Consider the following 56,737-nt stretch of genomic DNA (forward strand, 5'->3'; position numbering starts at 1 on the left):
TGGTGGTGCACCGGGTAGGGACGGGGCGCAATGTCCACCACAATCAGTTTACTTACCTGGGCCGGGTAACTTAAGGCAAAATTCATGGCTACTTTACCGCCCATGGAGTGGCCCATAATTACCGGATTCTGGAGTTGGTGTTCAATTATAAATTCTGCTAAATCCTCCACCATCAGGTCGTAACTAAATTCGTTACTGTGCGGGGAGCGACCGTGGTTGCGTAAATCTACCAGGTACACGTGGTATTTCTGGCTCCAGAATTTAGCTAAGGTTTGCCAGTTATCCGAAAGCCCGAATAAGCCGTGCAGAATTACAAAAGGAGTGCCTTGGCCTAAGTCGCGGTAGTGTAGTTGCATGATAATTTTAAATTTTTAAAAATTCATCCGGATTCAAGGGTAAAGGTAAGTAAAGCGACAAGATATGCTATTTGTTGGCATCGCAACAGCTATAGTTTATTTTATTGCTCGGGTGTTTTTACCCTTCCGCCCGAAAGGGCACCTTCCCTAAAAACAGGGAAGGAGAGGCGGTTGTTCCAATTATCATTTACCAGGCTAGCTTAAAACGTGCGGAACAACGGAGCCGTTTACCGCTATTCCGGGCACCTCAATCGGTTTATTGTGGTATCGGTAACTGGGTATAGTTATAACCTTAAACTTTGAACCTTCTAACCTTCCAACTTTACAACCCACAACCTCTTACAGCCAACAAATGGTTTTGGTTTGCGTCTGGATGGTTGTGGTGGGTAAAAACTTGGTGAGTTGGTTTAAAGGCAGCAGGAGCGAAGTAACGATTACTTTATCGCCGTTCGTCATTTCGAAGGTAAGATACTCGTACTGGCTCCAGAAATACTGGCGCGAACGGCAGCGGGTATAGGTGGTGCGCATGATTTTTTCTTTCGCGTAAAAGTGCTTGTGCTGCAAGTTGTAAATCTTAAACGACTCGTTGCGTTTATCTATTTCCACTAAAAATGGCCGGCTAAACCGCCAGTATTGGCTGTGCAGAAAAAAAGTAGGCAGCGAAAAAGATAACAGTAGGGTAGAAGCTACAATTAAAAATATTGTTTCGATGGGCAGCAGTGCCGCGGCGGAGTTTATGAGTGCGCCTATTAAGGGAATTAAAACTAAAAAACACAAAATAGACCAGAAAAGCAAAGAAAACTGCCGGTGAAAATCCAGGGTAAAGGTGCTTTGCCGCCGCGAAAACAGCCCGATTAAAAACCGCAACGCGTACAAACCACCTACTAACAGGCCCAGCGTTTTAATCAGATTTAAGTATAACGACATGTAACGTTTTGTTTGAACCGGCTGGTAACAGGTACGATTTTTTTAAATTTTTACGCAACAGTAATTAACGCGCGCTTATTTTCTGGTTCTTGTAAATAACCAAAAGGCTCTAAAGTTAAATTAAACTCCTGAAAAACCGGCATTACTTCTTCCCGGTCCGTGGGGTCAACAGCGACGAGTAAGCCGCCGCTGGTTTGCGGATCGCAGAGAATGGCGCGTTGGTAATCGGTGATTTCGCTTATTTTATGACCATAGCTATCCCAGTTGCGGGTAGTGCCGCCGGGTACCGATTTTTGCGCCAGGTATTCGTCTATTTCGGGCAAGCGAGGCACTTTTGCAAAATTAACGATGGCTTGTAAGTTGCTGGCTTCGCATACTTCGGACAGGTGGCCCAGCAAACCAAAACCCGTTACATCGGTTAGGGCCTTAACCGCCGGTATTTTGCCTAATTCAGCACCAATTTTATTTAGCTGCATCATTTGCTGCGGGGCCAGAGTCGCGTGTTCGGGTTTTAAAATGTTTTTCTTCTGCGCCGTGGTCAGGATGCCCACGCCTAAAGGTTTGGTGAGGTACAATTCGCAGCCAGCGGTGGCCGTATTGTTTTGTTTTAAATGCGCGATGTTTACCAAGCCCGTTACCGCCAGACCAAAAATGGGCTCCGGACTATCGATGCTATGGCCACCGGCCAGCGGAATGCCCGCTTCGTGGCAAATAGCGCGGCTACCTTCAATTACGCGTTGGGCCACCTCGGCGGGCAAAGTATTTACGGGCCAGCCCAGCACGGCAATCGCCATCAAAGGGTTGCCACCCATCGCATACACATCGCTAATGGCATTGGCCGAAGCAATTTTGCCAAAATCAAACGCATCGTCCACAATCGGCATAAAAAAATCGGTAGTGCTGATAATGGCCGTACCATCACCTAAGGCATACACGGCCGCATCGTCGCGGGAACTGTTCCCTACCAGTAGGTTTTTATCTTCGGGCGCTTTAAAAGTAGTATGCAGAATGGTGTCGAGTACTTTCGGCGCAATTTTGCAACCGCAACCAGCACCGTGGCTGTACTGGGTTAGTTTAATATTATTATTAAGGTCTTGCATGTTTTAGGCGGGTTAAGCTTTAGGGTAGCTTTTAAAATTTTGTTCTTCGATAGAATGTATATAACCACGAAGCTAACCAGTATTCTACAGAAAGTAGAAAATTTAAAAATTTGATTTATTTATCTGGATAAAGAGATGCAACAGGAGATTTTAAAAAAGTTATGGAATTTTTAAATTTTGGTTGTTCCTGGAAACAGCAACTCTTTTAAATCTGCCATTTCTAAAATCTTGCGGGCATTCTCCGGGGCATTCGTACTTTCTAATGGTACGGTTATAATCTGGTGCGCAGATTTATGCGCTAACTGGTAAGTGTACGCTTTATCGTAGTAACCCAGGGCCAGTTCCACCATTTTCTCGATGTCGCCGGTTTCAATGGCCTGTAGGGCTTCTTTGTAGGCCAGGCCGCCTAGGCGTTTTTTTATGCGTTCTATTGCGTTTTCTAATAATGCTTTATCGGCTGACCGGTAGTTCTCGGCTAGTTTTTGAATGCGCATGGCTTGGGGTACTTCTAACTTTAAAAGCGGGGCCTGTTGCATTTGGTCGTAGAGCGGTTTGGGCAAGTTCACGCGGCCAATGGTAATGTTTTCGTCTTCGAGCCAAATAGGCCGCTGGTGGTTGGCTTGCAATAAAGCTAATCCTAAGTGGTTTTCAAATTGCTCCATGGTAGGCTGTGGTTCTTTGCCAATGCCGCCGAAAGCCGAACCGCAGTGGTGGGCCAGTTGCTCCAGGTCAATAACCTGCTCCCCTAATTTATGCAGTTCCTGCAGTACCTCGGTTTTGCCGCTGCCCGACATGCCGCCGATTAATAGTAAGGGGAGGGGTTGCTCAAAAGTTTGGTGTATTAATCGCCGGTAAGCTTTATAGCCGTCCTGGAGTAAGTTTACTTTAAATCCGGCTAAATCCAGAAGCCAGGCCACGCCGGAACTACGCATGCCGCCGCGCCAACAATGCAGCATTACTTCTTTGCCCGGCGCCAGTTTTTCGGCTTCCCGCACCATCCTGGACATTTTTGGGCCGAATAAATCCAGGCCAAGTAATACCGCTTTGTCTTTACTGATTTGTTTATAAGCCGTTCCTATCTGGGCCCGTTCGTCGTCGGTAAATAAGGGTAAACTTTCAGCACCTGGTATATGTCCTTCGGTAAATTCTTTGGGTGCCCGCACATCTAGCACCGGAATATGGCGCTGGGCCGAATATTTTAAAAAATCATTAATTTCGAAGGGCTGAATCAAATTGCTAATTTTAAGAAAGCTGACGTAAATAAAGCTGAATCGTATTCTCCAGGCCTAAATACAACGCGTCGCAAATAAGCGCGTGACCAATGGAAACCTCCAGTAAACCCGGAATATTTTGCTTCAGGTATTTTAAATTATCTAAATCCAGATCGTGGCCCGCGTTAATGCCTAAACCTAAGGCTACGGCTCGCTCGGCAGCTTGGGCGTACGGCGCAATGGCTTGATCGCGGTTTTGGTGGTAATGGCTGGCGTAGGCTTCGGTGTATAATTCAATACGATCGGTACCGGTTTCAGCGGCTCCTTCTACCATTTCTACCACCGGGTCTACGAATATCGACACTCGGGTGCCGATGCTTTTTAAGTCTGCGATAATTTTTTTTAAAAAATCCTGATGGCGCAAGGTATCCCAACCCGCATTAGAGGTGATGGCATCGGGCGCATCGGGCACTAATGTTACTTGTTCCGGTACTACTTTTTTTACCAGCTCTAAAAATTCCGGCGTAGGGTTGCCTTCTATGTTAAACTCAGTGGTTACTACTTTTTTTAAATCCAGCACGTCTTGGTAGCGAATGTGGCGCTCGTCGGGCCGGGGGTGTACCGTAATCCCCTGAGATCCGAATCGTTCGCAGTCTAAAGCGCTTTGTACCAGGTTGGGCCGGTTGCCACCCCGGGCATTCCGGAGCGTAGCAATTTTATTTATGTTTACGCTGAGTTTGGTCATTTTTTAGATGTTAGATATTGGACGTTAGACCTTAGACTAGATAACAGAACCATTTACGAAGACAAAAATTTAAAAATAGGTATTTTGCCAAAATTAGCTTTGAGTATTATTTTTAATAAAGCACCAATTAATAATACTTTACTTATCAAACAACGAACAACTAATAACGAACAACTCCATATCGCCTTTTTGCGGCTCACTGGCCGTTGGTGTTTGTTCGGCTTCGGCTAAATACAAATTTATTTAGTAATTTCAACCCTGCGGACGATCACGAGTTCGATAACAATCATTGGCAGGTCGAAATTGTTCGCCAGAAAGTTAAATATCTGTATTCATCCGAAAAACAAAAAATCAAAAACTATGAGTTTAAAAGAAAAAATAGAAGGCGACATTAAAAAAGCCATGCTGGCCAAAGATAAAGTTCGTTTAGAAGCTTTGCGCAGCATAAAATCCCAAATATTATTGGCCGAAACGGAAAAAGGCGCTTCTGAAAATTTAACTACCGATGCCGAGTTAAAATTATTAACCAAAGCAGCTAAACAACGCCGTGAATCGGCCGAAATTTTTGCGAAGCAAAGCCGCACAGATTTAGAAGAAGTAGAATTAGCGCAGTTAGCCGTAATAGAACAATATTTACCGGCTCAGTTAGACGAAGGCGATTTGCGGGCTCGGTTAGTAGAAATTATTCAGCGCGTGGGTGCTACCGGTCCATCGGATTTAGGCAAAGTTATGGGCGTAGCGGCGCGCGAACTCAGCGGCCAGGCCGATGGTAGAGCTATTTCGGCAGCGGTGAATCAATTATTAAATAACACTAACGCTTAATTATACCTTGACTACCTTTGACTTTTTTCTGCTGGCGCCTATTGCCTACGGTGCCTTTAGAGGTTTCCAAAAAGGGCTATTGCTCGAAGTGGTATCGTTGGTAGCTTGGTTTATCGCGGTTATTCTGGGCTTGCAGTTTTTAAACCTGGCTATTCCAACTATGCGCGGGTTTATTGGCGAAGCTTATGGTTTTTTGCCTTTTGTTACCTTTATCGTGGTTTTTATTTTAATTATTATGGCGGTGCGGGTAGTAGGTATTCTGGCTAAAAAAGTAATTCACCTAACCCCGCTGGGTATGTTCGACAGCTTAGGTGGCGGCGTGTTGGGTGGCTTAATTTGGTGCTTAGGCGTTAGTCTGTTTTTGTACGGTTTAAATTTAACCGGCATTACTATTACCGACACCGCCCTTAAAAAATCGGAATTTTACCCGGTAATTGTAAAAGCTACGCCTTATGCCTTAGAAGTGCTGGGCTTTTTTCTGCCATTTGTTACCTCTTTATTAACCACTTTAAAAGGTTTATTTTAAATTTATAGCGTGCCGGTAAGCAGGCGCACCCCACAATTTTACGCGGCGCTTTGATTTTACTCTTAGATTCGTTCGATTCTTTTACGTATAATCTGCTGGATTATTTCGGGCAGTTGGGTGTAACCGCCCAAGTGGTGCGTAATAGTGTCCCTTTGGCGCAGATCCAGCTCTTAGATTTTCAGGCCATTGTGCTGTCGCCGGGACCCGGCAAGCCGCGAGAAGCCGGGGTTTTAATGGAATTAATAGATTTCTATCACGATAAATTACCTATGCTGGGAATTTGCCTGGGGCACCAGGCCATGGGAGAGTTTTTTGGGGCTACCTTGGTGAAAGGCATCAAACCCATGCACGGCAAAGTTTCGGAAATTACCTGCGCACCCGATCCGATTTTTGCCGGCCTGCCCCGCACCATGCCGGTAGTGCGGTATCATTCGCTGGTATTGCAGCAGCCCAGCGTGCACATGGTACCTTTGGCCTATACGGCGGCCGGCGAACTGATGGCGTTCCGGCATGTATCGTTGCCCTTGTATGCTTTGCAGTTTCATCCGGAGGCTGCTTTAACTACTTACGGCTTGCATATTCTGCGTAATTGGGTTACTATTGCTGGTATCAAAAAGTAAAAAATTTAAAAAATAAGGTTTATCCTGAGGAATGGAGTTTACAATTAAAGAAGAAGGTGATTTTAAATACATCGACGAGGGCGAAGGCGAAGTACTATTGCTGCTCCACGGATTATTTGGGGCACTCAGTAACTGGGCGGGCGTTATAAATAATTTTTCCGACCGCTACCGGGTAGTTATTCCGTTAATGCCCATCTACGAAATGCCCTTGCGCGAAGCAGGCGTACCCGGCTTAACCACGTTTATAGAAAAATTTGTCTCTTTAAAACACCTGAATAACTTTACCTTATTAGGTAATTCTTTAGGCGGCCATATTGCTTTGGTGTATACCCTTAACAATATTTCGCGGGTAAAAAGGTTAGTACTAACGGGCAGCTCGGGTTTGTTCGAAGATTCGATGGGCAGCACCTTTCCGAAACGCGGGAACTACGGTTACATAAAAGAGCGGGTAGAATTTACTTTTTACCAACCCGAAACCGCTACCAAAGAACTGGTAGACGAGGTTTTTTCGATTACAAACAGTAATTCTAAAGTGCTCCGGATTATTGCCATAGCTAAATCGGCACAACGCCATAACATGACAAAAGATATTACCCGCATTACCGTGCCTACGTGTTTGATTTGGGGCTTAAACGATACCATTACCCCGCCGCACGTAGCGCATGAGTTTAACCGGTTAATTAAAGGATCAATCTTACATTTTGTAGATAAATGTTCGCACGCGCCCATGATGGAACAACCCGAAGTTTTTAATAAATATTTAGAGAAATTTCTGGAGTTGAATCCCTAATAGCGGCAAAATACGTAAGTGAATTAAATAAAATAAATTTCCGTTTTACCTATAGTAAACAGAAAGGCAGAAGTAAACCGCATGATCGCAGAAGAGCTAATAAACCAAATGATTCCACCCCTTAAGCTATCGGATACGCCAGCCAAGGCGGTGCGGTGGATGGAAGAATTCCGGGTAAACCAGCTTCCGGTGGTAAAGCTGCGTCAATTTTTAGGTTTAATTACCGAAGAAGACATTCTGGAAGCCAAAGTGGCCCATGAGTCTTTACAAACGGTTCCTTTTGGATACGAAGATGTATTTGTGCTGCACAACCAGCATTTTTATAACGTAATGGAAACGGCCATTAAAAATAAAGTGCAGGTGGTGCCGGTCCTCGATGAGCAACGCGAGTTTTTGGGCGTTATTACCGTGAACGATACCATTTCGGCTTTCGGGCAAATGTCAGCCTTGCAAGGGCAGGGCGGTATTCTGGTACTCAGCATGAACGAGCGCGATTATTCCCTTACCGAAATCAGCCGTTTAGTGGAAAGTAACAACGCTAAAATTCTGAGTTCTTATGTGTCGCCCGACGAAGTAGACCCTTTTCGAATTCGATTAACCCTCAAGATTAACACCAGCGACCTGAAGCGCATTATTGCTACTTTCGAACGTTTTAATTACCGCATTACGGCCCAGTACCAGGATGCCACCGAAGAGAAAGATGACCAGGACCGTTTAGATATGCTTCTGCGGTTTATTAATATATAACCGGTGCGGAGTTTTCCGTTTTTTTTAATTTTTTTCTTTTTTAGTGGGCTACCCAGTATAGCACAAATGTCTGCTGGGTCGGCACCGGGTATTTCGGTTGATTCTGCGCAAAACATATTCGGCTGCCCCACCGACTCGGGGCAAGTGCAGATCCGCAGCATTCAGTTCGAAGGTAATAAAATCACGCAGGATAAAATCCTGCGGGCAGAGCTTAACCTGCAAGAAGGCAACGGGGTAACCCTTACCGACTTAAAGCAACGCTTAGCCGAAAATCAGTTGCGGTTGTATAACTTACAACTTTTTCATTGGGTGCGCTACATCACGCTTTGCGAAAACGGGCAGTTACATCTTATTTTTACGGTGCAGGAACGCTGGTACATTTGGCCGGTTCCTATCTTTTCGTTGGCTGACCGCAATATTAACGCCTGGCTGCAGCACCACGATTGGCACCGGATTGATTACGGCCTGCACCTGGATGTTAAAAATTTTCGGGGTTTAAACGAAACGCTCCGGGCCAATGTGCAGCACGGCTATAATCGCAAATTGGAAGTGTTTTACCGAAAACCAACCGTTGGCCGTTTAAAAATTGGAGCTACTTTAGCCGCTTCGTTTTACCGCAGCCACGCCTTAGATTACACCACCGAAGATAACCGCTTGCTTACTCTGCACCAGAATAATGGTTTTGCCGTGCAGCGCATTTACGTATCGCCGGGCTTGCTTTACCGGCCCGATGTGCAACACCAAACTGCCCTTACCTTTACTTATAACTGGCAACAAATTTCCGGAGAAGCGTTTATTTTAAATTCAGTGTATTTTCTAGGTCAGCAGAAAAGGCAGTTTGCCGAAGTAAACCTGGTGCATACCCGCAATTTCCGGAATACTTTTTCGTATCCATTATCGGGGAGTTATTTGCAGATAGGTTTTTCTCAAAGATTGTACAGCCATAATAGCGGGGGTAATGCCAGCACTTCCCTTCGGGCCAAATACAGTAGGTATATTCCTTTATCCGCCAATTGGTTTTACAGTTTTGGTCTGGAAGGCAAATCTATGCTCACGCAGCATCCTGCTTTTGCCGATAATCAGGTATTGGGTTATGGCACGGTACTCGTGCGAGGATACCAGTTGTATGTGGTAGGCGGGCAACAGTTTGGTTTAGCCAAGCAAAGCATTTCCCGGAATATTTTATCGCCCCGCGAAATAGAGCTAAGTTTTATTAAAAGTCCTAAGTTTAACCGGATTCCGTTGAGTATTTACCTGAATGGCTTTACCGATACGGGGTATGCCCACGATAAATATTATTCGGCCGAAAACAGTTTTGCCAATCGCTTGTTGCTTTCGGCAGGAATCGGTTTGCACCTTGTTACGTATTACGATAAAGTTGTTACTTTGGAGTATACTTTAACCAACACCGGGCAAACCGGATTTTTTGTGAACACAGGCATTCCATTTTAAAATTTTACATGAAAGTAGCTATCCTGGGGAAGCCTTTTACCGAAGCGCTGTTGCCGTACATTCAAAAACTTTTTGATGAACTAGCCGCACGCCACACCGAAATAACCATTGTAGAATATTTTAAAATTTATCTGCAAAACCATATCCATTTGCCGCCAGGTGTTGATACTTTCCGGCGAGGCGATGCGCTACTGGGAGTAGACTTTGTGTTAAGCATTGGCGGCGATGGCACCTTACTCGATACCATTACGTACGTAGGGGCCAAACAAATCCCCATTGTGGGCATTAACACCGGCCGCTTAGGCTTTTTAGCCACGGTACCTTTCGACCAAACCGCACCCGCCATTGAGGCGCTTTACCAGGGCCAGTATACCCTGGATGAACGGTCTTTAATCCGGGCCGAAACCGATTCCGAAATATTCGACGGGATTAATTTTGGTTTAAACGAGTTTTCGATTTTAAAAACAGATACTTCCACCATGATTGTGGTGCATACTTACATTGATGGCGAATATCTGAATTCGTACTGGGCCGATGGCTTAATTGTAGCAACGCCCACGGGTTCTACGGGGTATTCTTTAAGTTGCGGAGGGCCAGTAGTTTTACCGCAAACCAACAATTTTGTTATTTCCCCCGTATGTCCGCATAATTTAAATGTTCGTCCGTTAATAGTTTCAGATAAGAGCGTTTTATCGTTTGAAATTGAAGGACGCAGTAATAATTTTTTAGTTTCCCTCGATTCCCGGTCTAAACCGGTAGATGCTTCCATTAAAATTGCCGTAAAACGGGAAAACTTTAATGCGCGATTGGTGAAAATTACGGGGGCTAATTTCTTAAATACGCTGCGGACCAAGTTAAATTGGGGCTTCGATAAGCGAAATGATTTATAAAGAATGCCCTGATTGGTTAAAAATATTTTTTAATCTATATTAAATTTCTAATTTTGGACAGATTACACCTATTCAGCAAAGTAACAATATCTGCAGCATAGTATACTTGTGATGGAAGTGAAAACAAAAATTGGTTGTGCCTCGGTTGTTTTTTTAATTTTTTTATTAGCCACAACGGTTAATGATGCTTATAGTCAAAGTTGGGCGAAGCAAAGGCGTTATAGAAAAACAGGCATTAATTTGCATGTTTACGATGCGTATGGCCAACGCTGGTTGAAAAAAAGACGGTATTCTACTATTGGAATTAACCTGAATGCCATTAATTATTTTGGCGAAATGGCACCCGATGCCAATATCGCTAGTTTGCGGGTGCTTTCTACCCGATTAAATATAGGTGCTAATTACACCTATAAATTTACTCCCCGCCTCTCGGCGCGCGGTAATATAATGTGGGGCCGTTTATACGGGGATGATTCAAAAAGCGCCGCGGAAAACGAATCAGATAATGTGCCCCGGTTTCAGCGCAACTTAAATTTCCGGAACGATCTGGTTGAATTTAGCGCGGTGGCCATATATGAAATATACGAAAACCGCTTTCCGTACCGTCGTCGGCCCGATTTCATGCCTTATGTTTTTGCCGGTTTAGGTGTTTTTCATCATAATCCCAAAGCTTATTTTAATGGGGAAGGCATGGCCGCCGGTTGGCATGCTTTACAGCCTTTGGGCACCGAAGGGCAATACGTTCCGGATCGGGAAAGTAAAAATTATCCCAAGCCGTATCGGAAGATTCAGTTAGCTATTCCGGTTGGTATTGGTGCTAAATACAAACTGGATGCTAATTTTGATATAGGATTTGAAATTTGCTGGCGCAAAACTTTTACGGATTACCTGGACGACGTAAGTAGTAATTACGCGGATAAAGGAGAACTGGCTGCCGCTAACGGTAACAATGCCGCTTTACTATCAGACCGGAGCGGCGATTCTGGTTTTACCCCGGTTTTAACCGATCCGTATGGCTACAAGTACATAAATGGTTTTGGTTTAAAAGGGGATCAGCGCGGCGATGTAACTGATAAAGATTGGTATATTACAACGGGCGTGTCTTTGTATTATATTTTACCGAAACAAGTTAAAAATCCCAAAATAAGGTAATACGATGAAGTAAACTTTACTTTACTTATTTAGTTTTTTCATGTTCAAACCAGGTGTACGCACTACACTCCTTATTACTTTTTTAGCAGTAAGGAGTATTTTTTTTGTAATAAATTATTTGCGCAAAATACCAGCGAAATAGGCGGCGGCATAGGCGGGTTGGTTTATAAAGGCGAAGTAGCGCCTAATTACCGTTTTCAAAATAATCGTCCCGGAGCCGTTCTCTTTTATAAAAAGACATTTCTAAGCCAGTTACCTTAAAGGCTAATTTAATGGCTGGCTTTTTACGGGCTAAAGATGAAAACGCCGATTTGCCCGTTAATACTTTCCGGCAGGCAAATATTAAAACTAACCTGGTAGAGTTATCGGCTGGGTTAGAATACAACTTTCTCGATTATTATAACCAACGGCGGCGTACCCGCTGGACTCCTTATTACTTTATTAGCTTTGCCGCTGCCCGCTTTAATAATAAAGCCGAATTACAAGGCAGAGAAAAACCCGCCGAAAGTGCTACTGTTCTTTCTATACCTACCGGCATTGGTTTTAAATACGCCTTATCGTATAACTGGAATTTAGGTTTAGAGGTAGGCGCCCGGAAAACCTTGGCTCAGAACGGCGATCGGTTAGATTACCTGCAAACCAAAGATTACGCGGGATTATCTGCTCGCCAACTCCCGCATACCGATCCCTATAATAACGACTGGTACTTCTATAATGGCTTAAGCCTCTCGTATACCTTTTATAAATTGCTTTGTCCACCAGCCGCTTACAAATAATTTAAAAAAATCTGCTCAGGCAACCTCACGGGTGCGTTGTGCATCTGGTAAATACCCGGTTTAATTAATAAAATCAATAATGTAATTACAGGAGCTTTCTTTAAGCTAAAATCGCTGGTACTGCGGCAGTAAACAAGGCTTTATATAATGTTACTTCCTGAAAATCAGTTATTTTTTAAATTTTTCTCATTGCTGCTGGGTAAAGGAAATAATTGTTTATTACGGATTCATAACGCATAATTGCCAGGGTTTTTGTAACTTGCGCGGAAATTTGGGTTGAATGAATCTTCAAGAAAAAATAGATTTGAACAATTTGCCAAAACACGTTGCCGTTATTATGGACGGTAATGGGCGTTGGGCAAAACAAAAGGGAGGAGCCCGAATATTCGGGCATCAGAATGCGATTGCTGCCGTGCGGGATACGGTAGAAGGAGCTGCAGAGTTGGGCATTGAATATTTAACCCTGTACGCTTTTTCCACCGAAAATTGGAATCGTCCGCAATACGAAGTAAACGCATTAATGGAGTTACTGGTTTCTACTATCCGGAAAGAAACGGCTACTTTAAATAAAAATAATATTCGACTACAAACCATCGGCGACACCGAAAGCTTACCAAAAACCTGCCGGAGGGAGTTGCTGGAAGCTATGGAAATTACGGCGCATAATTCCCGCATGACCTTAAATGTTGCTTTAAGTTATAGCGGGCGTTGGGATTTAACGCAGGCTATGCGCCAGATTAGTGGTTTAGTAGCGGCCGGCGAATTGCAGCCTGCTGATATAAATGAACAACTAATTGCGGAGCATATTGCCACCGCCGGAATGCCTGATCCGGAATTACTTATCCGGACGAGCGGCGAAATGCGCATCAGTAATTTTTTGCTCTGGCAATTGGCTTATACCGAAATATACATTACCAACTTGCTCTGGCCGGATTTTCGGAAACAGCATTTACACGAAGCTATTTTATCTTACCAAAGCCGCGAACGCCGTTTTGGTAAAACCAGTGAACAATTAACGAATAAAAGTATTACTTAATGATTAAATATTTCTGGTTGTTTTTATTTGTTTTACTAACAACCGCTGCATCTGCCCAAGTAAATTTAGGTAACCAAGGCGCCGTAGGGGAACTGGATTACAATAATCCCAAAGAATATCGTGTAGGTGGGGTAACCGTAAGTGGGGCTAAATTTTTAGATCCGAATACACTTATCTCTATAACCGGATTACGCGTAGGTGACCGTATTAAATTACCCGGCGAAGACTTAAGCAAAGCTATCCATAAATTGTGGGACCAAGGTATTCTGGGAAACGTAGAAGTTTCTATTTCCAAAATAGAAGGCGATCAGGTTTTTTTAGATTTTTTCTTAACAGAGCGCCCTCGTTTATCCCGGTTTGACTTTACTGGTATTAAAAAAGGGCAGGCTGATGCCTTAAAGGATAAAATAAAACTGATTCGGGGTAAAGTAGTTACCGATGCATTACTCAGTACAACTAAAAACACCGTGCGGAATTATTACCTCGAAAAAGGGTATATGAACGCCAAAGTAAATGTATTTCAAAAACCAGATTCGGTATTGCCCAATAGTGTTATTTTAAATATTGCGGTAGATAAAGGCAATAAAGTTAAAATTGAAGAAATAGCTTTTGAAGGAAACGAAGCTATCTCGGATAAAAAATTACGCCGCAAAATGAAGAAAACCAAAGAAAAGCGGCCTTATAAACTTTTCACGGCTTCTAAGTTTAACCGGCCTTTATACGAAACCGATAAAAACAGCGTAATTGAATACTACAACTCACAGGGTTTTCGGGATGCTACCATTGTGTCGGATTCGGTGTACATGCGCCCGAATGGCAAATTAGCCATTCAAATTAAAGTAGACGAAGGTCGTAAATACTTTTTCCGAAACATCACCTGGACTGGTAATTACATTTACGATGCCAAGCAATTAGGAAGCGTTTTAGGGATTAAAGAAGGCGATGTATACAATAAAGAAGAACTGAGTAAACGCTTGCAATACAATCCTAATGGAAGTGATGTGTCATCGTTATACATGGACGATGGTTATTTGTTTTTCCAGATTGATCCGGTAGAAGTATTAGTGGAAGGTGATTCTATTGATATTGAAATGCGGGTGCGCGAAGGCGCTCAGGCCCGGATTAAAGAAGTAACCGTAGCCGGTAATACTAAAACCAGTGACCACGTAATTTTACGGGAATTATACACCATTCCGGGGCAGAAATTTAGCCGTTCTGATTTAATACGGTCGCAGCGGGAAATTGCTACCCTGGGTTATTTCGATCCGGAACAAATAGGCATGAATCCTATCCCGAACCAGGAAGATGGCACGGTAGATATTAAATACACCGTAACCGAAAAACCAAGCGACCAGATTACGTTATCCGGTGGTTGGGGTGGCCCGTACGGAATTGTAGGTACGGTAGGTTTAGTACTAAATAACTTTTCCCTGAAAAAAGCCGGTGATCCCCGCAACTGGCGGCCAATTCCGGGTGGCGATGGACAGCGTTTAGCTTTAAATATTCAAGCGAATGGGGTTCGGTATCAATCTTACTCTTTATCCTTTACCGAACCTTGGTTAGGTGGCCGGAAGCGGAATTCGTTTAGTGTAGGAATTAACCGGACAGTATCACGGGTTATCAGTAATGGCGAAGAAACCCAAGGAATTCGGATTAATGGTGGTTCAGTGAGTTTAGGTCGTCGCTTGAGTTGGCCCGATAACTACTTTAGTTTATCGCACTCGTTATCATTCAATCAGTATATTTCTAAAAACTATCCGATTTTTGGAAGTTACCAAGACGGAACCTTTAATAGTGTTTCATTTATTAATACTTTATCGCGGAGTAGTATTGATCAGTTAACCTTTCCGAGAAGTGGATCTACCTTGAGCTTAAGTGTAAATTTAACACCTCCATACTCTTTGTTCGATCCAAATCGGGATGCTATGAAGTGGATAGAGTTTAATAAATGGATGTTTGATGCTTCGTTTTTTACCGCTCTTTCCCGCAAAGGCAAATTGGTATTAAATACCCGGGCGCACTTTGGATTTTTGGGAAGTTATCGCAAAGACCAACCTGTAGGACCAGTAGAACGCTTTAAATTAGGTGGTTCCGGTTTAGGTGGCGGTAATATCTTAGTAGGTACCGAGTATATTGGCTTACGTGGTTATGAAGATGAATCGGTTAGTCCTTCCCAAACGGGTGGAGTAGCTTACAATAAATTTGTAACGGAGCTGCGCTATCTGGTATCGCCTAATCCACAAGCTACGGTTTACGTGTTAGGTTTTGCGGAGGCCGGTAACAACGTAGGTTCTTATCAGCAATACAATCCATTTAAACTTTATCGCTCTGCCGGGATAGGTGCCCGTATTTTTATGGCAGCGTTTGGTTTACTGGGCTTTGATTATGGTTGGGGCTTTGATAAAGTACCAGCAGCACCTAATGTGCCTAGTACAAAACCGGGCGGTATGTTCCACTTTATTATTGGACAGCAAATACGGTAAGCAATTCAAAATAAAATATTTGTGGCACGAAATTTAAAGTTGCTAATCTGTGTTTATCCTATATAAAAGTGGTAGTTTACTAAGTTTATAGTCGAATGAACAGCAAATTAAAATAATTTAAAAATGAAAAAATATTGGTTTTTCGTTATCTTACTACTTCTTTTAACAAATGTTTCGTTTGCCCAGAAGTTTGGTTACGTAGATTCGGAGTTTATATTAAGTAAAGTACCCGCTTACAATACAGCTCAAAAAGAAATTGATAAGCTTTCGGCTAATTGGCAGAAAGACATTGAAGGCATGTATCAGAATATTGATAAGATGTATAAATCTTACCAGGCGGAAGAAGTGCTGCTGACTGAGGAAATGAAAAAGAAGCGGCAGGACGAGATTGTCGAAAAAGAAAAAGAAGTAAAAGAATACCAAAAGAAAATTTTTGGGTTTGAAGGCTCCGTTTTTAAAAAACGGCAGGAATTAATAAAACCGGTGCAGGATGAAGTATACGATGCTATTGAAAAAGTAGCGAAGAAACGCCAGTTACAGATTGTTTTTGATAAATCCAGCGAATTGGTCATGCTTTATACCAATCCGGTGCACGATTATACCGAGTATGTACTGGAAGAATTAGGGTTGGCTTCGCCGGAGAAAAATACCCCTGGTGCCCGGCCAACCAATGCTAATGTAGAAACTCCCGGCAGCCAAGTACAATCGCAAGACGATGAAGTAGGTAATACTACCGAAAGAGCTACTCCTTCAAAACAAAATCCGGCTGTCCGCAAAGCTACTAATAGCAAAGCGCCAGCTAAATCTGGACAAAAGAAAAAGTAAACAAGTAAACCAATTAATTGATTAAAATGAATAAAGTTAAAATTTTCGTTGCTACTGCATTATTATTTGTAACTGCGCAGTTATCCACTCAGGCGCAAACTGCTGCTCCTAAAATTGGCTATACAAACGTAGATTATGTATTAAGCTTAATGCCAGAGAGTAAACAAATCGAATCAGATTTAAAAACATATAGTACTCAGTTAGAAACTTCGTTACAAACTAAAGTTAAAGAGTTTGAAACAAAAGGAGCGGAATATCAAAAAGGGGCATCAGCCATGACGGACGTTATCCGGAAGGATAAAGAAAAAGAGCTTATGAATATGCGTTCTTCCATCGAAGAGTTTCAACGTAATGCCGAAGTTTCTTTGCAGAAAAAACAGCAAGCTTTATTAGAACCAGCTTATAAAAAAATGCAAAAAGCTATTGATGATGTAGCAAAAAGCAATGGTTATACTTACGTGTTTAACTCGGATGCGGGTGCGGGTACCGCTGCTATTTTATTACATGCTCCCGAAGATGGGAATATTTCTGATTTAGTTTTAAAGCAGATGGGTATTACACCGCCAGCCAAAGGTGCGCCGGCTCCTGCCGTACAAGCTCCGGCTGCCAGCAACACATCTCCTGGTAAAGCAATAGCTCCTGCTACGGGCAAAAAAAACAAGTAATAGAATAATTTTCGAATTTAAGCCGGTATAGCAATATATCGGCTTTTTTGTTTTTAGTTGGCTAAACTTTTACTTGAATGTGGAAAATGATTAGTAGCTATAACAGCTAGTTATAATTAAATAATAAAGCCTTGTTCTGAACTGGTTCTGTAAAAAGCTGAAATACGATCAAAATTTTAAAAATAGCTAAAAGCAGGTAATGATATTTGAAAACCTTTTGCCCGAAGAAAGTTTCACTGAATCTGATGATTTGTACGAGCACGTACGAATTGTGGTAGATAAAGGGCAGGCGCTATTGCGGTTAGATAAATTTCTAATGGACCGGTTACCGAATGTTACCCGTAATAAACTGCAGAATGCTATTCGGGCTGAATCCATTCGGGTGAATAATGAGCCGGCTAGGGTAAGTTATAGAGTAAAGCCTACTGATATTATTACGGTAACCTTACCAGATCCACCACGCGACACCGATATAGTGGCTGAAAACATTCCACTGGATATTATATATGAAGATGACGATTTACTACTGGTAAATAAAGAAGCAGGCATGGTGGTACATCCGGCTTATAGTAACTGGACGGGTACTCTTGTAAATGCGCTTACTTACCACTTGCAAAATTTGCCAACTGGGAGAAATGGTGAGAGACGACCAGGTTTAGTTCACCGGATTGATAAAGATACTTCTGGCTTGCTAGTTATTGCCAAGACAGAGTATGCCATGTCTTACCTGGCTCGCCAATTTTTTGATCATTCAATTGAACGTACTTACTATGCTTTAATTTGGGGTGTTCCAAAGGAATCTGTGGGCACCATACGTGGCCACATTGGCCGAAGTTTAAAAGACCGTAAAATTATGGCTGTTTATCCTAATGGTGAACAGGGAAAATCAGCTGTAACCCATTATCAGGTATTACAAGCTTTTAACTATGTAACTCTAGTAAAATGTAATCTAGAAACTGGCCGTACGCATCAAATCAGGGCTCACTTAAAGCATATTGGTCATCCCTTGTTCGGTGATGCTACGTATGGTGGCGACAAGCAAGTTTACGGGCCAAAAACGGGTAGTTTGAAATCTTTTGTAGACAATGCCTTAGACTTGATGCCTAGGCAAGCCTTACACGCTAAATCACTTGGATTCCGGCATCCTACCTCTAAAGAAATTATGCATTTTAACTCAGAATTACCTACAGATTTTAAAAATGTATTAGAAAAATGGGAGAGATATAGAGGTGTGTAATGATATAAAAAACTACATCTTGGTAGTACCACTCAATAACATTTACATCTATTCTATCGCTGAGGCATAAAAAAGCCTGCTACATGATATGGAAGCAGGCTTTTTAAATTTAATTATGTACTAACCCAGCTACGAAGATTTTCTTTTAGTAGTAGCAGCTGGTCTTCTTTGAGCTGCTTCAATATTTTTTAAAGCAACATCAACGTCTTTGTTAGTCGGATCTAAGCTCTTAGCAGCTGTCCAGTAGGTTTTAGCAGTAGCAAGATCTTTAGCTTTATAGGCCTGAAAACCTAGATAATAATTAGCAACAAATAATCCTTGCTTATTTGAAGCTGCTTTTGTTGGATCTTGGCTAGCAACTTTAATATACTCCTCATAAGCTGTTTTAGCTGCTCCGGTTTGTCCTTTATCTTTTGCTTCAGCAACTTGTGCACGGCGCAAATAAGCTGTCGCATATTCCGGTCTGGCTTGAATAATACCAGCGTATAAAGAATCAGCGGTATCAAATTTTTCTGCCGCTAGATAAACATCCGCTAATTTAAAGTTATCAACTAAGCTAGGTTTAGCAGCAATTTTAGTTTTGTACATTGCAATAGCTTTATCATATTGCTTGGCCTTTACATAAGCACCAGCAGCCTCATTTTGTACATCTAAGTTTTGCGGATCCATAGCTAAGGCTTTTTCCAGATTAGCAGTTGCCTCTGCCGGCTTGCCGGTATCAGCTAACATACGACCATAATAAGCGTAATCGGAAGCTATTATTTTAGTTGGATCAGCTTGCGCTAATTGAAAGTATTTTTCCATAGCTTGTAAAGCTTCCGGAACCTTATTGGTTTTATATAGTGAATAAGCCATCAAACGATTCATCACTAAGTTGTTTGGATCTTGCTGTAAAACTTGCTGCGCTTCAGCCAAGGTACCAGCGTAATCTTCGGTTAAGAACAGGAAAGACGCATATTTAATTTGAGTGTCAATCGAATTCTCAGCCATAGAGCGGTATTTCTTAAAATTTTCTACTGCTCTGTCGTACTTACCTACGAAGTAATTCATCTCACCTAACTCGCGGTAAGCGGGCGCAAAATTTGGGTTTAAAGCAATTACTTTTTCAAAGGCTGCTTGGGCTTCGTTGTAATTCTTAGATCTTACAAATAACTGGCCTTTTTTCATGAAAGCCGTAGCGTTATTCGGGTCTATTTGAATAGCACGATCATAAGCGTTCATGGCTTCACCGCCACCATTCGGGTTTTTTTGATGAATATCACCCAGAGTAATATAGGCAGCCGCATCATTATTCTTAGTAATTTTATTTGCTTCGCCTATGTAACCAAGAGCCTTTGTAATATCTTTTACATCTGTGTCGGCGTAAGCGCGACCGATTTGTTTGAAAATATTAGCATCTTTCCCTTTGGTACGCTTTACAGCTGCATCAAATTGACGTTCGGCCTCAGCCGTATTGCCTTTTGCTAAAGCTACTTTGCCTAAACCTATCATGCTCAATGCTGATTTATCGTCCTTAGCTAATGCTTGGCTAAATATTACATTGGCAGAATCAGGTTTACCTTCTTTTAAATATAAATCGCCTAAATAGTAGCTTACCTCTTCATTCGGATTAGATGTACTTAGTCGACGTAAGCTTGCTTTTGCTTCTTTGTAACGTTCCACTTCAACTAATCGTTGAATATCTTGCACGGATTGGGCAAAACCAGTTGTTGCAACGAATGAAGCAGAAAACGCTAGAATATACTTCCAGTTTTTGATCATGGTTTAGAATGTTTATTAAATTAAAAATAGGTAGTTGGTTAACGTTTATTCTTTAATAGATATTATACGTACGGGCATCGTAGCAGGTACTAATCCTGATTTTAGTATAATGCGCTGACCTTTATCTCCAGCAACAAAAGACGCAAAACCTGTGCCAAGCCCCGCCCGAGCTTCCCGGCTGACAATATACACATTTCGCCGCAACGGGTAAGACTCTTGGGCTAAATATCCTTGAAACGGTTGATAATACGAATCGGTTACTGTTTTATCTGGATTAGTACTTACCGCTGCAACTTTTACTTTACGTAAAAAACCGATAGCAGTTGTGTCGTCAAAATCACTAATCCAGTTAACCCCAATAACGCCTAAGGCGTTTGGCGTTTGAGCCACATAATCTACTAGTGCTTTGTTGGTTTTAGCGGCAAAAGTATTTTTAGGTAAAGGCTGATTATTGGTTATAGAATCAGTGATATAGCGGGCCGTACTGGATCCGGCATTATCAAAAACAATGGTAATATCGGCTAATTTAGAAGTCGGGTTAAGCTGTTTCCAGGTATTTACCTTACCACTAAAAATATTGCGTAGTTCTTCCATTGTAAAAGTAGTATCAATGTTGGTTGGATGCGTAATCAAAGCTACGCCATCAATCGCAATTTTTGTAATACGAGGAGTAATTTTTTGCTGGGCAAAAACTTCTTTCTCTGAATTTGTTAATTGTCGGGAAATAACTACAAGCCGGGCGCTATCTTGCAATAGGTCTTTTACCGTTTCGGCTTCTGATTTATACGCAGGTGTTACTTTAGCATACTTATAAAATTTTTGAAAAGCGTAGATATGAGAATCAATAATAGGCTCAAAGGCTTCGTCTATGCTAATCTTTATATTACCGGAAGTTGGTGTGTCTTCAATTTTTCCTTCTCGGTTGCAACTGGTTAAAAAAACTATGAACAGAAATAGGCCTAGCAATAATCTTAGGCAATTATAATTTATTTTACTTTTCATGATTTATTAAAACTGATTTTTATCGTTAGATTTTCAGAGTTAGAATTAGCTAATTTAAAAGGAACACATATTAATTTTTTAAATTATTGATAAAAACAATACATGCTTATTAGTTAACAATAGAATAAGTTATATATTCCCTTTATACTTTAACTATTCTCGTCAGGATATTCCTTAGGAAAATATTTTTTATAGGCACGATAAAACCGAAGTACACCATAGGCCATTAGCATTGTACCCAAAATAGTTTTATAATTTTGGGATAATGCAATTTGGGTATTATCAGAAAGCATGATAAACAAACCTAGAACTGGATATACTAAACACATAAATAAAGTAAAATACTTTAAATATTTTTCCGGGTTATTTCTTGATCGATTGGTGTTAGGCTGCATGTTATTTAAATTTTTATATAATATGGATTTAAATGTTCTTCGTTTAAAAAAGAACTAACAATAAGCTGCTATTATATAGAATAAAAAAACTCTGGTTTCCATAAGAGAAACCAGAGTTTTTTTAAATAAGGAACTGCTATTTTACTGTAATTTAAATCGAACAGGTAAAGTGTAACGAACGTTAACGGGTCGACCATTTTGCTTGCCTGGAGTCCAGTTAGGCATGGTTTTAATAACCCGGATAGCTTCTTCGTCAGTTCCTCCACCAAGGGATTTAACAACGGTTATATCAGAGATAGCGCCTTCTTTGTTTACTACAAATTGCAAGATTACGTTACCTTCTAAACCATTACGCGAAGCAACTGCCGGGTATTTAATGTTCTTACCCAAATACTTGTACATTGCGTCTAAACCACCCGGAAACGTTGGGTTTTGCTCTACGAAAGTAAAAATCTCTTCCGATACAACTTCACCTACTTCAGAAGGAGCTTCCACTTCCGTTAAAACTTCCTGGTTGGTGTTACCCACTACAGTTTCAGTAGCGATTACCACGTCTTCCAGCTCTTTTTGATCCGGAATTTCTTCTTCTTCCCGTACCTCTTCGTCTTTTTTAATTACCGGAGGCGTAAACTTAACCGTTGATACCACAGGTGGCGGCGGTGGCGGCAAATCTGGTGGGGGTGGGGGTGGCTTATTCTCTAATGATGGTGGTTCAGCCAGCTCTACTACTTTCTCTATTTTTACCACTTTATTTGAGTCATCGTCGCCACCAATTAATTTTGCAATTAAAGGAGCGCTCAAAAACAAAATAAAAAGGGCAATAGCAACAATAGTAGCAATAGTAACGTGCTTGTTATAAATCTTACGCAAGAAAAAAGCTCCATAAGATTTGTTGCGGTACTCGAATACAATGTCATCGAGCGACGCGGTGGAATAATTCAGTTGTTTTTCCATTTTCTACTACAATTTAGCTTTCGCATCTGCAATTAATTTAGTATCCCGGGGGTCCACATCCACAATCGCGTACTTCCGAATGCTTGTAATATTCATTTCATCCAGCATGTCAACCATGTTTTTGTAGCGCGATTTGTCGGTCTGCTTTAATAAAACCGTTAAATTAGCATTTGAGCGTTTCTCCAGTAATATTTTCCGGAGACCATTAGCGGAGTAGTCGGTTAATTGAACTCCGGGAGCCGCCGGAGCATCTGGTAAACCAGCGTACCAAAAGAGCTGATCTTTTTCATCCGCAATTAAGGTTAACGCATTCGACGCTTTCAATGCTTGTTGCTCATCTTCTTTAACCGGTTTTACCGGCATGTTAATCTCCATCGTCTGGGGTTTGGCGAAGGTAGTGGTAAGAATAAAGAACGTTAACAAAAGGAAACCAAGGTCCACCATCGGGGTCATATCAATCCGGGTGGATTGTTTCTTGGATCTTTTCTTCCCGCCTTTCCCGCCTCCGCCGCCTTTTTCTTGTATTTCAGCCATTTCTGTTTGTGCTTAGAGGTTTCTAGGTTTTACTTCCATATCGGTGATCAGGTTGAAACGATTAACTTTCCGATCTTGCAAGGTTTTAATAACTCCTTTTATTGCCGGAACGTCCGCATCGTTATCACCTTTAATCGCAATCTTTACCTTTGGGTTAGAATAACGGGTTTGCATAATCCAGTCTCCCAATTGATTATTTAATGAATCAAATGGAACGCCTGGCTGATTTGCTCTTTTCCGATCTTCCGGACTCATGTCCAGTAAAGATTTCAATTGTTCTATTGGCACGCCAAAGCTCTCCATAGTGGCAAATTGCTTTTTTTCCGCTGCAGTGAAGTTTACTTTGTATTTAGCCGACATTTTATCTAATAATGCTTGTCTGGTTTGCTGGCCACCTACCGCGTAAAAAGCTCGTCCGGTTTTATCTACCGAAATCGTAATAATATCCGATTCTGGTAGTTTAATGTCCGAGGTTGATGACGGGGTATCGACCACCACTACTTCTTCCGGTGCAAATTTAGAAATCAGCATGAAGAAGGTAACCAACAAGAAGGCCAAGTCCACCATGGGCGTCATGTCCAGGGAAGGTCGGGCTCTATGAGGTTTTACTTTAGGCATATTGTTTTTAGTACTAAAATTTAATTAAATGTTAACAGATGAATGGGTAGTAGGAGCAGTGCTCGTATGACCCGCATTATCGTGCTGTGCCGCAAAGGTTTGGATAATACTAAAGCCGGCTTCGTCGATGCTGTAAGTAAGCGCATCAATTTTACTTGTAAAGAAGTTATAAGCAATAATGGCAATAGTAGAACCAATAATACCTAAGGCAGTATTAATCAAAGCTTCCGAGATACCGTTTGCAAGGGCTACTGCATCTGGGCTACCGGCCGTTGCAAGAGCCGAGAATGCTTTAATCATACCCAATACAGTTCCAATCAGACCTACCAGGGTAGAGATAGAAGCAATAGTAGAAATAATTACTAAGTTTTTCTCTAGCATGGGCAATTCCAAAGCTGTAGATTCTTCGATCTCTTTCTGAATAGCCAGAATTTTTTGATCTTTCGCTAAGGTGCGATCGGTTTCCATTTCTTTGTATTTACCTAAACCAGCTCTTACCACATTGGCTACCGAACCTTTTTGAGCATCGCAGGCGGCTAAAGCGCCATTAACATCATTTACATTTAATTTCTGACGAATAGTTCTTACAAACTGCTCAATTCCCTTGCTGCCTCTTGCTTTATTAATCGTTAAAAAACGCTCAATGGCAAAAGTTAAAATCATTAAGTTTAAGGAAATCAACATGGGCACAATAATGCCACCTTTGTAAACTACGCCAAGGTAATTACCTGGTAGGGGGTGATTTTCCGGATTTCCACCTTCAAAGTTTGCCGGGTTACCCAGGATAAACATGTATATCAAGATTGAAACCACAATTGCTACTGGGATAACGATGCTGGCAAAAATAGAACCGGCGGCGCCTCCTTCTTGTTTGGCGGTAGCTGCTGGCTTTGAAGTTGCTGGTTTTGGCGCATTCGTACTTACGGCATTCTTTTTTTCCATTGTTGTTAAGATTTAAAAGTTTAGTTTTTGGGTTGGGTTAAAAATTTTGTTTTTGTTTTTTAGGCTTATTTCTAAAATAAACGGTCCAGCCTTGAAATAAGAACCGCCTAAGTATTTTTAATTAAAACTAAGTTTACCCGTATTCCAGAACAACTTTGTTTTTATGAGCTACCTTAATAAGGATGTAATTAAGAAGAAATTTCCATAAAATTCTAGCAACATTTATTACAAACCTAAATAAAATAAACCCTTATCGCAAAATAGAACTATCAGTGAGGTTTTTAATTTTATTGAAAACTAGCAATATCATTAACATTTTAGTAAAATATCAGGTATATAGATTAAATATGTAAACCTTGTAATTAAATTTTTTAAAATAATTTAATTTGAACAGCTGAAAATTTTACAATATTTTAATCTGAAATCTTATTTTAACTAGATTAATTGCAACCAAATATATGTATTATACTCTTACTATATATATAAAGTTGACCTAATGTAGTAATAAATGAGTGTTTAATTCTATTTTAACGAAAAAAATATTTTGTCAGACACAAAAAACAGCTTGTTTTCTCGTCTTATAATTAGGTTTTAAAATTCTTTTTTAGCTTGTTCCCAGTATACATCCATCTCTGCTAGTGTCATTTGCGCCAGCGATTTTCCGGTTTTACCAGCTTCCTGTTCCAGGTATTTAAAGCGCTTGATAAACTTTAAATTTGTTTTCTCCAGCGCCTCTTCCGGGTTTATATCTATAAAACGCGCGAAATTGATAAGCGAGAATAATAAATCGCCGAACTCAGCAGTGGCTTTTTCCTGATTTATGGCTTGTTCTTCTTTTAACTGGTATTCTGATTTAAATTCCTCGAGTTCTTCTTCTACTTTTTCCCAAACCTGGGCTTTGTTTTCCCAGTCAAATCCAGCACCGCGGGCCTTTTCTTGAATGCGCATAGCTTTTACTAAAGCTGGCAACGATACAGGAACGCCACCCAATACCGATTTATTGCCTTCTTTTATCTTTAGGAGCTCCCAATTTTTTTAACTTCTTCTTCCGTATTTGCTTCAGTGTTGCCGTAAATGTGCGGGTGCCGGAAAATCAACTTATCGCATAAGGTATTTAAAACATCGGCTAAATCAAAGGTTTGGGTTTCGGACGCTATTTTAGCGTAAAAGACCAAATGCAGCATTAAATCCCCGATTTCCTTCTTTACTTCCTGTAAATCATTGCGCATAATGGCATCTGATAATTCGTAGGTTTCTTCAATGGTTAAATGCCGCAGGCTGGCGATGGTTTGTTTTCGATCCCAGGGGCATTTTTCGCGCAGTTCATCCATTATATTTAACAGGCGATTAAAAGCTTGTAATTGATTTTCCCGACTGGCTTCTTTATTCATCATATAAAGTTATTCTATATAAAAACTAAATTTTACTTGTAAAACAGGCAACCAAGGCCTGCTTAGTTGGTTGGCTATGGTACGAATTACGTAATAAATATTTGATTGATGACCTGTATTTACGCGGGGAGTATTACTATTGTACGGTTTAAGGTTGGTATTACGCCCAACAGTATTGTATATTGCACCGAAAATGTTAAATTATTTTTAAAATAATGGTATCCAGCAGCATTTTGTTCATTTAACTATTTTCTTTAAAAAAAGCTTGGTTGGGCAAGCAGTACATTTATAAAAATATAACACAATACACGTGGCTTTAATAAAATCTATTTCAGGGATCCGGGGCACCATTGGGGGAAAAGCAGGTGAGGCCTTAACGCCTCTGGATGTAGTTAAATTCACCGCTGCCTTTGGCGATTGGGTACTAAAAACTACGCAAAACAATACCATTGTAGTAGGGCGGGATGCTCGTTTGTCCGGCGACATGGTGAATAAGTTAGTGGCTGCCACTTTACAAGGAATGGGCATTAACATAATTGATGTGGGATTATCTACTACACCTACTGTGGAAATGGCGGTACCCGCCAAAAAAGCGGGCGGCGGCATTATCTTAACAGCCAGCCATAATCCAAAACAATGGAACGCTTTAAAATTACTGAACGATAAGGGGGAGTTTATATCGGATAAAGAAGGCCAGTTAATTTTAGAACTAGCCGATAAAGAAGCTTTTGAGTTTGCCCCGGTTACTAAACTGGGAAAATACATCCAGAGCGATACCGCTTTACGCAAACACATTAAAGCCATTGTGGAATTGCCCCTAGTAGATGTAGAAGCTATTGCGGCTAAAAACTTTCGGGTAGTAGTAGATGCGGTAAATTCTAGCGGCGGTTTTGCAGTGCCTCAGTTACTAGAAGCATTAGGCGTAACGCAGATAGAAAAACTATACTGCGAACCCGACGGTAATTTTGCCCACAATCCGGAACCTCTGCCCGAAAACTTACGGGAAATTTCAAAAATTCTGGAAAAAGGCAAGTTTGACTTAGGTATTGTCGTGGACCCGGATGTAGACCGCTTGGCATTAATATGCGAAGATGGTAGTATGTTTGGGGAAGAATACACCCTGGTAGCCGTATCCGATTATGTGTTGCAGCACACCAAAGGCAATACGGTATCTAATTTGTCATCTACCAGAGCTTTACGCGATGTTACCGAAAAAGCCGGCGGCGAATATTTTGCTTCTGCGGTAGGTGAAGTAAATGTAGTAAACCTCATGAAAGAAAAAAATGCGGTAATTGGTGGCGAAGGTAATGGGGGCATCATTTACCCCGAGCTTCACTACGGTCGCGATGCCTTGGTGGGTATTGCGCTATTCTTAACGCATTTAGCTAAAAGTAATTTACGGATATCGCGCTTGCGGGCCGCTTACCCAAACTATTACATTTCTAAAAATAAAATCGAATTAACGCCGGATATTGATGTAGGCGATGTTTTAGTGCAGATTCAAAAACGCTACGCGAAGCAACCGGTAAATACCATTGACGGAGTAAAAATCGAGTTTAATAAAGAATGGGTGCATCTCCGGCGATCGAACACCGAACCAATTATCCGGATTTACGCCGAATCGGAAACCAACGCTACGGCCGAGCATCTGGCTAACAAAATCATCGCCGATATTAAAGAGATTATTACGGTAAAAGCCTAAAATTAAAAAATTAGGAATTAGAAATTATACTTTAAAAATCAGCAATGGATGGAAAGTTTAAGCTTTAAACTTTCCATCCATTTTTTTATGTTCTATTTTTGCCTTTTAAGTATCAACGGAATCAGAATAATTTCTCGTTCCTGATTTTTAATTTTTAATGAAAGAAACAATGGTCTATCTGGATAATGCTGCCACCACGCCCTTGGACAAAGAAGTTTTTGATGCCATGGTGCCCTACATGTTAGAATATTTTGGGAACCCCTCTTCTATTCATGCCCATGGCCGACAGGTACGCTCTGCCATCGAGAAATCCCGGAAAACCATTGCTACTTTAATAAATGTGGCTCCTGCCGAAATATTCTTTACTTCGGGAGGTACCGAAGCCGATAACATGGCTATTTGTTCCACCGTTCGGGCTTTGGGCTTAAAACATGCAGTTACTTCTAGGCTGGAACATCACGCAGTGCTGCATACGCTGGAGTCGCTGGAAAAATCCGGCGAAATTCAGTTGCGTTACGTGGCGCACGACGAACGGGGTAACCTGGATTTAAATCACTTGGAAGAGCTTTTGGCCACGCAGGAGCAAACTTTGGTTTCCATTATGCACGCCAACAACGAAATCGGTAACCTGAACGATATTCAAGCCATCAGCGAGATTTGTGCGAAATACAACGCTATTCAGCATTCCGATACGGTGCAAACCATGGGGCATTACCGCCACGACTTACAAAAACTAAAAGCGCATTTTATTGTGGGTTCGGCGCATAAGTTTCATGGCCCTAAGGGAGTGGGTTTTATTTATACCAACGGTGCCGTCAAAATTCCGCCGCTTATCCACGGGGGCTCGCAGGAACGGAATATGCGCGGTGGTACCGAAAATGTATACGGTATTATTGGTCTGGCTAAAGCGCTGGAAATAGCTTACCGCGACATGGATGCGCACCAGCAGCACATTCAAAATTTAAAAAACCGGATGATCTCCCGTTTAACCGAGCAAATTCCGGGCGTGGAATTTAACGGAAACTCGGCCATGGCGGATAAAAGCTTGTACACGGTTTTAAATGTAAGCTTGCCGCCTTCCGAGATTACCGAAATGCTGTTATTTAACTTAGACATTAACAAAATATCGGCTTCCGGGGGCAGTGCCTGCACCAGCGGGGCCAACGCGGGTTCGCACGTGTTAAATGCGTTAAACTGCGATCCCGACCGCGGGGCGATTCGGTTTTCGTTTAGTAAGTATAATACTCCCGACGAAATTGATTATGTAGCCGAAAAGCTGGCTGGTTTATACGCCAAAGTGCCTGCCTGAAATTGATTTTTTAAATTTTTAAAAACACGAGCTGCCAATTTATTGGCGGCTCGTGTTTTTTATACGCATGTCGGTTGTATTTACTAAAGTTACGGCGGTAGTTAATAAACAAAAGAATTGCCTTACCTTTGCGGCTGAATTTTAAAAACTTATGGCAGTAATAGGAACGGATATAGAGCAAGCAGCCACTCTATTGCGTACCGGTAAACTAGTAGCAATTCCCACCGAAACCGTTTATGGCCTAGCGGCCAGTGCATTTCAGGAACCGGCGGTCATTTCCATTTTCGAAGCCAAGCAGCGCCCGGCCTTTGATCCATTAATTGTGCACACGCACAGCATTAATCAGTTCGAGCAAATTGCGGTACATATCCCGGACTTGGCTTATAAACTCGCCGAAGCTTTTATGCCGGGACCAGTAACTTTAATACTACCCCGAAATCCACAGATTCCGTTGTTAGTTACTTCGGGCAACGAATCCGTCGGGGTACGGATTCCGGATCATCCGCTTACCTTAAGTTTGCTGCAACAATTAGATTTTCCGGTAGCCGCGCCTAGCGCCAACCCGTTTGGTTACGTAAGCCCCACTACGGCCCAACACGTAGCCCAGCAACTCGGCGACCGCATCCCGTACATTCTGGACGGCGGACCTTGCCAGGTAGGCATTGAGTCGACCATAATTCAGGTAATAAACGATCAGTTGGAAATATTGCGTTTAGGTGGTTTGGCTCTGGACCAGATAGAGGCAGTTATTAACAAACCCATTACGTACGTTAGAACCAGCAGCTCTAACCCCAAAGCCCCGGGTATGCTGAGCAGCCATTACGCGCCGCGCAAAAAAGTTATCTTGGGTAACATCCCTGAAAATTTAAAAAAATACGAGCCTCAAAGCCTGGGAATCTTGTCTTTTCGGAATTTGTACGAACCAGTGCCAACCGCCCAGCAATTTGTTTTATCGCCCAGCGGCGATACCAGCGAAGCCGCCCGTAATTTGTTTTTAGCGTTGCGGTATCTGGATGCCTTGCCCATTGCGGTAATTTTAGCCGAACTTGTTCCGGAAACGGGTTTAGGTAAAGCCATTAACGATCGCCTGACCCGGGCTTCTTTTTAAAAATTTTAAAAATATGAAAAGTGTAGCGGTTTTTTGCGGCGCTAATTTTGGCAACAATCCCATCTATAAAATCAGGGCGCAAGAGTTAGGAAAATTGTTGGCCGAGCAAAACATCCAACTGGTATTTGGCGGCGGGAGAGTGGGCTTGATGGGCACCATTGCCGACAGTGTACTGCAGCACGGCGGGAAAGTAACCGGGGTAATTCCGCAAAGTTTAGTAGATCGGGAAGTCGCGCATGCCTCCCTCACGGAACTGCACGTGGTACAAACCATGCACGAACGCAAAGCTTTAATGGCCAGTTTAGCGGATGGCTTTATTGCCATGCCCGGCGGCTTTGGTACCCTGGATGAAGTTTGTGAAATTATTACCTGGAACCAGTTAGGCATCATTACTAAACCGGTAGCTTTTTATAATGTAAATAATTACTTTAACTCGTTTATGCAATTCATAGAAAGGAGCGTGGCCGACGGCTTTATCCGGGAAGAATATCAAGCGAACCTGATTGTGCAAGCTGAGCCTGTAAAGCTATTGCAGCAATTAACCGAGGCTTCAAACGTTCTAAGTAAATCTTTATAAACATATAATTTTTTAAATATTTAGGTTTTAGTTACATTTGCTGAACATGGATTTTTGGTTTATCGGCAATTGTAGACGCATGCGTACCTTTCACCTTCTGCTTTTATTAGTACTCTTCAGCTTTAAAAGTCAGGCCCAAAGTGCCTTTACCATCGGGCCAATGTTGCATTTAAATATCAGTGATAAAAAATATCAGGTAAGCTACGGTCTGGAAGCGGCTTATTGGAATTTAAGTAAATTTCCGGTAGGAGTAGATCTGGGTTTTGATTTTCAGAAAGGCGTGAAACGCTATTACGCCGAAATGCAGGTAGGTTTAGGAGTGGTAGGTGCTGGTGCCGGTCCGGTTTTGGAGCAAGCCAAAGGGGAACCCATTTACCTGGGGTTTCAAAGTAATTTTTGGGCTAACTATTTTGTGGGTTTTAATTTGCGCCGGCGCACGGTGCATCACCAGCGTACTTTGGCACCTGGCTTGTACGCCAAATTACCTTTTATGCAGAATATAGAAGATGACGGAGATACCGATTGGTCGGATGTATTTGATGATTAAAGCAAAATTTTTAAAATTTAACAGAAAAGGCAGCGTAGTAGCTGCCTTTTCTGTTAAACTAATTCCGTAAAATCATCTGCTTCACGGCTTCAACCCACAACGGACTGGAATTTAAGCTTTCGACTAATTGCCAGTGTTCGCCGCCGGCTTTTTCAAATAGTTCCTTAAATTCACTACCTACCTCAATGGTCGTTTCCAAACAATCGGCTACGAAGGCTGGGCTAAAAGCCAGTACCCGTTTTTTACCTTGGGCGGGTAAGTCTTGCAGCAAAACATCGGTATAAGGCTTTAACCAGGGGTCTTTCCCCAACCGCGACTGGAACGTAACGCTGTACTGGCCTTCGGTTAAGTTTAATTCTTTGGCCAATAACCGCGAGGTTAGAAAACATTGCGCCCGGTAACAATACCGGTTCATTTTGTGGTAGGTATCGCAGCAGGAACCTAGTTTACAGTAATTATTCACGCTGCCTTTTAAAATGTGTCGTTCAGGGATGCCGTGGTAGCTAAAAACAATGTGGTCGTAAGGCTCTTTTTCTAAATATTTCCGACCCAGCGCGGCAAACGCCTGAATAAACAAAGGATCGTCGCAGAACGAACTGATAAATGTAATATCCGGTACAATCCACCATTCCTTCACAATTTCCATTACCTTATCCTGCACAGAGCCGGTAGAAGCCGAGGCATACTGCGGAAACAAAGGCAACACAATAATCCGGTCCACAAATTTGCTGCGTAGTTCTTCCAGCGCACTTTGGATACTAGGGCTTTGATAGCGCATGCCCAAGGCCACGTGGTACTTAGCACCTAATTGCTCCTGCAAGCTATTTTTTAAATCTACGCTGTGGTACAACAACGGCGACCCGCGTTCTTCCCAAAGCTCTTTATATATTTTGGCCGATTTGGGGGCCCGGAAAGGAGCAATAATGCCATTAATCAAAACAAAACGTTGGGGAGCCGGAATATCAATTACCCGCTTATCCATTAAAAACTCCCGCAGGTACTTCCGCACATCACCTGTTTCGGGCGTATCGGGCGTACCTAAATTAACTAATAAAACCCCGGTTTTCCGGGTATTGATATCATTCATGTTTAGCGTTGCAGGTTTTAAGTTGCAGGTTTCAGGTTGCAAGTTACAAGTTGCCGGTTGAAAAGTTTGAAAGTTAAAAGGTTATAAAGTTGAAAAGGTAACACCCGAAGGCCGGGCTTTGTTCGAAAATTTGTGTAGCAACAGGCTTATATACACGGGGTATAACAAAAAACCAAGAAAAAGCTGTACTTTTGCGGCCGCGTTGCCAGAGTTAGAAGAAGTTAACCGAAAATTTAAAAATTAAACGTTAGCTGCTTAGTTGGAGTAAAATATAGCAGGTAAAATTAATTATTACCTCTTTGCCGAACTTGCACCTGTTAACTTTTAAACTTTATAACCTTTCAACCTTAAAACTTTTCAACCTGCAACTTGTAACCTGTAACCAATTATGAGCGAAAAACCACACAAAGCCGGCTTTGTCAGTATTATTGGCAAACCCAACGTAGGCAAATCTACGCTCATGAACGTAATGGTGGGCGAGCGGCTATCTATTATTACTTCCAAAGCGCAAACCACGCGGCACCGGATTATGGGGATTCTCAACGGCGACGATTTTCAAATTGTGTACTCCGATACGCCTGGTATTATTCAGCCCAAATACGAGTTGCACCAATCCATGATGCGGTTTGTAAGCGCTTCCTTAGAAGACGCCGACGTAATTTTGTTTGTTACGGACATTTACGAAAAGCACGACGAAGAAGAAATTATTAAACGGCTGCAAAATGTAGAAGCTAAAATCTTGCTTCTGATCAATAAAATAGATCAGTCCACGGAGCCGGAAGTAGAAGAAAAAGTGGCGTATTGGCAGGATAAAATTAAAGCTGACCGCATTATTCCCATTTCGGCGTTAGAAAATTTTAATACCGACCAGGTTTTTAATTCTATCCTGGAATATTTGCCGGTGCATCCGCCGTATTACGACAAAGATGAACTAACCGACAAGCCCGAGCGTTTCTTTGCCGCTGAGATTATCCGCGAGAAGATTCTTTTAAATTATAAAAAAGAAATTCCGTACAGCTGCGAAGTAGTAGTGGGTGAATTTAAAGAAGACGATACCATTATCCGGATGCGGGCCGAAATTATGGTGGAACGCAAAAGCCAGAAAGGCATCGTAATCGGCCACGAAGGTAAAATGCTGAAAAAAGTTGGCACCCAGGCCCGGCAGGAAATGGAGCAGTTTTTTGCCAAACAAGTGCATTTAGAGCTGTACGTTCGCGTGCAGGAAGATTGGCGCTCTAACCCGAAAGCGTTGAATAAATTTGGGTATAATGATTTGTAGTTGTTCGTTACCAGTTGTTCGTTGTTAGTTAGTACTTTTAAACTAATAACCAGCAACCAACAACTACCAACTATCTCCCGTGGAAGGAATACCGGCTGTGAACTGCCGGCCATGGATTTTAATTAATTTCTAAATCGGTTTCGGTAACCCGTCCGCTCCGGCACGGGCTGAAACCACAAAACAAAGACGAATGTCAAACATTGTTGCAATTGTGGGGCGCCCCAACGTGGGCAAATCCACGCTTTTTAACCGCCTGGTTGGCGAGCGTAAAGCCATTATGGATAACCAAAGCGGCGTTACCCGCGACCGCCATTACGGCTACGGCGAATGGATTGGTAAAAATTTTACCGTAGTAGATACTGGCGGCTACGTGCACGGTTCGGATGATATTTTCGAAGGCGAAATCCGAAAACAAGTAGAACTGGCGATTAAAGAAGCTACCGTGATCTTGTTTATGGTGGACGTAGAAGAAGGCTTGCACAGCCTCGACGAAGAATTTGCCGCCGTACTGCGCCGCTCCGATAAACCCATTTACATTGTGGCCAATAAAGCCGATACCAACTTAAAAGCGCAGTTTATCGGTGATTTTTACGCCTTGGGTTTAGGCGAAGAAATATTTCCGGTTTCTTCGGCGAGTGGCTCCGGCACCGGCGATTTGCTGGACGAAGTAGTCAAGCACTTCCAAACCGAAGATGTCGAAAACCCCGACGAAGGTGTTCCCCGACTTGCGGTGATAGGCCGACCCAACGTGGGTAAATCCTCGTTTGTAAATTTGCTGCTCGGTGAAGAACGCAACATCGTGACGGACGTGGCCGGTACTACCCGCGATTCCATTAACTCCCGTTACAATGCCTTCGGGATGGAGTTTATTATTACCGATACGGCTGGGTTGCGCCGCAAAACCAAAGTACACGAAGATATTGAATTTTACTCGGTGCTGCGCTCTATCAAAGCTATTGAAGAATCGGATGTGTGCATTGTAATGCTGGATGCTACCCGCGGCCTGGAAGCCCAGGACATGAACATTGTAGGCCTCGCGGATAAAAATCGGAAAGGCATTGTGATACTGGTAAACAAATGGGATTTGGTGGAAAAAGAAACCAATACCATGAAGGCATACGAAGAGCAGCTCCGCGAAAAAATGGCACCGCTCACCTACATGCCCATCATTTTTACGTCGGTATTAACCAAACAGCGCGTGCATAAAGCCATCGAAACAGCGTTTCAGGTTTACAAAAACAAAACGCAGAAAATATCTACTTCCAAGTTAAACGACGTTATCTTAAAAGAAATAGAAGCGTACCAACCGCCGGCGATTAAAGGGAAGTTCGTGAAAATTAAATACATCACGCAGCTGCCCACCCATAATCCAACGTTCGCGTTTTTCTGTAATCTACCGCAGTACATTAAGGAAAGCTATACCCGTTTTCTGGAGAACAAAATCCGGAAACACTTCGGCTTCGAAGGAGTACCGATCAACATTGTGTTCCGGAAAAAGTAAAAATTTAAAAAATTATCAGAATTAGCTTTTGGTTAGCTTAACTTAAGCAAGTTGATTTTAAAAGTTTAAAAACAGTTACAATTGTTACCAGTAGATACCTTTTGTAACTGTTTTTTTTGTTCTTTAATTATCCCAAATTCTGTTCAGTTATAGCTGTAAGCATTCTAAATGGAAAAGCGATGCACTATTAACGTTGATCTTTGGAGCCTTTCCAAGTCTCCAGGCACTGGTGCCGCCTAACTTGCTACTTTCAAGTTTGCCTCCTGGCCGGCGAGCCGCGTTAACCCCTCCCCCTACGGGACCTCCCCTAAAAACAGGGGAGGAGATGCCGCTATTGCTTCATTCTTTCCTTACTTCGCTGCGGAATTCCTGCGGCACCGGAACCCTAGCAGGTGCTTCATAGCTAAACTACGGTCAATTGTTCTGAGCTACCGATATTACTTTTTTTAAGTAGTAATACCCGAATGTTAAACCAACTTTCATTAAAATTTAATGAGAAGAAAATAGAACGAGGAAGTTTCCTTTTGCTACTTCTAGTATTTGGTTATGTAGTAAATATAATTTCTACTCTCTCCTGTCTAAACTATTTGAGCCAGAAAAGCCGAAGCTAAGCATAAACGACATCAGTTTGGCTGTGGAGGGCCTTCTAAGGTTCTGGTTCTGCGCAGCAGAATTCCGACGTAAGGAGGAAAGGAAGCTTAGACCAGCCCGGAAGAGCCAAACGGGGCCTGCCGGCCAAGAGGCAAACTGGTTACTGATCAAGCTAGGTAGCACCAAAGCCTGGAGGCGGGAACCGGCTCCAAAAAACAAGCTATCTAATGAAGTTGTTTAATATGCTAATAGCTTATTTTAAAAAATAATCCACCACTTCCTGCCAATTATTCAAACGCGTATACCCTTCCACGTGCGCGTTGTGCGGTGCCGTAAATAGCAGACCAGTCCCGGTAAACGTTTTTAAATTCCGTTCCAAGTCATCAATCAGGTAATCGGCCCGGATAATGCTTTTGTCGCCGCAGAAAACAATGTTCTTCCAGGTAATAAAAGGCAAATGTTGCTTAATCCAATTGTATTTGGGCGTAAACGAATGTTCAAACTCCTGGGCCGCCGTGGTTATAAAAACTTCGTGGTGTTGGTGCAATTGTGCTACGGCTTGCAAGGCACCATCTATGGCATCTAAATCTTTAAAAAAATCAGGACGGTGGGGCCACGATTTTACCGCAGCCAAACGATCCGGCGGTACTACTTTTTCTAAATTATTTCCGGGCTGCCGCAGCGCCGACAAATCCTCGTTAAATTCTTGTTGATATAATTCTATAAAACGACCAATGGCATCGGTCATTACTTCGTCCATGTCTATGGCAATGCGTTTTTTATTCATAGTTAAAAGCAGAAGGTAAATCCTTTTGAAAATGGAGTTGGTAAAGGTATTAAACTTAGCTCAGGCTAATAAGTTAAATTTTCAAGATATAAATAAGCCGGTAGGCGGTTAACCAAAGTTAAATACAAAAAAATAGGTTTCTTAGGCCATCCGGATAACAAATCTGCCCGAAATAAGTAAACCTACTACTTTGCCCTATTTTCCGGGATTAATTACGTTAGCGGGCTGATTACTGGCTCAAAACTGCCGGGTAGGGCACATTCCTTTACCTTTAAGCGCATAAAATAATACATGATACAAGAAGACGAATTACAAACAGCCGCGCATGGTTTTTTCGCCGATGCCTTACGCTTACTTTCCGAAAGTGAAATTCCGTTTTTGGTGGGCGGCGGTTTAGCCTTGCGCCAGTATACGGGCATTATCCGCGATTTGAAAGATCTGGATTTATTTTGCAAAGCCGGCGATTACCCCAAAATTTTAAAATTTTTCGCGGATAATGGTTTTGCGACCGAGCTAACCGATGTACGCTGGCTGGCCAAAGTATTCCGGAATAATTATTACATCGATATTATTTTTAATACGGTAAACAACATTTGCACCGTAGATGAGTCGTGGTTTGAGCACGCGGTAGTGGGCGAGGCGTACGGCGTACCCGTGAAATTTATTCCCGCGGAAGAATTACTGTGGTGCAAAGTATACGTGCAAAACCGGGAACGCTACGATGGTGCCGATGTAAACCACATTATTGTAAAATACGGCCACCGCTTAGACTGGAACCGCATCTGGACCCGCCTGGAGCAACACTGGCATTTACTGCTGGCGCAGGTCATTCTTTTTCAGTTTGTGTACCCGACGGAGCGCGACTTAGTACCGCGCTGGCTGTTTGATACCTTAATCGAAAGAGCCAAAGGCCAGTTTGATATGCCTTTACCCGTCGAAAAAGTTTGCCTGGGGCCGATCATCGACCAGACGCAATATAGAACCGATATTGTGGATGCCGAGTATAAGGTAGTTACCATCAAAACTGTTTAACCATGGAAGATAACAAACAGCGCAGCGCCGTCCGGATTGCCGCCGTGGGCGATATTCATGTGAAAGAAACGGACCAGGGAAAGTGGGTTGACTACTTTCGGACGGTTTCGGCCCAGGCTGATATTTTACTAATTTGCGGGGATCTGACCGATACCGGCCACCTGGCCGAAGCCGAAGTACTGGCCGCCGAACTAAAAGCCTGTACCATTCCGATAGTGGCCGTGCTGGGAAACCACGACTACGAGCGCGACCAGCAGAAAAATATTAAAAAAATGCTGGAAAGTGATAAAGTACATATTCTGGATGGACAAACAATAGTATTGCAAGGCATTGGCTTTGCCGGGGTAAAAGGCTTTGGCGGCGGTTTCGATAAGTACATGCTATCCATGTTCGGCGAACCCATGATCAAAAGCTTTGTGCAGGAAGCCGTGGACGATGCCTTGCGCCTAGACCGGGCCCTAGCCCACCTGGACGTAGATTATACCGATGATTTGCCTAAAATTGTGGTGCTTCATTTTTCGCCGATTAAAGAAACCGTAGTGGGCGAACCACCCGAAATATTTCCTTTTCTGGGCTGCTCCCGGCTGGTAGAACCGATAAACCGGCGTCAGGTACTGGCGGCTTTTCACGGCCACGCCCACGTGGGTACTTTAGAAGGAAAAACCTCGGCGGGCGTACCGGTGTTTAACGTGGCCAAACCTATTTTACAGCGCGAAGGGTACGAAGTGCCTTTTTACCTCTACGAAGTACAACCTAAAGCCGTACCGGTAACCCAGGAAGTAGAAGGTTGATAAAATTTAAAATAGCTTTAGTAAAATAGCAAAGGCAAGTTGTAACACTTGCCTTTGCTATTTTACTAAAGCTGAGCAGTTTACTTTTTAGAAACAATCGCTCCCATTGGGCTGTTTTTCGCTAGTTTAAATATCGGGGCTTGCCTTATTATCAGGTAACTGCTTATATTTAACTATTAAATTAGTATGAAAGAAATACAAGATATTGTACGGGCTTATGATGTAGCCAGTCAGTTAAAAAAGCGGACGGCCCTAGCCACGGTGGTGCAGGTAGAAGGGTCGGCGTACCGGCGGCCTGGCGCCCGGATGCTGGTAACCGAAGACGGCGAATTAACCGGTGCTATTAGCGGCGGTTGCCTCGAAGGCGATGCGCTGCGCAAAGCCCGGTTGGTAATGGCCCAGCAAAAAGCCCTGCTGGTAACCTACGATACTACCGACGACGATGATTCCCGGTTAGGTGTAGGGCTAGGCTGCAATGGCATTATTCAGATTTTAATTGAGCCTATTGCGGACGAAAATCCCGATAATCCGATTGCTTTATTGCGTTCGGTGTTAAGCCAGCGGCAGCAAGGGGTAGTTGTTACGTTATTTTCGCTGCAAAACCGGATGGGCCTACAACCAGGTACCTGCTTGCTGCTCCCCGAAAAAGCGGCAGCGAGAGGCCACGTGCAACCAACGGCTTTGCAGGAGTTATTGGCCCAGGAAGCCATGCAAGTTTTAAAAAATCAAAAATCAGTTATTCGCAATTACCAGGTACAAGATAAAGTAATCAGCGCTTTTGTAGAATATCTGCGTCCACCGGTATCAGTAATTGTTTTGGGAGCCGGCAACGATATCCAGCCCTTGGTGCAAATGGCCAGTATTTTGGGTTGGTTGGTAACGGTAATAGACGGTCGCACCAACTACGCCGTAAAAAATCGATTTCCGTTGGCAGATAAAGTGCTGCTGGCAAAACCGCCGCAGGTTTTAGATTTAATCCCCGTGGATGGGCAAACTGTTTTCCTGCTCATGACGCACAATTACAACTTCGACATAGCTATGCTGCGCCAGTTAATTCCACTAGCGGTGCCTTACGTAGGGGTTTTAGGTCCTAAAAAAAAACTAACCCAAATGCTTACGGAGTTGCAGGACGAAGGCCTGCGATTTACACCCGACCAAATGCAAAAAGTATACGGACCGCTGGGCTTAGATATTGGCGCCGAAACTCCCGAAGAAATTGCCTTATCGGTATTATCCGAAATAAAAGCGGTATTAACGGGTAAACCGGGCACCGCCTTGCGAAATAAGCCGGAAGCTATTCACGACCGCACTATCATAGAAACGCCCATTCCGGTTACAGCTGCGCAACCCGTGCCGGATGCCGTTGCGTAAATTTAAAAAAATGACGAAAACCGGATTAGTTTTGCTGGCTGCGGGCGCTTCGGTACGCTTCGGTAGCCCCAAACAGAATTTAGAATTTCAGGGGCAAACCTTGCTGTACCACGCCGTACAGGCGGCGCGGCATTCGGGTTGTGCGCCCGTGGTAGTAGTGCTGGGCGCGAAGGCTGATGAACTACGTTCGCAGTTAAACTTTCCGGAGATTACCATTGTCGAAAACCCAGCGTGGGGGGAAGGCATGGGAGCCTCCGTGCGGCATGGCGTACACGCTTTGCTGCAAACCGTGCCGGACTTGGACAGTGTGCTTTTAATGACCTGCGACCAGCCTTTTGTGTCGGGCAAAATATTGCAGCAATTAGTCGCGGAAAAAGAAAAAAATTTAAAAAAAATCATTGCCTGCGCTTACCAGGATACCATTGGCACGCCCGTTTTATTTGATAAGCAATTCTTCCCGGATTTAACTAATCTGAGCGGTGCGCAAGGTGCCAAAAAACTGCTTTTTAAATTTTCAGAAGAAGTGGGTAATATTCCTTTTGAATTGGGTGGTTTTGATATCGACACTCCCACCGATTACCAAACTTTACAGCACTACGTCGCCAGGTTAACTGATGATCCCGATATTGCTTCGGGTTAGCTTAACTGTTGTAGTCGGTGGGAATAAGAACATTTTACCTGGCGCAAGTTTTAAAACTTGTGCCTAAATGCATGGTAAAATCGGTGCCTTTACTCCGGCCAGGGGCCGGACGGTAAGTCTCACGAGCAATAGCACTCGTGCTGGAATTAGAACTTAATGATCCTACGGCCTCCGAGTAACCGAGCCGGAATAACTATTCTTAGTTCAATTATTCACCAGTTTTTCTTCGCGCTTCAGGCTTTTATCAAAAATAAATGTGCCGAAAGGTACCAGCGAAGCCAGGAAAGCCAGGAAAGCCCGCCCGAAACTCCAGCGCCGGTTTACCCAAACGTGCAGCAAAGCCAGCCCAAATAAGACAAAAAGCACCCCGTGCGCCCAGCCCACTACTTTTACCATTTCCGGAATGCCCATTAAATATTTTAAAGGCATGGCAATACCCAGTAAAATTAAATACGAAATGCCTTCTATAATGCCTATTATCCGGAACCGCCTGAGTGGTGTTTGCATATTTTTAAATTTATTGCTTGCGCAAAGGTAGGCACGGTTAGCTAAAGCAAAAAATTCCACAGAAAGTCTTATATTTAGAATTCACGCGCCGCCGCTATGAAACGATCCTGGGTTCTTACGCTATTGTTCGCCTGCTTATTGGCTCCAACTTATTTGTCTGCCCAAAGCAAGTCCCCTTCAGCCTTTAAATCGAAAAATTTTAAAAAAACGGATGCCTGGCAACTCGTTTGGGCCGATGAATTTAACGTACCCGGCATGCCCGATCCGAAGAACTGGACTTTTGAAAAAGGTTTTGTCCGGAACCACGAAGCGCAGTGGTACCAACCCGAAAACGCCCGGTGCGAAAACGGATTTTTAATTATTATGGGCCGCCGCGAACAAAAGCCAAATCCTAATTACCAAGCTAACAACCCGGACTGGCGCCGGAACCGGGAAAATGCAAATTACACGTCGGCCAGTTTAAATACCAAAGGCTTACATGAATGGCAATACGGCCGCTGGGAAATGCGTGGCAAAATAAACATCAGTCCGGGTCTTTGGCCCGCTTTCTGGACTTTGGGCGTAGCCGGCGAGTGGCCCCGCAACGGTGAAGTAGACATTATGGAATATTACCGCGATTCGCTGCTGGCCAACCTAGCCTGGGGCACGGATAAACAATACCGTGCCAAGTGGAGCACTACTAAAAAGGCCGTCACTTCTTTCCCGGATTCTAACTGGGCACAGAAGTTCCACGTGTGGCGCATGGACTGGGACGAAAAATTTATCCGGCTGTACGTGGATGATCTATTGTTGAACGAAGTAAACCTCATCCAAACCATCAACCAGGATGGCACAAATAAAAACCCGTTTCACCACCCGCATTATATGTTATTAAACTTAGCCATTGGCGGCGATAACGGGGGAGACCCAACGCAAACTACGTTCCCTACCCGCTTTGAAGTAGATTACGTACGGGTATACCAGAAAGCAAATGCTGCTAAATAACGTGCGTTCGAGCGAAGCCCTTACCAACAAAAGTACATCTCTGTATTAGCCAAAATGATAAAACGATCGTGTTTCCCGTCTATTACGGTCCTTCTGGAAGAATCTAACCGATTACTTACTGGTTACATTCTTCCAGAATGACGGTAATAAAGAAGATTAGCTTATATTTCGTGTAGGCTTTGCTTAGCTCGCACGTTATATAAATTAATAAAAGATTGAATTTTTAAATTTAACGATCTGTTTCCGGTAAATGCAGTTGTTGTACATATTGCTCCATACGTTCGTAGTGCGAACCTTTCCAGAATACGCGCCGGCAAGTCTGGCATTGGTGAAATTCCTGAAAGTAAATTTTAGTTTTGGGCGGCAATTGAGTTAACACCGCTTCTTTCGGTACGTTTAGTAATAAGCCGTTGCACATCAAACAGCGGGTAAACGGTTGAACTTTGTTGAACAGGTTATAATGAGCCAGCACTTCGGCTAATTGTTTTTCAGAATTTTGCGAACGCAGCCAGTAACCCCATTGTACTATTCTTAATTTTAGCAAGCCTATGTCGCGGGTAAGTACTACGCGGTTTTCGGCGGCGGCTCTATCGGCAATGGTTTGGTCGTCGTAATTATTTTCGTAAATGGTATTAAAACCCAGCAGGCGCAGGCTTTTGGCTAGTTTACCCAGGTGCACGTCCAGGATAAACGCAGGTGGTTGTGGTAGTTCTACTCGCAGCTTAGGAGCCTGGGGCCATTTAGTAGGGTATTCTTGCGGATAAACTTCCACGGTATCTTCTGCCTGGAGCCAATAGTTAAAAGCCACAGGTTTCTTGTTTATCACTATTACTGCTACTGCCGGGTGCGGTACCCCCAATGCTTCAATGGCATCCTTCACGGCGGGTGTGCCGCCGAAACTGTACCGGATTGCCTTTTCTTTTTGAGCTTTGGGCAGAAAATCGTTAAGCGCTCCCACAAACCGGAAACTGGCTGTTTTATCCATACTGCTTTTACGGATGAATCCTGGAATTTGTACCTGATTACCGAATTATAAAATCGCCCGGGATAGAATCTTAGCTCGACAGGATAAAAGCTGGCAAAAATTTAAAAAAAAAGCTACTTGGAAGTAGTTAATTGCTTTTTATAACCCGGAATGTTAGTCAGCAACACTCCTGCCAGAATAATTCCTAAGGCGGCCACTTGCCCCAGCGTAATGTTTTCGGCGGCGAACAAACCACCCAGCAATACCGCCACTACCGGATTGATGTAGGTGTGCGTACTCACCAAAGCGGGTGGCCTCACGGAAATAAGCCAGATAAAAGATAAATAAGCGACCAGCGATCCCATAATAATTAAAAATGCTAAGCCGCCCCAGGCTTTTACCGTTACCTCGGCCAACGAAAAGCTTGGCCATTCTTGGGTAAATAAACTAATAACAAAACTTACTGCGCCCGCCGCCATGAGTTGCTGCGCCGTTGTCATTACCGTAGAATCTTTTTGGTCGCCGGTATTTTTAGAAAGCAGGGAACCCACTACCCATAAAACGGAACTGCCCAATAAAACCAGGTAGGCAATTAGGTGTTCTTCCGAACCGGACATAAGACTGGCTTTACCAGGTAGAATAAAAAACAGGATTACGCCCGCAAACCCGATAATCAGGCCCCAGATAATTAATTTGTGCGAAAAGTACGTGGACCAGCATTTTTTATCCAGCAAAACAAACCAAAACGGCTCTGTAGCAATTAAAATAGCCGCGCTGCCCGAACTAATAAATTGCTCGGCCCAGGTGACCAACCCGGAGCCACCAACCAACATGAAAGATCCGCAGGCGGCATTTAAACCAAAATTCCGGCGTGTGGGCAAAGGTTCGCCTTTGAATAAACACCACACAAATAAAATAACGCCGGCCGTTAAAAAACGCATAAACGACAAAATAAAAGGTGGTATGCCATCGAGGCCAAAAACGATAGCCAGGTACGTTGAACCCCAAACCAGGTAAATATTGGCAAAGGCTACCAATACCAGCCAACGGGGAACTTTAGTGGTTTTAGCCATGATATTACTTATTTAAAGCGAGTTGCTGCAGTTGCTTTTTTAAAAATTCGAGTTGCCCGGTATGATAGGCTTCGTGCTGGATAATGCCGGCAATTAAATAATCGAAACTGTAATCGCGGGGCAAAACCTGTTTTTCTAACAATGCTGGTTCGGCGGCTGGTAACAGGTCCGTTATTTCCTGAAAAGTACGGGCCAGTTCCTCTTGTAAGTTTTGCCAGGCAGTTTCCGGATGACTACCATAAGCAGCCGTGTTAAAAGATTTGTCTTGGTCAATAACGGTGCTTAGGTCGCCTTGCAGCTTTTTGATTAAATATTGCCGGATAAAAACCAGGTGGCAAACGATTTTAGCAATAGAGTTACGATTGCCGGGTGGATCGGTAAAAGCCAAAGTACTATCTACGTCGGCTAAAACCGGCTGCAGGCTTACTTCAATCCAGTTTGGTCCCCGGTATATTTCCCGGTAACTAATGAGTAATTCGTTTATTCTGGTTTTCATACGGAATGCTTTTTTAAATTTCTATGCCAATGCTGCCGGAATTAAGTAGCTTTTTACTTATTTTTACTACTTAAAAAGGATTAGAACGTAATAACATTATAAATTGTTACTACCTAAAGTGGTTTAATTAGTGAAGTATGGCGAATCAAAATACCATAAAAACGATTCAGTTTGATGGGGGAGTACTTTGTTTTGATTTCGTAAATACCCTACGCAGCCGAAAAGTAGAGAAAGTACATAACTACCTGGCGACCTACGCCGATTTTTTAATTTTGTGCCGGCGGGTGCAGATTTTGCCGGAAAGTACCTTAGATCAATTAGACCAGTATAGTGCGCAAAACCCCGAAGCGGCCGAAGCGGCCTTAGAAGCTATTGTGGCGGTGCGTGAAAACTTGTACCGTCTTTTCTCAGCGATTGCCGCTGGTACTATTCCAACCGCCGCAGTGGTGGCTACTTTTAATCAAAACTTATCTGGGGCGTTGGCCGGGGTTTTTCTTACTTGGCAAGGCCCGGACTACGCGCTGCAACAAGAAGTATATGAGAATGAATTGGAAGGTCCGTTAAAAATAATTTTGTATTCGGCTTACCAAACGCTGGTTCACGAAGACCGGAAAAGAATAAAAGAATGTGCCGAATGCGGTTGGTTATTTTTAGATAAAACCAAAAATGGCAAGCGGCTCTGGTGTAATCCCGTGGATTGCGGCAGCACGACCAAATCCCGGAGGTATTATCACCGCCAAAAACAAAAAGAAGAATAACGCTGTTCAGCAAAATTTTTAAATTTTTTGCCGTAAATCGCTTTAAAATTAAGATCTGAATTACATAAAATTCATGATCGAACAGTTAAAGGTTGCTTTTTAGAATTCAGGCATAAAAAAAGGTTGCTCATCAGCAACCTCTTCTTACATTTAAAAATTTTTAGATCTTAATTATTATTTGATTTCTCAGTGGCCTCAGCTGCTTTCCGGGCTTGCTCATCGGCGTTGTTGCGGCTTTTTTGGGCTATTATCTCACGGCGGGCCGCTTGGCGAGCTTGTTTCGCCGCATCGGAGGCATCATCTTCTATCCGGCTGGCTTCTTTAGCAGTAGCTTTAGCCATTTTAGCCTCCGCTTTGGTGCTTCTTTTCAGTTCCTTGGCATCTTTTAAGCGACTTTTATCTTCCTCTCCTTTGTCCACTTGGCTTGCCATCACCCGCGTTTCGGGGCTGTTATCGGATTGAGCAAAAGTTTTGGTAGACATAAAGAATAATGCTCCCATCCCTACCACTAGCACAACGGCCTTAGTTTTCATGATTTCTAAAGTAAAGTACCCACTTGTTATTTATACGTACCGGCTGCTAAAAGAGACCCGTTTAATCAAAATATTAAAAAATCGAGGATTATGTTGGGCTATGCTGGGTTATATAAATAATTTCTTTTGAATTAGGTTAATAAATAATCTGGATTATGTAGTTGTAATTTCATGAAAGCCGTATACTCTCCTAATAACAGTTAAAGCAGTAATTTTGCTAGTAAAATGCTAATAACCAGAATTATGATTTTAACTGTTTATTAGTTTTGGTTTACTTGTTTTAAAGCAGCTTCAATAAGAATTAAAACGACAAAATCTTTAGGTTTAAGTCCATAACCGCTTAGTTTAAGAATGTAATGTTTTACCTGAATTTGGATTTTAGCGGCATGGCTGTTTTAGAGTAAAAATTCAAAAATAAGTATAAACCGCATCTGTTTACCTGTAGCTTTCTTATTTTACTACTTGGCATAAGCAGAACTGCATACCAATTAATAATAAATTAAATTTACCTTAAATACAACAATATGCTGACAGATGCCCAGAACTTATCGCCGGAAGAAGCCACTAAACAAATATTAGGTTATTGTACCGAACCACATGGCCGGATGGCTATTCTGGAACACCTGCATGTACCGCTTACCTCGGATAGTTATGATAAGTACATTAAAAAACTTGTGGACGATAAGCTCATTGCTTCGGATTTGCTGGTAGTGCGCAGCGCTAAAAAACAAATTTTTGTTACTACCCGCAAAGGCTTAACCTTTCTGGGAAACATCTCTGCTTAAAATAAACTTTGCTAGTAGTGATTAAAGTATTTTTAAAAGTAGAACTAACTGGGACTGAATTCCTGCTTTTCATGTGAAAAATGAACTGGGCGAAATAGTTTGCTTTCCGGTTTTTTAAAAATTATGCCAGTCCGAAGTAAAGCAAGTGCTCTAGCAATCACGTACCTTAATTTTTATCCCATGTCTACTGAATTAATAAAAAGTCCTTCGCAGCTAAAATACGAAGCAGAAAAAACAGAGCAGGAATTAGTTTCTTTACTCAAAAACTGGAAAAAAAAGAAAAGCACTTTGTTAACGAAATTGCAAGTTTTCCGGACCGAAATAAAAGAATTAGATGCCGTATTAGCCGAAACCGAGTTAGGCTACCAGGCTTACCAAGCATTGCTAAGCCCTTTAGCCAGCATAGCGACCAACAATCCTGTTAAGCTGGATCAAACGCTGCAAACATTAACGAACCAACATCTCGAATTATCGGAGTGGATTACGAGTATGTTGCAGGCAGCCGGAGATTTAAGCAGTTTTAATACCAACACCGAAACAAACCGGGTTTTCCGGGCCCGGGAATTACATAAAAATAACACCGCGCACCTCCGCCACAAATCCCGGGAAGTATATGTTGCTTTAAAAACAGAAAAGCAAAGTGTAGCAGATTATGCCGCACATTTAACCACTCTTATCCAGGAGAAAAAAGCGCAGTTTTTGCTGCAAATTAAAACCGATGGTATTGGTTTGTAAGCCTGATTTTTTAAATTTTTAGCTATTTCATGTTCCGGGAACGCTCTTAATTTAAGCAGCCTCTTCAAAAAACCAGTTTTGAAAAAAATAACAGAAACCCAGCTAAAAATAGCTTGCTTTTAATCTTATTCATTAATCCCGCTTACCTGATTTACTTTACCTCTTTCCTGCAGATAGTAGAGAATATTGCTACCCTGCCGGATATTCTTTTTACCACCTACCAACAGTATTTGAGAAGTTATTAACGACCGAAAACCGGAAAAAGCAAATCCAGATAGGGAGCGGATAATTGCCGCTTTTGTTAACGGCAAAACAGGCCCGACACGTTATTACCAGAATAATTGGCCTCACCGAAGCATAGGTGTTTTGCCCTATTTTCCTGTTTTACAAGAATACTCCAAAAGGCACCGGAACATCATTAACTTGTAGTACTGCCATTCTGCTAAACTGCAAGGCTTGTTCCCGGAACTAGGCCTTGATTTTGAAAAACCGGATGCTTACCAGAAATGATTGCCAGGATCATTCTTCACCCACGACTATTCGATTGAAGCTGCTGCCTTTTTAACCTACCCATAGTGGAAGATTTTAATCAGTCGGAGTGAGAAGCAGGGAAGAAGCGCGTTATTCTCCAGGTATATTCTACTTTTAACTTAATGGCGAGTAATTTAATTGTTCCGGTATTCTTCACCGGACTTGCGCCACACTCTTGGGGGTTTATGGCTCCATTCTAAATCCACTAGTTCCGGATGTTGCGCCACAATGGCCGGTAAAGCCCCCCTTACCGTTTTTAAACCTTTGTCGCGGCTGAAAAGCTAAACGTGAAAAGTACTTCCCCCTCCGGTTCCAGAAAGGCAATACCGCATGCGATAGATTAATTCTGGGCACTTCCGGGGCATCTATCCTCGAAATAAACTAAATTTTAGGTAAAAGCCTTATATTTATAAATGCTCCTAATTACCAGGTCTCGAATACATCATTCTATACCCTAAACTGCATCATGAAAAGAAGAACCTTTAATAAATTAAGTTCTACGGTTACCGCTGGCAGCGCCATTTTACCATTTACCGAATGGCTGCCGGCCGACCCTTTAAAAAACTGGGCCGGTAATATTGAATTCAGCACCAATAAGGTTGTGTACCCCAAGTCGGCGGCGAAAATGCAAGCTTTGGTAAAGAAAATACCGCAGTTGAAAGTATTAGGTACCCGGCATTGTTTTAACCGCATTGCCGATAGCCAGCACCATTTACTTTCGACGAAAGAACTAAACCAAGTAGTTTCGCTGGATACCCAAACCCACACTGTAACCGTGGAAGGGGGCATTAAATACGGCGAATTAGCCCCTTACCTGCACGAAAAAGGCTATGCTTTGCATAACCTGGCTTCGCTGCCGCATATTTCGGTGGCGGGTTCTATTATTACGGCTACGCATGGCTCCGGCGTAAAAAATGGCAATTTAGCCACCGCCGTGGTAGGCTTAGAGTTTATAGATGCTGCCGGGAACCTGCACCAAATATCCCGGGAAAAAAATGCTGACCTATTTAACGGGATGGTGGTAAACTTGGGCGCAATCGGCATTATTACAAAAGTTACTTTGGCCTTAGAACCGGCTTTTACCATGCAGCAACGCGTGTATGAGCGCTTACCCCTGGAGCAGTTAAAAGAAAATTTCGACCAAATTGTTTCGGCGGGTTACAGCGTGAGCTTGTTTACCGATTGGGTACATAACAGCATCAACGAAGTCTGGGTAAAAAGCCGCCTGGATAATACGGCTAACCAGCAAGCTCTTCCGGAGTTCTACGGGGCGATAGCCGCTACCAAAAACCTGCATCCCATTGTGGAGGTTTCCGCCGAAAACTGTACCGAGCAGTTAGGCGTTTCCGGACCCTGGTACGAGCGTTTACCGCATTTTAAAATGGGTTTCACGCCCAGCACCGGCGTAGAACTGCAAACCGAATATTTCGTGCCGCAAAATCAGGCTGTGGAAGCGATTCAGGCCCTGGCCCGCCTGGGTAAACAAATTAGTCCGCACCTGTTTATTTCCGAAATCCGCACCATCGCCGCCGACGAATTGTGGCTGAGCCCCTGCTACCAGCGCCCCAGCGTAGCCCTGCATTTTACCTGGAAACAAGACTGGCCGGCCGTGAGTAAGTTATTGCCCGTTATCGAAAAAGAATTAGCCCCGTATCAAGCCCGCCCGCACTGGGGAAAATTGTTCACGATGGCCCCCCAGGTACTAGCCACCCACTACGAAAAGCTCCCGGAATTTAAAAAAATAGTAGCCCAGTTCGACCCGAAAGGCAAGTTCCGCAACGATTTTTTAAATTCCACCATTTTCGGCAGCTAGCGGAATGTAAATTTAGATTACTTTAAGGATAATGCAGCTAACCGGAACGACTCCGTTTATCCAACCATTTTTAGGCGGATAACCGGAGTAATTCCGTATATCTACAAGTTGGGTGTAATAAATAACTATATAACTAAATAACCTAAATATTAATAATTACTCTAAGTGGTTAAAATAACAATAAGGATAATTGGAATTATAATAGGTCTATTACTTATGTATTTTCCTCTTACAACAATTATCCTTTTATATTTTTCGGGAGATTATTATACATCCATTGACCCTTATGGATTTGGTTGGACAATTATTCTTTATGCTATTTTTTGGCTGATAGGATTAATTATTTATTCAATTGCTGATACATCTATAAATAGAAAAATGATTGTTGCCTTTAGCAGTTTTATTATATTAATATCTTATCCTAAAGTTTTTGGAAACATCCATCATTCAAATAGGATTGCATATTTAGATAAATACCTAGATACACAAAAAGAAATAATGGCTTATGCCGCTGAAAATATCATAAAAGGCGAATGGTCATACGGGGAAGCAAATAAATTTCTAACAAATCATAGAGGCAGGAGCAAAAAAGATTTAGGTTTATATCAATGTAAAAATTATACAGGTAAAGCAATCTTTTTTGGATTTTGTGACCCTCTAAAGTTTAATAGTGATTTTGAACAATGTCGTGGTTTGGCTTATGCTCCAATACAACTTAAGGTCGAGAGGCCACGGCAAGTTTGTGTTGGATATACAACATCTTGGGAACGTATTGATGAAAATTGGATTGAGTGGACTGCATGTAAATGGAATCCTATTGATGGAATCTGGGAAATTGAAAATTAACTTGATATATAAAGCTTTTCAAATGATAATTTGCCAATAATTTTTCTGCTCAATTTATCCTTTACTAAAATCTTTAAAAATTACTTCGCCCAACAAAACCTAAAAACCACTCCGCGCTTTTTAGCTAAAAAGCGTTGGTGGCAATATTAAAAAGGCACCGTAACACAGGAACATTTTAAAATGAAAATATACTTCTCTGACTTTTTTAATGTTTCGCCAGAAACATTAGATGAATACGGCGCATTTAACGTGTCACTAATAAATGATTTGCCATTATTTATTGACCCCTTTCTACTTTTCGGAAGTAAAAAGCTTGAATATCAAGAGTTACACCAAAAGATATTGGACTATTTAACTTTTCTTAAGGCAAAGTCAGAAAAAGGAATAACAGATATATCACAAGTTAAATCTTGGTATCTGTTGCGTGAAGTAAAACAAAATTGGTTTGGCTACAGCAAAGTTGGAAATGGAGGAAGTGGGTTAGGTGAAAAATTTGGGAAAGCAATGTCCTCGTCTATGCCTATTGTTTTTGACGACTTGGGCAAAGAGAAGATTACAGAAAGTTCGCATCTCGAAAAAGCTGGACTATTTGAATTTGGTGTGGGCAAGGACAACATAAGCGACTTTACTACGAACCTGACAAAGGAATATTTATTAATCTATACAGAAATTTTTGCTAAAAAATATGTAGACCCTTCTCAACTTAATGCTGTTATGGTTGATAAGGTTTTCTTTGACTATGAACTTGAACGGTGGATGCCGAAAGAGCTTTTAACTAAAGACGAAAATTGGATTAATAGTAATGACTTGCGAGGCGACTTTAGGAAAATATGTAACAGTATTCCGAATGACCAACTGAGAAATGAAATATCCAATTATTTTTATAAAAAACTCCCAAAACCTCCTAAGAATAAACAGAATTCCCAAAAAGAAATAACACAAGCCATTCAAGAAACAATAAGGCAATATCCTGAAATTATTAAGTGGTATATAAAACAGAAAGAAGAAAATAAAGAAGGAGCAAAGAATGTTTCAAAACAAAAGGTTCAAGAAGTTGAGACTGTTTTCATACACAAAATTAGTGCTTTCGTTGAAAAACTTATAAACAATACAGATTTCTATAAAATAAGTCCTGAAAGTTCATTTGATGAAGCTTTGAAAAGAGTTAACTTCTTAAAGCAAGTAATTGAAAATAATGATGGATACAGGCTTTTTTACATTGATGGCAAACCAATTAAAAGAGAAGAAGACTTACAAATAATTTACCGCCTAACTTGGTATGCCTCCGACTTTGATATCAACAGAGAAACAAATAATGGACGTGGTCCTGTAGATTATGCAATATCAAAAGGGTCAAAAGATAAGACCCTTATAGAATTCAAACTTGCTTCAAATTCCAAACTTAAACAAAATTTGTCGAAACAAGTGGAAATTTACGAAAAGGCAAATAATACTAACAGTTCAATAAAAGCAATTCTATACTTTGACAATAGTGAATTTAGGAAAACATCCAAAATTTTGAAGGAACTTAAAATTGGCAATATGCCCAACATCATACTTATTGACGCAGGAAAAAAAAATTCAGCTTCAAATGTTAAGTAGGAGAAATACAACCACCAACAAAGCATAAACGTCACCCTTCGGCCAACGGCTTCGCCATCGTTTAGCCCAGTCCGTTGGCGGGCATACAAAAAGGATTAAAATTCCTATATTAGTAGGAATAAACTAATATAATGGAAAATCAGGAGCCTATCCTACTTGACTTTGTAATAGATAAACTTACCAATTCGATTCAGAACACGATATCTGGCGACAGTTTCCAAACAGAGATTTTACGGCTGACAATAAAAGACCTGAAGAAGATAACCAAGAAGAATGGCTGGAACTTTAACTGGAAATCTGAACTGGCAGACAATGCAAAGGAAGTTTATAAACTAACCATTGTAAATAACTCAGACATAGTTCAGGGTTTGCTAAGCCTGACAATTGAGGCAGACCATATTCTGATGAACCTCCTTGAAAGCGCTCCGTTCAATATTGGACAGGACAAACTTTATGAAGGCGTGGCAGGTAATTTGGTGGCATATGCTTGTAAAATATCGTTTCAGCATGGATTTGACGGTTATGTTGCATTTACGGCTAAGACAAACCTGATAAAGCATTATGAAAAGACCTTAGGAGCATTCCACATCGGTAGAAACAGAATGATTATTCCAGCGGAGTCAGCGAAGATATTAGTGAAAAAGTATTTTAAACAATAAAAATATGGGACACATAAGAGAGCCAAAAGGCGTAGACTTCATCATTGAAAGTAAACCCCTTACTACTGAGGAAAGAAAAGCTATTAGTGATTTTATAAAAAAGGACAAAGAGAAGCTTGTGGCTAAGAGAAATATTGCCAAAAGAATGCAGCCTGAGCAAACGAAAAAGCACACACGCCAACCACACCTAAAAAGCACTTAAGCACTTTTTAGCCAAACCGGTAGCAGCACTAAATAAAATGATAAAAATAAGTTTATTTACAATTTTAGTTTCTTTTATTCTTTCATCCTGTTCTAATTCTAATGCTGTAGAACACGGGAAAAAGACTGCCAATAAATTAGATTTAAATTCAGTGATTACGGATACTCTTACCTACTTACAACCTAAGGAATACTTAGCTAAAGTTTTAACAGAGGGTGCTTTCCATGAAGACGAAGTTTGGGAAAATGCTGAAAATGAAAATTGGTACGGACTGTTCCAAGGTAAAAATAACTTCTATTTACAACAGACTACTGTTAGAACTTCTAGAATTCTCGACCCGGTGATGGATGGCGATGATGGACCAAAAACTGGTTGGAAAGTTACATCCACTAATCAGGATACTTCTTTAATTTTAATTACTCGACTTAATTTTTTAAAGAATAGAAAAGTTGACCCTTTTAAACTTCCAAAAGAAGATATACTCCCAGGTGAAAAGTTAGAACTTAACTACAAGGGCCATTCTTATCAACTATATGCGACCGGCCACAAGCACAAAGAAGCATCTAAGAGTGATTGGTACATTGTTTCTGATTATAAATTGTTTTTTTTAACTTTTAGAAATGGAAAGGAAGTAAAGCAAGTTTTAGTACAACATGCCGCCTTTGATGATGACATGGTTAATATAATATTTGCCGGAGATATTGATGGAGACGGTTTATTAGATTTCATTATTGACAAGTCTAATCATTATAATGCAGTGATTCCGACCCTTTATCTATCAAGACCAGCAGAGAAAGGAAAGTTAGTAGAAGAAGTGGGGGAACATGTAAGTGTAGGGTGTTAAAAATTACAGCTGCTAACCTAATATATACCAAAACCTGCGGGCTTAGCATACACACGGTCCGTTATCCCACATTTGAGAAGCAGAAACAGTCTGCCAGAAAAACATGTATCTTTGAATAGCAGATATGAATTAGGAACATGGCTGAATTTGCAGAACGATACATCAACCCCTTCACCGACTACGGCTTTAAAAAGCTGTTCGGGGAAGAACCCAACAAAGACCTACTTCTGGACTTCTTAAACGTGCTCTTAAAAGAAGAACAGGGAGAAATTACCGACTTAACGTACCTCAAGAGTGAACATTTAGGAACCAGCGAGTTAGACCGGAAAGCCATCTTCGATCTGTATTGTGAAAATGAAAGAGGTGAGAAGTTCATAGTAGAATTACAAAAAACCAAGCAAAACTTTTTTAAAGACCGAACGGTCTATTACGCTACCTTTCCCATCCGGGAACAGGCTAAACGGGCTGACTGGAATTATGAACTAAAAGCTGTTTATACCATTGCCATTCTGGACTTCGTTTTTGACGAAGACAAGAATGACCCGGCTAAGTTCCGCTATGACATCAAGTTAACTGATACGGAAACAAAAGCAGTATTTTACGACAAGCTCACTTTTATTTACCTAGAGATGCCCAAGTTTAACAAGACGGTTGAGGAACTGGAGAGCAGGTTTGACAAGTGGTTGTATGTGATCCGGAACCTTAATAGACTGGAGAAAGTGCCAGATAAGTTACGGGAACGTATTTTTGAAAAATTATTTGAAACCGCTGAAATCGCCAAATTTACGCCGGAACAGGTTCGCTCTTATGAAGATAGCTTGAAGTATTACCGGGACTTGAAGAACTCGCTGGATACAGCAAGAGAAGAAAAGGCAATAGAAATAGCTAGAAGAGCTTTAAAAATGGGCTTAGCAGTTAATGATATTACGGAACTAACCGGTTTAAGTAGTCAAGCAATTGAACACATAAAAACAAACGAGGGGTAACAACACCTAAAAAGCATTAAAACGCTTTTTAGCCGCGGTCCGTTATACCCAACCTTATGTATTGATTAATAATAAATTATACCCATTTTGGTTTGGGATAATTAAACCGCAAGCCCAATCAGATAATCCAGAATTTAAACGGATAGAACCTTTAGCTTAGTAAGGAAAATGATACATTTGGTTAAAGAAATACTTAATGTTGAGCCATTTAGGATAACTCTGCGTTTCAATAACCGGCGGCACCAGCGGCATTTACCTGTACCCGCCCATCCCGAAAACCCCCGACGGTAAGCTGCGTTTGCTCTACGAGTGTTTTCCGTTGGTTTTATCGTGGAACAAGTGGGTGGTAAAGCATTTAGTGGCACAACCGCACGTTAGCGGTTCTGCCTACTTCGGTTCATCAGCGCAGCCCGCTTTATATAGGTTCGGCGGCTATGGTGCAGGAATTAACGGCGGTGATGCAATAATTTTAAATTTTACGGCGCAAGCATCGTTGTATGTAGTTTCTGGAGCCGGTTTACTTAATCTAAGGAGGCTTGAAAAGGCTCCCTAGATTAACAATGGCAAGTGGTTTTCTTTTTTTCCGCTCTTTAGAGTATGTTTAAAAATTTAGTTAGGTACTCTTGCCAAAAGCATATCAATAAAAGCCAGCTGCAGAAAGCAGAGGGAAGAAGCGGTAGTTTTCTCATAATCCTTGCTCAAACGGCGAAAGAAGTTTAACCAAGCGAAACTTCTTTCTACCTGCCATCTGCCTTTCTGGGGCACAAATCCCCTTTGACTTTCCGGCTTTTGCGTGATCTCTACTGACCACTCATAAAGCTGGGCACAGTCTTTAAAGTAGCCGCTATAAGCTTGGTCAGCTCGAATCAAGGTGAGCCGATTAGAAGCTTGCTCCAGCTGCCAGAGCAGTTCCACCCCTGCTTGCCCATCGTGCTCTTGGGCCGAAGAAACATGTAGGGCCAGCGGTAAGCCCAACGTGTCCACGGCTAGATGCCGTTTGCGCCCATTCACGTTTTTACCGCCATCTATCCCTGTTTCCAGGGAAATAAAACTGGCTTTCTTCACGCTCTGACTATCCACGGCCACGGCCGAGGCTTGCTCCTCTCGTTTTTGCCTTTGGCGCTCCTTTCTCACCAAGGCGGTTAACACTTGGGCCCAAGTACCATCGGCTTGCCACTTGCGAAAGTAGTAATACACTACTGGCCAGGGCGGATAAGCTCCTTCCAAGTTCCGCCATTGCAGGCCAGTACGGGTAATCCGTAGAATGGCTTGCACTACCTCCAACAAATTATGTTTACGTTTCCGGCCATTGTCAATAATTTCTTTTATAACTTGCCTTTGGGCAGTAGTCAACGCACAGAAGTGCTGACGGGTAAACTTTAGTTTCTTCTTCGGCATCGTAACTCGGATTTAGACACCCTTTGTTACTCGACTACTGCCTTTTTTGATTTTATAATTCTGTTAAATTCCCCTTCCCTAATTTTTAAACATATTCTAAGCAGCTACCGATTAATACAAAAATTTAAAAAAATTATGATCCGAGCAATCAGCAGAATAAATGAAGGAGGGTATACAGTTCCTCCCCGTATTTTCCTTAAAGTTTTAATGCGCGTATCTTTTTCCACAGCAGAAGCAAAAAGACAGAAAACAAAATTATTTTTCCGGAGTTTTATAAAATAAGTTGGCCGCTTGACCCGCTTTAAGCCGGAATGAATGATTTAGATTTACTCTTGTTGTACGAAGACGAGCTTTTCTTTATTCACTTACATAAAGAACTTGCCTTGTTGCAACTTACTTTCCGCACCCAACCCGAACCGGAACGTTTCCGAAATGCCTACCGCTTGGCCATCGACGCCGCTTTAAATAAAGAAGTCCATTATTGGCTTACGGATGCGCGGCAGATTAAAGTAATGTTGTCCGAAAACCAAACCTGGCTCAAGGTAAACATGCAACCAGTGCTGCAACCCGCTAAAATCCGGAAGTTTGCCATTGTTATGTCGCCGGAATGCTTTGTAATGACCAATCCTAACCAGGTATATAACCAGCCGGAACCAGGCCTGGTTGCGCCGCCTGCGGGAGTTATAAAAGTAACTTTCGACCGGGAGGCTGCCTGGCACTGGCTTTTTAATGCTGAGTAAGG

The 56,737-nt window shown here is 42.1% G+C and carries 58 protein-coding genes and 1 pseudogene (1 of these 59 running past the window's edge); 38 read left to right on the plus strand and 21 right to left on the minus strand.

Features of this window, described 5'->3' with window-relative positions; translation table 11 throughout:
• The 5 genes from AHMF7616_RS23735 to AHMF7616_RS23755 all read right to left on the minus strand — a co-directional run.
• Window positions 1-356 carry the beginning of an alpha/beta fold hydrolase gene (locus AHMF7616_RS23735; protein WP_115375150.1) on the minus strand. It extends 406 nt beyond the left edge of the window, so 356 of the gene's 762 nt are visible here — the first part of the coding sequence; the start codon lies at window positions 354-356; its stop codon lies beyond the left edge, outside the window.
• A 339-nt stretch (window positions 357-695) separates the two neighbouring features.
• Window positions 696-1,283, minus strand: coding sequence for a PH domain-containing protein (locus tag AHMF7616_RS23740; RefSeq protein ID WP_115375151.1), 588 nt, complete (start codon window positions 1,281-1,283; stop codon window positions 696-698).
• A gap of 50 nt (window positions 1,284-1,333) precedes the next feature.
• A complete protein-coding gene (selD, locus tag AHMF7616_RS23745; protein ID WP_115375152.1) occupies window positions 1,334-2,383 on the minus strand; it encodes a selenide, water dikinase SelD in 1,050 nt (349 codons plus the stop codon).
• A gap of 170 nt (window positions 2,384-2,553) precedes the next feature.
• Window positions 2,554-3,615 carry a tRNA 2-selenouridine(34) synthase MnmH gene (gene mnmH, locus AHMF7616_RS23750; protein WP_199474334.1) on the minus strand — a complete coding sequence of 354 codons (1,062 nt, stop codon included), beginning with the start codon at window positions 3,613-3,615 and terminating at the stop codon, window positions 2,554-2,556.
• Between the two features lie 10 nt (window positions 3,616-3,625).
• On the minus strand, window positions 3,626-4,339 hold the full coding sequence (locus tag AHMF7616_RS23755) for a pyridoxine 5'-phosphate synthase (RefSeq protein WP_115375153.1): 714 nt from the start codon (window positions 4,337-4,339) through the stop codon (window positions 3,626-3,628).
• A gap of 360 nt (window positions 4,340-4,699) precedes the next feature.
• Between AHMF7616_RS23755 and AHMF7616_RS23760 the strand changes: the two genes are divergently transcribed.
• From AHMF7616_RS23760 to AHMF7616_RS23825, 14 genes are all read left to right on the plus strand, one after another.
• Window positions 4,700-5,161, plus strand: a complete 462-nt coding sequence (locus AHMF7616_RS23760; protein ID WP_115375154.1) for a GatB/YqeY domain-containing protein — start codon at window positions 4,700-4,702, stop codon at window positions 5,159-5,161.
• Between the two features lie 7 nt (window positions 5,162-5,168).
• Window positions 5,169-5,687, plus strand: coding sequence for a CvpA family protein (locus AHMF7616_RS23765; protein WP_115375155.1), 519 nt, complete (start codon window positions 5,169-5,171; stop codon window positions 5,685-5,687).
• Window positions 5,688-5,737: 50 nt separating this feature from the next.
• Window positions 5,738-6,307 (plus strand): anthranilate synthase component II, encoded by a 570-nt coding sequence (locus AHMF7616_RS23770; RefSeq protein WP_115375156.1) that lies wholly within the window; start codon window positions 5,738-5,740, stop codon window positions 6,305-6,307.
• 31 nt (window positions 6,308-6,338) lie between these two features.
• Entirely contained in the window at window positions 6,339-7,097 is a 759-nt protein-coding gene (locus AHMF7616_RS23775) for an alpha/beta fold hydrolase (protein WP_115375157.1), read from the plus strand.
• A gap of 108 nt (window positions 7,098-7,205) precedes the next feature.
• Window positions 7,206-7,844 carry a CBS domain-containing protein gene (locus AHMF7616_RS23780; RefSeq protein ID WP_233507721.1) on the plus strand — a complete coding sequence of 213 codons (639 nt, stop codon included), beginning with the start codon at window positions 7,206-7,208 and terminating at the stop codon, window positions 7,842-7,844.
• Window positions 7,845-7,910: 66 nt separating this feature from the next.
• The gene (locus AHMF7616_RS23785) at window positions 7,911-9,296 is read left to right on the plus strand and encodes a POTRA domain-containing protein (protein WP_115375159.1); all 1,386 of its coding nucleotides are present in this window, start codon (window positions 7,911-7,913) and stop codon (window positions 9,294-9,296) included.
• An 8-nt stretch (window positions 9,297-9,304) separates the two neighbouring features.
• Window positions 9,305-10,186: an NAD kinase gene (locus AHMF7616_RS23790; RefSeq protein ID WP_115375160.1), complete on the plus strand. Its 882-nt coding sequence runs from the start codon at window positions 9,305-9,307 to the stop codon at window positions 10,184-10,186.
• Between the two features lie 117 nt (window positions 10,187-10,303).
• Window positions 10,304-11,338, plus strand: coding sequence for a DUF6089 family protein (locus AHMF7616_RS23795; protein ID WP_233507722.1), 1,035 nt, complete (start codon window positions 10,304-10,306; stop codon window positions 11,336-11,338).
• A 239-nt stretch (window positions 11,339-11,577) separates the two neighbouring features.
• The gene (gene porG, locus AHMF7616_RS23800; RefSeq protein ID WP_449489620.1) at window positions 11,578-12,114 is read left to right on the plus strand and encodes a type IX secretion system protein PorG; all 537 of its coding nucleotides are present in this window, start codon (window positions 11,578-11,580) and stop codon (window positions 12,112-12,114) included.
• A gap of 280 nt (window positions 12,115-12,394) precedes the next feature.
• On the plus strand, window positions 12,395-13,150 hold the full coding sequence (locus AHMF7616_RS23805) for an isoprenyl transferase (RefSeq protein WP_115375162.1): 756 nt from the start codon (window positions 12,395-12,397) through the stop codon (window positions 13,148-13,150).
• Complete coding sequence (bamA, locus tag AHMF7616_RS23810; RefSeq protein ID WP_115375163.1) at window positions 13,150-15,633, plus strand: outer membrane protein assembly factor BamA; 2,484 nt, start codon at window positions 13,150-13,152, stop codon at window positions 15,631-15,633. The genes AHMF7616_RS23805 and bamA overlap by 1 nt, the downstream gene beginning before the upstream one ends.
• Window positions 15,634-15,756: 123 nt before the next feature.
• The gene (locus tag AHMF7616_RS23815; protein WP_115375164.1) at window positions 15,757-16,458 is read left to right on the plus strand and encodes an OmpH/Skp family outer membrane protein; all 702 of its coding nucleotides are present in this window, start codon (window positions 15,757-15,759) and stop codon (window positions 16,456-16,458) included.
• 26 nt (window positions 16,459-16,484) lie between these two features.
• Complete coding sequence (locus AHMF7616_RS23820; RefSeq protein WP_115375165.1) at window positions 16,485-17,123, plus strand: OmpH/Skp family outer membrane protein; 639 nt, start codon at window positions 16,485-16,487, stop codon at window positions 17,121-17,123.
• A 199-nt stretch (window positions 17,124-17,322) separates the two neighbouring features.
• Window positions 17,323-18,360, plus strand: coding sequence for an RluA family pseudouridine synthase (locus AHMF7616_RS23825; RefSeq protein ID WP_115375166.1), 1,038 nt, complete (start codon window positions 17,323-17,325; stop codon window positions 18,358-18,360).
• 129 nt (window positions 18,361-18,489) lie between these two features.
• Here AHMF7616_RS23825 and AHMF7616_RS23830 read toward each other — a convergent pair whose 3' ends face one another.
• The 8 genes and pseudogenes from AHMF7616_RS23830 to mazG form a co-directional block, all read right to left on the minus strand.
• Window positions 18,490-20,121 (minus strand): tetratricopeptide repeat protein, encoded by a 1,632-nt coding sequence (locus AHMF7616_RS23830; protein ID WP_115375167.1) that lies wholly within the window; start codon window positions 20,119-20,121, stop codon window positions 18,490-18,492.
• A gap of 45 nt (window positions 20,122-20,166) precedes the next feature.
• Window positions 20,167-21,123, minus strand: coding sequence for a PstS family phosphate ABC transporter substrate-binding protein (locus AHMF7616_RS23835; protein ID WP_115375168.1), 957 nt, complete (start codon window positions 21,121-21,123; stop codon window positions 20,167-20,169).
• Between the two features lie 149 nt (window positions 21,124-21,272).
• Entirely contained in the window at window positions 21,273-21,518 is a 246-nt protein-coding gene (locus AHMF7616_RS23840) for a hypothetical protein (RefSeq protein ID WP_115375169.1), read from the minus strand.
• A gap of 141 nt (window positions 21,519-21,659) precedes the next feature.
• Complete coding sequence (locus AHMF7616_RS23845) at window positions 21,660-22,472, minus strand: energy transducer TonB (protein WP_115375170.1); 813 nt, start codon at window positions 22,470-22,472, stop codon at window positions 21,660-21,662.
• A gap of 6 nt (window positions 22,473-22,478) precedes the next feature.
• On the minus strand, window positions 22,479-23,006 hold the full coding sequence (locus tag AHMF7616_RS23850; protein WP_115375171.1) for an ExbD/TolR family protein: 528 nt from the start codon (window positions 23,004-23,006) through the stop codon (window positions 22,479-22,481).
• 12 nt (window positions 23,007-23,018) lie between these two features.
• Entirely contained in the window at window positions 23,019-23,624 is a 606-nt protein-coding gene (locus AHMF7616_RS23855) for an ExbD/TolR family protein (protein WP_115375172.1), read from the minus strand.
• Between the two features lie 24 nt (window positions 23,625-23,648).
• Window positions 23,649-24,566, minus strand: a complete 918-nt coding sequence (locus AHMF7616_RS23860) for a MotA/TolQ/ExbB proton channel family protein (RefSeq protein WP_115375173.1) — start codon at window positions 24,564-24,566, stop codon at window positions 23,649-23,651.
• 591 nt (window positions 24,567-25,157) lie between these two features.
• Window positions 25,158-25,957, minus strand: a pseudogene (gene mazG, locus AHMF7616_RS23865) (nucleoside triphosphate pyrophosphohydrolase).
• A gap of 310 nt (window positions 25,958-26,267) precedes the next feature.
• Between mazG and glmM the strand changes: the two are divergent.
• From glmM to AHMF7616_RS23890, 5 genes are all read left to right on the plus strand, one after another.
• Complete coding sequence (gene glmM / locus AHMF7616_RS23870; protein ID WP_115375174.1) at window positions 26,268-27,659, plus strand: phosphoglucosamine mutase; 1,392 nt, start codon at window positions 26,268-26,270, stop codon at window positions 27,657-27,659.
• Between the two features lie 157 nt (window positions 27,660-27,816).
• Window positions 27,817-28,968, plus strand: a complete 1,152-nt coding sequence (locus AHMF7616_RS23875; RefSeq protein WP_233507723.1) for a cysteine desulfurase family protein — start codon at window positions 27,817-27,819, stop codon at window positions 28,966-28,968.
• A gap of 151 nt (window positions 28,969-29,119) precedes the next feature.
• Window positions 29,120-30,076: an L-threonylcarbamoyladenylate synthase gene (locus tag AHMF7616_RS23880; RefSeq protein WP_115375175.1), complete on the plus strand. Its 957-nt coding sequence runs from the start codon at window positions 29,120-29,122 to the stop codon at window positions 30,074-30,076.
• A 13-nt stretch (window positions 30,077-30,089) separates the two neighbouring features.
• The gene (locus tag AHMF7616_RS23885) at window positions 30,090-30,653 is read left to right on the plus strand and encodes an LOG family protein (RefSeq protein WP_115375176.1); all 564 of its coding nucleotides are present in this window, start codon (window positions 30,090-30,092) and stop codon (window positions 30,651-30,653) included.
• Between the two features lie 79 nt (window positions 30,654-30,732).
• Complete coding sequence (locus AHMF7616_RS23890) at window positions 30,733-31,200, plus strand: hypothetical protein (RefSeq protein WP_147275774.1); 468 nt, start codon at window positions 30,733-30,735, stop codon at window positions 31,198-31,200.
• 58 nt (window positions 31,201-31,258) lie between these two features.
• Here the strand turns inward: AHMF7616_RS23890 and hemH are convergent, their stop codons facing one another.
• A complete protein-coding gene (hemH, locus tag AHMF7616_RS23895; RefSeq protein WP_115375755.1) occupies window positions 31,259-32,287 on the minus strand; it encodes a ferrochelatase in 1,029 nt (342 codons plus the stop codon).
• Between the two features lie 388 nt (window positions 32,288-32,675).
• On the opposite strand from hemH, the gene era reads away from it, so the two are divergent.
• Window positions 32,676-33,566, plus strand: a complete 891-nt coding sequence (gene era / locus AHMF7616_RS23900) for a GTPase Era (RefSeq protein WP_115375178.1) — start codon at window positions 32,676-32,678, stop codon at window positions 33,564-33,566.
• Between the two features lie 190 nt (window positions 33,567-33,756).
• Window positions 33,757-35,067: a ribosome biogenesis GTPase Der gene (gene der / locus AHMF7616_RS23905; RefSeq protein ID WP_115375179.1), complete on the plus strand. Its 1,311-nt coding sequence runs from the start codon at window positions 33,757-33,759 to the stop codon at window positions 35,065-35,067.
• A gap of 844 nt (window positions 35,068-35,911) precedes the next feature.
• On the opposite strand, the gene AHMF7616_RS23915 is transcribed toward der, so the two are convergent.
• Window positions 35,912-36,445: a 5' nucleotidase, NT5C type gene (locus AHMF7616_RS23915; protein WP_115375181.1), complete on the minus strand. Its 534-nt coding sequence runs from the start codon at window positions 36,443-36,445 to the stop codon at window positions 35,912-35,914.
• 291 nt (window positions 36,446-36,736) lie between these two features.
• On the opposite strand from AHMF7616_RS23915, the gene AHMF7616_RS23920 reads away from it, so the two are divergent.
• From AHMF7616_RS23920 to AHMF7616_RS23935, 4 genes are all read left to right on the plus strand, one after another.
• Window positions 36,737-37,477, plus strand: coding sequence for a nucleotidyltransferase (locus AHMF7616_RS23920; RefSeq protein WP_115375182.1), 741 nt, complete (start codon window positions 36,737-36,739; stop codon window positions 37,475-37,477).
• A gap of 2 nt (window positions 37,478-37,479) precedes the next feature.
• A complete protein-coding gene (locus tag AHMF7616_RS23925; RefSeq protein WP_115375183.1) occupies window positions 37,480-38,268 on the plus strand; it encodes a metallophosphoesterase family protein in 789 nt (262 codons plus the stop codon).
• 186 nt (window positions 38,269-38,454) lie between these two features.
• A complete protein-coding gene (locus AHMF7616_RS23930) occupies window positions 38,455-39,639 on the plus strand; it encodes an XdhC family protein (RefSeq protein ID WP_115375184.1) in 1,185 nt (394 codons plus the stop codon).
• A 10-nt stretch (window positions 39,640-39,649) separates the two neighbouring features.
• Window positions 39,650-40,279: a nucleotidyltransferase family protein gene (locus AHMF7616_RS23935; RefSeq protein ID WP_115375185.1), complete on the plus strand. Its 630-nt coding sequence runs from the start codon at window positions 39,650-39,652 to the stop codon at window positions 40,277-40,279.
• 204 nt (window positions 40,280-40,483) lie between these two features.
• Here AHMF7616_RS23935 and AHMF7616_RS23940 read toward each other — a convergent pair whose 3' ends face one another.
• The gene (locus AHMF7616_RS23940; protein ID WP_115375756.1) at window positions 40,484-40,786 is read right to left on the minus strand and encodes a DUF3817 domain-containing protein; all 303 of its coding nucleotides are present in this window, start codon (window positions 40,784-40,786) and stop codon (window positions 40,484-40,486) included.
• Between the two features lie 96 nt (window positions 40,787-40,882).
• Here AHMF7616_RS23940 and AHMF7616_RS23945 point away from each other — a divergent pair, with 96 nt between their 5' ends.
• The gene (locus tag AHMF7616_RS23945) at window positions 40,883-41,770 is read left to right on the plus strand and encodes a glycoside hydrolase family 16 protein (protein WP_115375186.1); all 888 of its coding nucleotides are present in this window, start codon (window positions 40,883-40,885) and stop codon (window positions 41,768-41,770) included.
• 229 nt (window positions 41,771-41,999) lie between these two features.
• Here the strand turns inward: AHMF7616_RS23945 and AHMF7616_RS23950 are convergent, their stop codons facing one another.
• The 3 genes from AHMF7616_RS23950 to AHMF7616_RS23960 form a co-directional block, all read right to left on the minus strand.
• On the minus strand, window positions 42,000-42,755 hold the full coding sequence (locus AHMF7616_RS23950; RefSeq protein ID WP_115375187.1) for a Mut7-C RNAse domain-containing protein: 756 nt from the start codon (window positions 42,753-42,755) through the stop codon (window positions 42,000-42,002).
• Between the two features lie 113 nt (window positions 42,756-42,868).
• A complete protein-coding gene (locus AHMF7616_RS23955) occupies window positions 42,869-43,807 on the minus strand; it encodes an EamA family transporter (protein ID WP_115375188.1) in 939 nt (312 codons plus the stop codon).
• Between the two features lie 4 nt (window positions 43,808-43,811).
• A complete protein-coding gene (locus AHMF7616_RS23960) occupies window positions 43,812-44,303 on the minus strand; it encodes a DinB family protein (RefSeq protein ID WP_115375189.1) in 492 nt (163 codons plus the stop codon).
• A gap of 137 nt (window positions 44,304-44,440) precedes the next feature.
• Here AHMF7616_RS23960 and AHMF7616_RS23965 point away from each other — a divergent pair, with 137 nt between their 5' ends.
• A complete protein-coding gene (locus AHMF7616_RS23965) occupies window positions 44,441-45,061 on the plus strand; it encodes a CGNR zinc finger domain-containing protein (protein ID WP_115375190.1) in 621 nt (206 codons plus the stop codon).
• Between the two features lie 167 nt (window positions 45,062-45,228).
• Here AHMF7616_RS23965 and AHMF7616_RS23970 read toward each other — a convergent pair whose 3' ends face one another.
• Window positions 45,229-45,594, minus strand: a complete 366-nt coding sequence (locus AHMF7616_RS23970; protein ID WP_115375191.1) for a hypothetical protein — start codon at window positions 45,592-45,594, stop codon at window positions 45,229-45,231.
• Between the two features lie 524 nt (window positions 45,595-46,118).
• On the opposite strand from AHMF7616_RS23970, the gene AHMF7616_RS23975 reads away from it, so the two are divergent.
• The 10 genes from AHMF7616_RS23975 (at window position 46,119) to AHMF7616_RS27325 (ending at window position 55,150) form a co-directional block, all read left to right on the plus strand.
• Window positions 46,119-46,379 (plus strand): hypothetical protein, encoded by a 261-nt coding sequence (locus AHMF7616_RS23975; RefSeq protein WP_115375192.1) that lies wholly within the window; start codon window positions 46,119-46,121, stop codon window positions 46,377-46,379.
• Window positions 46,380-46,559: 180 nt separating this feature from the next.
• Window positions 46,560-47,114, plus strand: coding sequence for a hypothetical protein (locus tag AHMF7616_RS23980; protein WP_115375193.1), 555 nt, complete (start codon window positions 46,560-46,562; stop codon window positions 47,112-47,114).
• 997 nt (window positions 47,115-48,111) lie between these two features.
• Window positions 48,112-49,458, plus strand: coding sequence for a D-arabinono-1,4-lactone oxidase (locus AHMF7616_RS23985; protein WP_115375194.1), 1,347 nt, complete (start codon window positions 48,112-48,114; stop codon window positions 49,456-49,458).
• A gap of 216 nt (window positions 49,459-49,674) precedes the next feature.
• On the plus strand, window positions 49,675-50,304 hold the full coding sequence (locus AHMF7616_RS23990) for a hypothetical protein (protein ID WP_147275775.1): 630 nt from the start codon (window positions 49,675-49,677) through the stop codon (window positions 50,302-50,304).
• Between the two features lie 180 nt (window positions 50,305-50,484).
• Entirely contained in the window at window positions 50,485-51,906 is a 1,422-nt protein-coding gene (locus tag AHMF7616_RS23995; RefSeq protein WP_115375196.1) for a hypothetical protein, read from the plus strand.
• Window positions 51,907-52,037: 131 nt separating this feature from the next.
• Window positions 52,038-52,565: a hypothetical protein gene (locus AHMF7616_RS24000; protein WP_115375197.1), complete on the plus strand. Its 528-nt coding sequence runs from the start codon at window positions 52,038-52,040 to the stop codon at window positions 52,563-52,565.
• A gap of 4 nt (window positions 52,566-52,569) precedes the next feature.
• Window positions 52,570-52,767, plus strand: a complete 198-nt coding sequence (locus AHMF7616_RS24005; protein ID WP_115375198.1) for a hypothetical protein — start codon at window positions 52,570-52,572, stop codon at window positions 52,765-52,767.
• A 37-nt stretch (window positions 52,768-52,804) separates the two neighbouring features.
• Window positions 52,805-53,611 (plus strand): hypothetical protein, encoded by an 807-nt coding sequence (locus AHMF7616_RS24010; protein WP_147275776.1) that lies wholly within the window; start codon window positions 52,805-52,807, stop codon window positions 53,609-53,611.
• Between the two features lie 137 nt (window positions 53,612-53,748).
• Window positions 53,749-54,597, plus strand: coding sequence for an Rpn family recombination-promoting nuclease/putative transposase (locus AHMF7616_RS24015; RefSeq protein WP_115375200.1), 849 nt, complete (start codon window positions 53,749-53,751; stop codon window positions 54,595-54,597).
• Window positions 54,598-54,865: 268 nt separating this feature from the next.
• Window positions 54,866-55,150 carry a hypothetical protein gene (locus AHMF7616_RS27325; protein WP_317047643.1) on the plus strand — a complete coding sequence of 95 codons (285 nt, stop codon included), beginning with the start codon at window positions 54,866-54,868 and terminating at the stop codon, window positions 55,148-55,150.
• A 56-nt stretch (window positions 55,151-55,206) separates the two neighbouring features.
• On the opposite strand, the gene AHMF7616_RS24025 is transcribed toward AHMF7616_RS27325, so the two are convergent.
• Window positions 55,207-55,995: an IS5 family transposase gene (locus AHMF7616_RS24025; protein WP_115373737.1), complete on the minus strand. Its 789-nt coding sequence runs from the start codon at window positions 55,993-55,995 to the stop codon at window positions 55,207-55,209.
• A gap of 311 nt (window positions 55,996-56,306) precedes the next feature.
• On the opposite strand from AHMF7616_RS24025, the gene AHMF7616_RS24030 reads away from it, so the two are divergent.
• Window positions 56,307-56,735, plus strand: a complete 429-nt coding sequence (locus tag AHMF7616_RS24030; RefSeq protein ID WP_115375201.1) for a hypothetical protein — start codon at window positions 56,307-56,309, stop codon at window positions 56,733-56,735.
• The last annotated feature ends 2 nt before the right edge of the window (window positions 56,736-56,737 follow it).

The organism is Adhaeribacter pallidiroseus (genome assembly GCF_003340495.1).
GTDB classification, from domain to species: Bacteria; Bacteroidota; Bacteroidia; order Cytophagales; family Hymenobacteraceae; genus Adhaeribacter; species Adhaeribacter pallidiroseus.

What these genes read in the sequence shown, in the direction of transcription:
- AHMF7616_RS23740 (WP_115375151.1), bottom strand. Translation starts at nt 1,283, where the DNA reads ATGTCGTTATACTTAAATCTGATTAAAACGCTGGGCCTGTTAGTAGGT.
- selD (WP_115375152.1), bottom strand. Translation starts at nt 2,383, where the DNA reads ATGCAAGACCTTAATAATAATATTAAACTAACCCAGTACAGCCACGGT.
- AHMF7616_RS23755 (WP_115375153.1), bottom strand. Translation starts at nt 4,339, where the DNA reads ATGACCAAACTCAGCGTAAACATAAATAAAATTGCTACGCTCCGGAAT.
- AHMF7616_RS23760 (WP_115375154.1), top strand. Translation starts at nt 4,700, where the DNA reads ATGAGTTTAAAAGAAAAAATAGAAGGCGACATTAAAAAAGCCATGCTG.
- AHMF7616_RS23775 (WP_115375157.1), top strand. Translation starts at nt 6,339, where the DNA reads ATGGAGTTTACAATTAAAGAAGAAGGTGATTTTAAATACATCGACGAG.
- AHMF7616_RS23780 (WP_233507721.1), top strand. Translation starts at nt 7,206, where the DNA reads ATGATTCCACCCCTTAAGCTATCGGATACGCCAGCCAAGGCGGTGCGG.
- AHMF7616_RS23785 (WP_115375159.1), top strand. Translation starts at nt 7,911, where the DNA reads ATGTCTGCTGGGTCGGCACCGGGTATTTCGGTTGATTCTGCGCAAAAC.
- AHMF7616_RS23790 (WP_115375160.1), top strand. Translation starts at nt 9,305, where the DNA reads ATGAAAGTAGCTATCCTGGGGAAGCCTTTTACCGAAGCGCTGTTGCCG.
- AHMF7616_RS23805 (WP_115375162.1), top strand. Translation starts at nt 12,395, where the DNA reads ATGAATCTTCAAGAAAAAATAGATTTGAACAATTTGCCAAAACACGTT.
- bamA (WP_115375163.1), top strand. Translation starts at nt 13,150, where the DNA reads ATGATTAAATATTTCTGGTTGTTTTTATTTGTTTTACTAACAACCGCT.
- AHMF7616_RS23815 (WP_115375164.1), top strand. Translation starts at nt 15,757, where the DNA reads ATGAAAAAATATTGGTTTTTCGTTATCTTACTACTTCTTTTAACAAAT.
- AHMF7616_RS23820 (WP_115375165.1), top strand. Translation starts at nt 16,485, where the DNA reads ATGAATAAAGTTAAAATTTTCGTTGCTACTGCATTATTATTTGTAACT.
- AHMF7616_RS23825 (WP_115375166.1), top strand. Translation starts at nt 17,323, where the DNA reads ATGATATTTGAAAACCTTTTGCCCGAAGAAAGTTTCACTGAATCTGAT.
- AHMF7616_RS23830 (WP_115375167.1), bottom strand. Translation starts at nt 20,121, where the DNA reads ATGATCAAAAACTGGAAGTATATTCTAGCGTTTTCTGCTTCATTCGTT.
- AHMF7616_RS23835 (WP_115375168.1), bottom strand. Translation starts at nt 21,123, where the DNA reads ATGAAAAGTAAAATAAATTATAATTGCCTAAGATTATTGCTAGGCCTA.
- AHMF7616_RS23840 (WP_115375169.1), bottom strand. Translation starts at nt 21,518, where the DNA reads ATGCAGCCTAACACCAATCGATCAAGAAATAACCCGGAAAAATATTTA.
- AHMF7616_RS23845 (WP_115375170.1), bottom strand. Translation starts at nt 22,472, where the DNA reads ATGGAAAAACAACTGAATTATTCCACCGCGTCGCTCGATGACATTGTA.
- AHMF7616_RS23850 (WP_115375171.1), bottom strand. Translation starts at nt 23,006, where the DNA reads ATGGCTGAAATACAAGAAAAAGGCGGCGGAGGCGGGAAAGGCGGGAAG.
- AHMF7616_RS23855 (WP_115375172.1), bottom strand. Translation starts at nt 23,624, where the DNA reads ATGCCTAAAGTAAAACCTCATAGAGCCCGACCTTCCCTGGACATGACG.
- AHMF7616_RS23860 (WP_115375173.1), bottom strand. Translation starts at nt 24,566, where the DNA reads ATGGAAAAAAAGAATGCCGTAAGTACGAATGCGCCAAAACCAGCAACT.
- AHMF7616_RS23875 (WP_233507723.1), top strand. Translation starts at nt 27,817, where the DNA reads ATGAAAGAAACAATGGTCTATCTGGATAATGCTGCCACCACGCCCTTG.
- AHMF7616_RS23880 (WP_115375175.1), top strand. Translation starts at nt 29,120, where the DNA reads ATGGCAGTAATAGGAACGGATATAGAGCAAGCAGCCACTCTATTGCGT.
- AHMF7616_RS23885 (WP_115375176.1), top strand. Translation starts at nt 30,090, where the DNA reads ATGAAAAGTGTAGCGGTTTTTTGCGGCGCTAATTTTGGCAACAATCCC.
- AHMF7616_RS23890 (WP_147275774.1), top strand. Translation starts at nt 30,733, where the DNA reads ATGCGTACCTTTCACCTTCTGCTTTTATTAGTACTCTTCAGCTTTAAA.
- hemH (WP_115375755.1), bottom strand. Translation starts at nt 32,287, where the DNA reads ATGAATGATATCAATACCCGGAAAACCGGGGTTTTATTAGTTAATTTA.
- era (WP_115375178.1), top strand. Translation starts at nt 32,676, where the DNA reads ATGAGCGAAAAACCACACAAAGCCGGCTTTGTCAGTATTATTGGCAAA.
- der (WP_115375179.1), top strand. Translation starts at nt 33,757, where the DNA reads ATGTCAAACATTGTTGCAATTGTGGGGCGCCCCAACGTGGGCAAATCC.
- AHMF7616_RS23915 (WP_115375181.1), bottom strand. Translation starts at nt 36,445, where the DNA reads ATGAATAAAAAACGCATTGCCATAGACATGGACGAAGTAATGACCGAT.
- AHMF7616_RS23920 (WP_115375182.1), top strand. Translation starts at nt 36,737, where the DNA reads ATGATACAAGAAGACGAATTACAAACAGCCGCGCATGGTTTTTTCGCC.
- AHMF7616_RS23925 (WP_115375183.1), top strand. Translation starts at nt 37,480, where the DNA reads ATGGAAGATAACAAACAGCGCAGCGCCGTCCGGATTGCCGCCGTGGGC.
- AHMF7616_RS23930 (WP_115375184.1), top strand. Translation starts at nt 38,455, where the DNA reads ATGAAAGAAATACAAGATATTGTACGGGCTTATGATGTAGCCAGTCAG.
- AHMF7616_RS23935 (WP_115375185.1), top strand. Translation starts at nt 39,650, where the DNA reads ATGACGAAAACCGGATTAGTTTTGCTGGCTGCGGGCGCTTCGGTACGC.
- AHMF7616_RS23940 (WP_115375756.1), bottom strand. Translation starts at nt 40,786, where the DNA reads ATGCAAACACCACTCAGGCGGTTCCGGATAATAGGCATTATAGAAGGC.
- AHMF7616_RS23945 (WP_115375186.1), top strand. Translation starts at nt 40,883, where the DNA reads ATGAAACGATCCTGGGTTCTTACGCTATTGTTCGCCTGCTTATTGGCT.
- AHMF7616_RS23950 (WP_115375187.1), bottom strand. Translation starts at nt 42,755, where the DNA reads ATGGATAAAACAGCCAGTTTCCGGTTTGTGGGAGCGCTTAACGATTTT.
- AHMF7616_RS23955 (WP_115375188.1), bottom strand. Translation starts at nt 43,807, where the DNA reads ATGGCTAAAACCACTAAAGTTCCCCGTTGGCTGGTATTGGTAGCCTTT.
- AHMF7616_RS23960 (WP_115375189.1), bottom strand. Translation starts at nt 44,303, where the DNA reads ATGAAAACCAGAATAAACGAATTACTCATTAGTTACCGGGAAATATAC.
- AHMF7616_RS23965 (WP_115375190.1), top strand. Translation starts at nt 44,441, where the DNA reads ATGGCGAATCAAAATACCATAAAAACGATTCAGTTTGATGGGGGAGTA.
- AHMF7616_RS23970 (WP_115375191.1), bottom strand. Translation starts at nt 45,594, where the DNA reads ATGAAAACTAAGGCCGTTGTGCTAGTGGTAGGGATGGGAGCATTATTC.
- AHMF7616_RS23975 (WP_115375192.1), top strand. Translation starts at nt 46,119, where the DNA reads ATGCTGACAGATGCCCAGAACTTATCGCCGGAAGAAGCCACTAAACAA.
- AHMF7616_RS23980 (WP_115375193.1), top strand. Translation starts at nt 46,560, where the DNA reads ATGTCTACTGAATTAATAAAAAGTCCTTCGCAGCTAAAATACGAAGCA.
- AHMF7616_RS23985 (WP_115375194.1), top strand. Translation starts at nt 48,112, where the DNA reads ATGAAAAGAAGAACCTTTAATAAATTAAGTTCTACGGTTACCGCTGGC.
- AHMF7616_RS23990 (WP_147275775.1), top strand. Translation starts at nt 49,675, where the DNA reads ATGTATTTTCCTCTTACAACAATTATCCTTTTATATTTTTCGGGAGAT.
- AHMF7616_RS23995 (WP_115375196.1), top strand. Translation starts at nt 50,485, where the DNA reads ATGAAAATATACTTCTCTGACTTTTTTAATGTTTCGCCAGAAACATTA.
- AHMF7616_RS24000 (WP_115375197.1), top strand. Translation starts at nt 52,038, where the DNA reads ATGGAAAATCAGGAGCCTATCCTACTTGACTTTGTAATAGATAAACTT.
- AHMF7616_RS24005 (WP_115375198.1), top strand. Translation starts at nt 52,570, where the DNA reads ATGGGACACATAAGAGAGCCAAAAGGCGTAGACTTCATCATTGAAAGT.
- AHMF7616_RS24010 (WP_147275776.1), top strand. Translation starts at nt 52,805, where the DNA reads ATGATAAAAATAAGTTTATTTACAATTTTAGTTTCTTTTATTCTTTCA.
- AHMF7616_RS24015 (WP_115375200.1), top strand. Translation starts at nt 53,749, where the DNA reads ATGGCTGAATTTGCAGAACGATACATCAACCCCTTCACCGACTACGGC.
- AHMF7616_RS24025 (WP_115373737.1), bottom strand. Translation starts at nt 55,995, where the DNA reads ATGCCGAAGAAGAAACTAAAGTTTACCCGTCAGCACTTCTGTGCGTTG.
- AHMF7616_RS24030 (WP_115375201.1), top strand. Translation starts at nt 56,307, where the DNA reads ATGAATGATTTAGATTTACTCTTGTTGTACGAAGACGAGCTTTTCTTT.